The sequence below is a fragment of the Arthrobacter subterraneus genome (genome assembly GCF_900099735.1).
GTDB lineage: Bacteria > Actinomycetota > Actinomycetes > Actinomycetales > Micrococcaceae > Arthrobacter_D > Arthrobacter_D subterraneus.
This window is the reverse complement of record NZ_FNDT01000010.1, coordinates 1-55,309: the sequence shown is the minus strand read 5'-3', so window position 1 is coordinate 55,309 and position 55,309 is coordinate 1. Positions and strand designations below refer to the sequence as shown.

Genomic DNA, 55,309 nt, shown 5'->3' with positions numbered 1-55,309 from the left:
CTGGACGCCGCCGTTGATCCGTCCCGTTCCGGTTCCGGTGTAGAGCCAGAGCCGTCCGGACGTGTCGCGGGCCATGATGTCGGAGCGTCCGTCGCCGCTGAAGTCACCCGGTTGCAGGATGGCGTTCATGGAACCCCAGCCGCTGCCGATCTGGATCCGGCTGCCGAAGCCGCCTGCGGCGGTCGAGGGGTAGAGCCAGAGCCGTCCGCCGGAGTCCCTTGCCACGATGTCGGGGTTGCCGTCACCGTTCATGTCCTTCTGCTCGGCGGTGCCCGCCGGAGGTGGCGGTGGTGGTGTGGTTGTGCCGATGCGCCAGGCATAGGTGGCGTTGGCGCCGGTATTGCCCGCGACATCCGTTGCCCGGACGTTGAAGGTGTAGTCACCGTTCAGCTGTGCGTCGTAGGTGTGCGGCGAGGTGCATGGCGCGAAGATCGGGTTGCTGGGAAGCAACTGGCATTCGAAGTTTGCGTTCGCCTCCGACGTGAAGCTGAGGGTCGGGGTAGCGTCTGCGCTGGGGTTGGACGGCAGCGGTGGTGCCACCGACGCCGCCGGGGCTACGGTATCGACCGTGATGGCAAGCGGCGCGGAATCGAGGTTGGGGTCCCCGTTTATCCTCGCTATGATGCGGTGCGCTCCGTCCGCGAGCGGTGCCACCGCCGTGAGCGAGTACGCACCACCGGTTGCTACAGTCGTTACTCCGGTCGCGGCCCCGTCTACAACAAGCTCCACCGTTGAGCCAGCAGTGGCCGTGCCGGTGAAGGTAGGCGTCGTCGCGTTGGTGATGTTGTCAGCGCTGGAACGGCCCGTATCGCTCGCAGCGGCGAGGTCCGGCGTGGACGGCGCTCCATCCACGTCGGTTGAGATAACACCCTGGACGGCGAACCGGTCCACCGTCAGAGTATTCACACCAGGTCCACCTGCGTTCGGCCCGTCGACCTGGACGAAGTTATTGCCGGACGGAGCACCCGTGACGGGGAGTGAGGCGTTGATGCTTCCGATCGTGCCCGGTGCCGCGCCTTCCTGCCGAAGGAAGGTGGCAGTCTGTCCGGGTCCCCCGAAATCACCGAGGAACGCATCACGTGCGAGGTCGAAATTGCAGGGCGATGTTGCGCAGTCCCCTTCATCGATAGTGACATTGATACCACCTGCAGCGGCGGTGAAGGTGTGTACGCCGTAGGGGTGGGTGATGGTGTACTCAGCGCCGTTGACCAGTCCGGTCAGGCGGAATCGAAGCCGAGCGAAGGCAATCTGCTCACCCGCCACGGCTTCCTCGGTGGTATGCGCCGCTTCCAGTGCGGCCTCGTAAAGGCGAAGGTTTCCGCCCGAAGCCTCCGCTGCGAACCAGAAGGATTCACCCGGAAAATTGTCCGGATGGGAGATGGGTGCGTTCGGATCCGGCAATTCAGCGAGACATCCCTCGGCCGGGTCAACGCACAGCTTCAGGCGAACTGTTCCGTCCGAGTACCACGCCGGATAGCCGGTCGCAGCATCGATGGGACCGACTGCGGCAAGCTCGGCCTGTGCAGGGCCGGCCGCAAGAGGCGCAAGTGCAGTAATAAGCAGTGCGCTGGTAAGAACAGATGATGTGAGACGAATTGTACGGCGCCCATAAGGGGGGCTGACCGCAGGTTGGTGGTTGGACATTTCAGAGCTCCCTCGTTTTGTAACCGAAACCATGCTTACTAACGGGTCCGGTTTCCACAGGGTGCTCCCCATTCCTTGGACAATTCTTGGGAAAACATAGAGGGCGTTCTTCAAACCGCTTATATGACGCTAGTATTCGGTTTCCTACTGGGGAGTAGCATTAGATATGGCCGGTTCCGGCTGGCGGAGCCTGCCACTGAAAGGGCCTGCCATGAGCGCCGAAACATTTCAGGAGAACGTCAACGAACGCACTTCCCGGGAGGTGGCCGAGTCCGCCCGCGAGACCGAGTGGAACCGCCCGAGCTTCGCCAAGGGCCTGTATCTGGGCCGCTGCGATATCTCGCTGATCCACCCCCAGCCAGCCTCCTTCTATACGGAGAACGACGACGGCGAAGAATTCCTTCGCCGGCTCACCTCGCTGCTGGAACGGCTGGACGGACAAGTGATCGAGCGGGATTCACGCATCCCGGACGAATATCTGCGGGATCTCACCGCTCTCGGCGTCTTCGGCATCAAGATCCCCCGCGAATATGGCGGGTTGGGTCTCTCATTGACCTATTACGGGCGCGCCCTGATGCTGCTCACGTCGGTCCACCCCAGTCTGGGTGCCCTGGTCTCCGCGCACCAGTCCATCGGCGTACCCGAACCCGTGCGCATGTTCGGCACACCCGAGCAGAAGCAGGAGTATCTTCCGCGTTGCGCGTCGGGCGCGATCTCGGCCTTCCTGCTTACCGAACCCGATGTCGGATCCGACCCAGCCCGCATGAGTGCCACCGCCACCCGTAATGACGACGACGGCACGTACGTACTCAACGGCAGCAAACTATGGACCACCAACGGTGTGATCGCCGAGCTGGTGGTGGTGATGGCGAAGGTTCCGCCGCACAGCGGCGGACCAGGCGGCATTTCCGCTTTTGTGGTCGAGGCTGACGCACCCGGCATCACCGTGACCCACCGCAACGCGTTCATGGGTCTGCGCGGGATCGAAAACGGAGTCACCCGGTTCAACAATGTCCGGATACCGGTCGCCAACCGCCTGGGCAGGGAGGGACAGGGCCTCAAGATTGCCCTGACCACCCTCAACACGGGCCGGCTCTCCATCCCGGCCAACTGCGCAGGCTCAGGCAAATGGTCACTGAAAATTGCCCGCGAATGGTCCAACGCCAGAGTGCAGTGGGGCCGGCCGATCGGCCATCATGAGGCAGTCGCACAGAAAATCTCCTTCATTGCCGCCACCGCCTTTGCCCTTGAGTCTGTCTTTGAACTGTCTGCGGCGCTGGCCGATTCGGGACAGAAGGACGTCCGCATCGAAGCTGCCCTTGCGAAGCTGTGGTCCAGCGAGATGGCTTACCGGATCGCCGATGAACTGGTTCAGGTCCGCGGAGGCCGCGGGTATGAGACTGCGGCGTCGCTCAAGGCTCGGGGAGAACGGGCGGTTCCTGCCGAACAGCAGCTGCGGGACCTGCGGATCAACCGGATCTTCGAGGGCTCCTCGGAAATTATGCACCTGCTGATCGCCCGGGAGGCAGTCGATGCCCACCTTGCGGCGGCAGGTGACCTCGCGTCGTCGGACGCTGACTTCCGGGCAAAGGCAAAAGCGGCAGCCGGCGCCAGCGGGTTCTACGCGGGCTGGCTCCCGCATCTGGTGGCCGGGCCGGGCCTGTCGCCGCGCTCCTACTCCGATTTCGGACGGCTGGCCCGGCACGTCCGCTACGTGGAACGGGCCTCACGCCGCCTTGCACGTCATACCTTCCTGGGAATGGCGCGCTGGCAGGCGAAACTTGAGCACCGGCAGGTGTTCCTGGGGCGGATCGTGGACATCGGAGCGGAACTGTTCGCCATGGCCGCCACCTGCTCACACGCAAAGCACCTCCAGGGCCAGGGGCGGCGGGAGGCCGGTGACCTGGCAGAGGTTTTCTGCGGGCAGGGGCGCCTGCGGGTCGAGCAGCTGTTCACCGATCTCTGGAGGAACACGGACTCCGCCGACTATAAGCTCGCACGGAGTATCCTCGACGGACGCCATTCATGGCTTGAGGAGGGAATTCTCGACCAGTCGGAGGGAAGCGGACCCTGGATTGCGGAGGCAGATGGAACGCCGCTGGACGCGCCGGATCTGCATCGCCGGTATCGCTGATTCCTCTATTGAACCCACTCATGCCGGGCGGGCTTGCGCGTGCTGGGCAGCGCCGTGTTCAACCGCCATTCGTGAATCCAGTCGGGTAGCACCAGGCCCTCCGGCGGATTGCCCAGCGCCTCGAAGATCTCCTCGTTCGGCACCGGCCCCTGGGAGCTGAGCAGACGCGTGGCGATGTAGGCACGGGCGTAGATTTCGCCGTCGTGCACCATGCGCTGCTCGAAGAAGATAGCGCGCTCGTCGAATCCCAGGATCCGGGTCTCGATCGTGTAGCGCTGCCCTAGCTGAAGCGACTTCCGGAAGGTGATGGTTTCGGCGTTCACCACCGGGGTCCAGCCTCTCCGCCGCATGATGCGCCAGACCCCGCTGCGGATCATCAGATCGAACCGGCCGAGGTCCATCAGCGCGAGGTACATGCCGTTGTTGACGTGCATGGCGATATCGATGTCGGTGAGCTGAACCCGCAGGGGCAGGGAGGCTGAATCCCAGACGGAAAGTTTCGGGCGACGGCGGGACGCGAAGAGCGTCCAGAGGGTGCGCAAGATCAGGTGCATCATGCCATACTACCGGCCGGTAACAACAGCATTTTGATCGTGGAATAGATCACTTTATTAGCCATGCGTCCAGATTCTTGGAATAGTGGGCGGCTGCACTCAGCCAATCCCAAGGAAACTGTGAAAGGAACACATGACTGACCAGACCTGGCAATACCTGGCTATGGCGCTTTACATGATCGCCATGCTGGGAATCGGCTGGTACGCCTTCCGGAAAACTTCCGATCTCGACGACTACATGCTCGCAGGCCGCGGGCTCAAGCCGGGCGTTGCTGCGCTCAGCGCGGGAGCCTCCGACATGTCGGGGTGGTTGCTGCTTGGACTGCCCGGCGCGATCTACCTGTCCGGCCTGATTGAGGTCTGGATCGCCATCGGCCTGACCATCGGTGCCTGGCTCAACTGGAAGTTTGTCGCGCCGCGGCTGCGGAGCTACACCGAGGTGTCCAACAACTCGATCACTGTGCCGAGCTTCCTGGAGAACCGGCTCAAGGACCGTTCACGGCTCCTCCGCATCGTCTCGGGTGTCATCATCCTGGTGTTCTTCACGTTCTACGTGTCCTCCGGCATGGTTGCCGGCGGCGTCTTCTTCGAGTCCTCCTTCAACTCGGACTACACCCTCGGGATGGTCATCGTCGCGGCGGTCACCATCTCCTACACCCTGTTCGGCGGCTTCATGGGCGCCACCTTCACCGACGTGGCGCAGGGCGTCCTGATGCTGCTCGCGCTGATTGTTGTGCCGATCATCGGGTTCGTGCAGGTGGGCGGTTTCGCAGGCATGACCGAGTCCATCAGCGCCGTTGACCCCTCGATGCTGAACTTCGTGGCCGGCGGTTCCGTGCTGGCGATCCTATCCGCGGCCGCCTGGGGTCTTGGCTACTTCGGACAGCCGCACATCATTGTCCGCTTCATGGCGCTGCGGACCCCGCAGGACGCGAAGGCCGGACGCCGCATCGGCATCGGCTGGATGGTCCTGACGGTTCTCGGCGCAGTCTCCACCGCGCTGGTGGGAATCGCCTACTTCCAGCAGAACCCCCAGCTCACCCTCACCGATCCCGAGGCCGTGTTCCTCTCGCTGTCGCAGGCGTTCTTCCACCCGTTCGTTGCCGGAATTGTGCTCGCCGCTGTCCTCGCGGCCATCATGAGCACCATCTCCTCCCAGCTCGTGGTGTGCTCCTCGGCCCTCGTCGAGGACCTCTACAACATGGTGTCCAAGAAGACCCTCTCTGCGAAGCAGGGCGTGATCCTCGGCCGCCTCGGCGTGCTCGTCGTCGCGATTGTCGCGATCATCCTCGCCTCCGGCCGTAACGAGTCGATCCTCGCACTGGTTGCCTTCGCGTGGGCAGGGTTCGGCGCGTCCTTCGGACCCGCGGTGCTCCTGTCGCTGTTCTGGCGCAAGCTGACCATGCCGGGCGCATTGGCCGGCATGATCGTCGGCGCGGCCACCGTCTTCGCCTGGGGCAATTCGCCGCTGTCGTCCACCATGTACGAGATCGTTCCAGGCTTCTTCGCCAACCTGGCGGTCGCCGCCGTCGTGAGCCGGCTGACCTGGAAGCCCAATCCGGAGATCGAGGCAGAGTTCGATGCCGCCGTCGCCGGCGTCTCCGAGCGCAAGGAACCGGTCACGGTTTCCTAGCCTCACTGCACCTCGGCTCCCCACCCTGCTCCGCAGCGCCTGCTTCGCGGCGGGTGGGGAGCCGATCTGCGTTAAAGGCCGACGACGGCTCACATCAGGCCCTCGGCGGCTCACCATCCGCTGCGCGTCGGGGTGTGCCCCTTCCGTGCCTCTTCGGGCATCACCATCTCCGCACGGAACCCGAGGAGCCGGATGGGCCTTCCCGGTTCGACCTTCCCGAGGAGGGCCAGGGCACCGGCAAGCACCGCTTCGCGGTCGAACGTCTCGGAAATCCGCCGGGCATAGGTCTTGGTGAAGAACGGCGCGTACCGTACCTTGAGCGTCAACCCGATGACCGGGCGGTCCTCGGCGACAACATCCTCCAGGACCCGCGCCACCAGTTCGCGGACCGCATCCTCGACCTGTGACGGCGCGGTGAGGTCCTGCTGGTACGTCGTCTCGCGGCTGTGCCCCCGCGCAACCCAAGGGGTGTCATCGACCGTACGTTCGCCGTCACCGCGTCCCAGCTGCGCGTACCAGGGGCCCATCTTCGGACCGAACTCCTGCACGAGGTCCTCCGGGTGGCAGGCAGCGAGTTCGGCAACAGTGCTGATGCCGGAAGCGGCGAGCCGCCGGGAGATCTTCGGCCCCACGCCCCACAGGTCAATTGTCGGCCTGGCTCCCATTACCTTAAGCCAGTCGTCGGCGGTGAGCCGGAAGACACCTGCCGGCTTGGCGAATCCGGTCGCCACTTTCGCGCGAACCAGGGTGTCGCCGATCCCGACGCTGCAGTGCAGCCGGGTCGCTTCGAGTACAGCTTTCTGGAGACGTCGAGCACAGGTCTCCGGGTCACCGGTGACCACCCCTACAAAGGCCTCATCCCAGCCGAGTACCTGGACGGTGGCTCCGGGTTGGGCCCGCAGGGCGGCCATGACCCGCTCCGACGCGGCGAGATAGGCTTCATGGTCCACCGGCAGAATCACGGCATGGGGTACCTTCCGGGCGGCGATCCGCAGGGGCATTCCGGAGCCCACGCCGAATGCGCGAGCCTCGTAGGACGCGGTCGAGACCACCGCGCGTTCGGTGGGGTCGCCGCGGCCGCCCACAATGACCGGCTTGCCCGCCAGTTCAGGGCGCCGCAGCACCTCGACCGCCGCAATGAACTGGTCAAGATCGACGTGCAGCACCCAGGAGATTTCGCCGTGGCTCACGTCTCCCAGTGTGCACCAACCCGCCTGCAGAGGCACCGTCCGGATTGACGCATCACCGTCCCAGCTAGAAAGCTGGGGAGGAAGACACCACTAACCGATACGAGGAGACCATGACTGACGCACCGGCACCTACCATCAAGCTTCTCAGCGGCGTGTCCATTCCGGTGCTGGGTCTCGGCACCTGGCCGCTCGATGATGATGAGGCTGCCACCGCCGTCGAACAGGCTGTGTCCGCCGGTTACCGGCTGTTTGATACCGCAGAGAATTACGGCAACGAGGCCGGCGTCGGGGAAGGAATCCGGCGCTCAGGCATTGAGCGGGACCAGGTCTTCATCACCACGAAGTTCAACAAGCAGTGGCACAGCGTCGACGGCGTGCGGAAGGCGTTCGAGCAGAGCGCGGCGCGGCTGGGCGTCGAGTACATCGACCTGCTGCTGGTGCACTGGCCGAATCCGGACCAGGACCGCTACGTCGATGCGGTGAAGGGGCTCGCTGCGCTGCGCGAGGAGGGTCTGATCCGGGCCATCGGGGTCTCGAATTTCAAGCCCGCCCACCTGCAGCGGGTCCTCGACGAGGGTCTGGTGCCGGACGTCAACCAGATCCAGCTCGATCCCCGGCATACCCGCGCTGAGTCGCGGAGCTTCCATGCGGGGCACGGCATTGTCACCGAATCGTGGAGCCCGCTCGGGAAGGGCGGCGACCTCCTGCAGGATCCGGCGGTGGACAGGCTCGCCGACAAGTACGGCATGACTCCGGCGCAGATTGTCCTCCGGTGGCACATCCAGCTCGGGCTGGTTGCGATCCCCAAGTCGGCCAACCCGCTGCGCATCAAGCAGAACATCAACCTGTTCGGTTTTGAGCTGACCCCCGATGAGGTGGAGTCGCTCTCCGCTCTGGACACCGGCGACGCCGACATCACCGATTCAGATTCCTTTGGCCACTGACCCGTCCCTTCCGAGTTTTTGTCGCCGTTCTGCTGTTATGGCGGCCCCATAACAGCAACTGGGCGACAAAAACTCCCCCGGAGGCTACGGCCAGAGGATTTCGCGCCGCCAGCCGTTGCCGGCTCGCTCATACCGCAACCGGGTGTGGCGGCGCTCCGCATCCGCCTGCCAGAACTCCACCCGTTCCGGCGCCACGGTGTAGACGGTCCACGTCGGTGAACCCTTGCGGTCAATTCCCGCCAGCTCACGTTCGACGGCGGCGCTCACCGACTCTCCTTCCTGCAGGACCGCGCTTTGCTCCCCGGCGAGCACCAGCGCACGTGCGGCGGGATGACGACGGCGGAAGTCGGCGTCGTTCTCTTCCACCGAGCCCTGCGTGACGGGTCCGCGGACGCGGATCTGCCGACCCACCGGCTGCCAGAAGAACGTCAGCGCGGCCCAGGGCATCGCCTGCAGCTGCCTGCCCTTCGGGCTGTCGCTGCTGGTGGCGAAGGAGAAACCGCGTTCGTCGAGGTCCCGGAGGATGACAATGCGGGCGTCGGGCCGGCCGTCGTCGTCGGCTGTGGAAAGGGTGAGCGCGTGCGGGGCGGGGACGCCGTCGTCGACCGCTGCGGCGAGCCACTCGGTGAACAGGTCCAGGGGCGAATCGGGGGCGGCGGCCGGGTCAAACGGCGGCAGGCCGTCGGGAAAGGCGGGCACTCCGCGCAGCAGGTTCCGGACGGATTCGCTCATGCCGACAGCCTACCGGCCACCCCACCTTGGAGTATTTGTCGCCGTTCTGCTGGAAAGACGCCGTCAAAACAGCAGATAGGCGATAAAAAGTTCAAGGGGTTAACCTCGAAGGATGTCGTTTCAGGATCCGGAGAACGAAGACCACCACGTCGGCACCCGCGACCTGACACTGTGGCGGACGCCCGTCGGCCGGCTCCTGGTCAGGGGCGTGCGGGGCGTGGCCCAGTGGATCGGGCCGCGCTGGACGCTCCTGCTGCTGCTGGCCGTCGGCATTGGTGCGGCGGTGTCCCTGACGGTGGCCTCCGCCGAGGTGTATGAAGCGGTGTCGGACGAAGACGGTATCGCGGCCCTGGACCGGCCCGCGCTCGACGCCGCACTCGGCCTGCGCTCACCCTGGCTCAACGGCGCGGCAACGGCGTTCACCCACCTCGGCGGGCCCGTAGGCATGCCCATCCTCGCCGTGTGTGCCGTACTCGCGCTGACCGCGGTGCGCAGGTCCCTCACCCCGCTCATCCTGACGGCCGTCGGGGCCGGCGGATCGCTGCTGATGACCGTCCTCGGCAAGGACGCGATCGGACGGCTGCGGCCGGACCTGCAATACGCAGTACCCCCGTTCGAGCTCTCGCCTTCGTTCCCCAGCGGACACACCCTCAACGCCGTCGTCATCTCCGGCATCATCGCCTACCTGCTGGTACTGCGGCAGCATTCCAAGCGTGCGCGGGCGCTGACCATCCTTGCCGCCGTCGTCTTCGCGTTCATCATGGGGGCAACGCGGGTGTATCTCGGGCACCACTGGGTCACGGACGTCGCGGTCGCTTGGACACTGGGCCTGGCCTGGCTGGCGCTCGTGATTACGGCGCACCGGCTGCTGCTGACGTTCCGGAACTACCGGCGTGAGCGGCGGGCCTAGCGTCGCACTACAGGCGGCACCTACGGCTGCGCCTCCCGCTCCAGCCGAACGTATTCCCGCAGCAGCATGAGCGCATGCGCGTTGCCCTCCGCGGCGAACCCTTCCTCCATCGACCCCGCCAGCGACGCCCCCGCGGGAAACGGCGGCAGCAGCGGCACCGCCGGATCCGTACGGATATCGAGCACAAACGGCCGGTCGGCTGCGAGCGCCCGGTCCCACGCGGGACCGACGTCGTCATCGTTCTCCACCCGCACCCCATCCAGGCCCAGCAGCTTCGCGTAGCCGGAGTAGTCAACGTCCGGGAGGTCCTGGCTGTCGTCGAAACGCGGCTCGGACTCAGTTTCCCGCTGTTCCCAGCTGACTTCCGCGAGGTCCAGGTTGTTCAGGATGCAGATGGCGAACACCGGGTTCTCCCAGCTCCTCCATAGCCTGCCGACGGTGATCAGCTCGGCCATGCCGGTCATCTGCATTCCGCCGTCGCCGCTCAGCACCACCACCGGCCGGCCGGGCTCGGACAGCTTCGCCGCAAGGCCGTACGGCAGACCGCACCCCATGCTCGCGAGCGTGCTGGACAGGTGCGCAGGCACCCCCGGCGGAAGGTGCAACTGCCGGGCGTACCAGTAGACGCAGCTTCCGACGTCCACCGCCACCTGCGCGTTCCCGGGAAGCCGCCCGTTCAGTTCCCGCACCGCCCGCTCCGGATTTATGGGATCGGCCGGGGTCAGGGCCCGCGCCTCGCTGAGCCTTCGCCAGGCGTCCACGTGGCGTTCGACGTCGGCCCGCCACCCGATGCGCTCCGTCACCAGCGGAAGGAGCGCGCGCAGCGATTCCGCGGCGTCCCCGTTCACGGCCACTTCCACCGGGTACCGGTTGCCGATGGCCTTCGCGTCCCGGTCAATCTGGACCGCGCGGGCGGCGCCCGGAGGCGGATAGAACTCGGTCCACGGGTCATTGGACCCCACGATCAGCAGCGTGTCGCAGTTGGCCATCACCCAGCCGCTGGCACTGGTGCCGAGGTGGCCCATGGTGCCCGCCGCATAGGGCAGCGCCTCGTTGACGTACGGCTTGCCGAGCAGGCTGGTGACGACGGCGGCTCCGAGCTTCTCGGCCAGCGCCTCCACTTCCGGCTGTGCATTCCGGGCGCCCTGCCCGACCAGCAGCGCCAGTTTCGATCCGGCGTTCAGGAGGGTGCCGGCGTCGTGCAGGTCCTGCTCCTGCGGCATCAGCGTGCCGGAACTCCACACCGGCGCGGAAGGAACCACGCCGTGCTCGTGTTCCAGTTCCGGCGCGGGCTCCTGCTGCACATCGTGGGGAAGTATGACGACGGCGGGAGACCGGGTGGCCAGGGCGGCCTTGAATGCCCTGTCGATGACCATCGGTGCCTGGTCCGCGCTGGCCACCTGCTGCCGGAATCCGGAAGCGACGTCCTTGAACAGGCTCAGCAGGTCGATTTCCTGCTGGTACGCCGATCCGAGAACAGTCTGGCTCTGCTGGCCCACGAAAGCGACCACGGGGACGCTGTCCATCCGCGCGTCGTACAGGCCGTTGAGGAGGTGAACGGCGCCGGGGCCCTGCGTCGCCAGCACCACGCCGACGCCGCCCGTGTACTTGGCATGCCCCACCGCCATGAACGCGGCGTTTTCCTCATGGCGCGCCTGCACAAACCCGGGTGCACCGGCACGTCGGAGCGCACCGAGCACTGGGTTGATGCCGTCGCCGCTGTAACCGAAGACGCGGTTGACGCCCCAGGCCGTCAACCGCTCCACGACGACGTCGGCAACCAGCCGCCCGGCCATCAGCCAGCCGTGGGAACGGGAGGCCCGACCGGCCAGCGCAGCAGAGCCGCGACGGGGCCGCCGTCGAGCGCTCCGGAGGGAAACAGTGCCACCTCAGCGTCGGTGAGTACCGCAGCACGCAGCAACGACGACGGCGCCTGCACTTCTCCGAGCACGCCCGCTCCCGCTGTTTCCCCGTCAATTTCCGCGGTCCAGGGCTCCGCATCGAGGGCGAGGAGCCGGTGACCGTTCAGGCCCGCCGTCTCCAGGAACAGCGTGTCCACCTGCGCCTGCTGGAGCGCGTGCACCACTGAGCCGATGCCCTCGGCCGACTCCGGGTTGGGACGGCCCTTCTGGTTGTTGAGCCGTTCCAGCAACTGGGTCTGCCGGCGCGCGATGCACTCGGCCACCCGCTTCTCGATCTCCTGGGCGTAGGCCTCCTTGTCAGCCCCTTCTGTGCGGCTGTGGCTTTCGACGACGGAGAGGATCTCCTTGGACTGTTCGCTCAGCTGCTCCGCCACGAGATTGCGGGCACGGATATCACCGGCAACGATCAGGAGCCGTGCTCGCGAGCTGCGGACCACACGGTCGATCTCGCCTGCGATATCCGCCGCGTTGGCCTTCCAGATGTTCTCGGTCCGGTGCTGGTACCGGCCCTGGGACCACCCGCCGCCGGGGACCTTCTTGAGGTTCTCGGTATCCCCCTCGATGTGCAGCATGTTGGCGTCCTGCAGATCGTTGGCGCGCCGCAGGTGGACCTCACCGCCGTCGCGTCCTACTTCGGCGACCACATAGGCAAAGTCGTCGGGCCGGTGCCACAGCAGCGGGCACAGGTTCGGCACGCCGTTCACGGACGTGAACTCCGGCAGGGCAAGCGGACCGGGGAGGAACTGGTCGAGTTCCACGGTTCCGTTCGCTGCGACAATCAGCCGGGCGACGGGGTCCGGCATGCCTTTCGCGGACTGGCGGAGCGCCTCCGCTACCGCCTTGCGGTCATCCTTCGACGCGCCCGCGGTCTCAAGTGCGGTGGCAATATTCTCGGGGCGGACGTCGTCTGCGTGGAGCGAATCGACGGTCCCGGTACTCGCATCCGTGTAGACGGTCACCCACGGGCCGGGCTTCCGGTAGAGCTCTGCAAGCGTGTGCAGGGTGCTGGTCACTGCGTCTCCTCGTCATTCCGTCGGTCCGTGCCTTCAGTTGCCTCGGCGGGCCGGCCTTCATCGGCGTCGGCCCCCTCGCCCGGCGCCCGCTCGTAGACGGGCCGTTCCGCATGGGTGTCCGCCGCGGGGGCGGAGTCCTCACCGTCATCGACGGTTTCTGCTTCCCGCCATTCTTCTGCGCGGGTGGGATGGTTGCCCTGGATCAACCCCTGCGTCTCGTGTTTCAGTTGGTCGTCCAGGTTGGGACCGTGGGTTGTGTTACCCCGCTCTGCCATGACGTACCCCTTTTCGTGTTGTTCCGGTTTCGTCTGACTTGGAAAACTCAAAACGCTAAGGCTACTGCCGGTTTACCATCCTCTAAGCTCGAATAAAAGACCCTCCTGCCGAGCGAGGCAAAGATGCCGACTCCACAGCCCGAACCTGAGCGTTACACCGACCGTGAAGATGCCGGCCGTCAACTTGCCGCCGCGCTCCAGCCACGGTTGGCCGGTGTCCGGCCGCTGATTCTTGCGCTGCCGCGGGGCGGTGTTCCGGTTGCGGGAGTGATCGCGGACGCCTTTGGCGCCCCGCTCGACGTCGTTCTGGTCCGGAAGGTCGGCGTGCCCCAATATCCCGAGCTGGCGATGGGCGCCATCGCCTCGATCGGTGGCACCATCGAGACAGTGCGCAACGCGGAGGTCCTCGCCGGCGTTCGGGACGCCGAGACCGTCTTCAGCGCAGTCGCCGAACGCGAACGGGCGGAACTGCTCCGCCGCGAACAGTTGTACCGCCAGGACATGGGCCCCCTGCTCGTCGAGGGTGAGACGGTGGTGCTGGTGGATGACGGCGTGGCAACCGGAGCCACGATGCTCGCCGGTGTCGCCGCCCTCCGGAAGGCCGGTGTTGCGCGGATCATCGCGGCCGCTCCTGTTTTTCTGGGCTCCGGTGCGCAGGTTGTGAGCGAGCGAGTTGACGAGGTGGTCAGCCCCTGGCTGGCCCCGAACCTGCCGGCCGTGGGCAGCGCCTACGAAACCTTCGGGCAGGTCCCTGATGAAGAGGTCCGGCGGTTGTTGCACGAGGCGCGCGGGCGTAGTTTGGGACCATGATGGATCGCCCGGAGCGCGGATGAACCCCGACGACGGCGGCCTCACCCCGAGCAGCCCGCTCACCCGCTTCCGGCTGGCTCCCAACCCGGGGCCGATGAGCCTCGACGGCACCAACTCCTACGTTCTTTCCTCACCCGGTTCGCCGGCGGTGGTGGTGGTTGACCCGGGCCCGCTCGACGAGGAACACCTGGCCGCCCTGCACGCCGCGGGCACCGTGGAGCTGGTGCTGATCACCCACCACCACGCGGACCACACTGAGGCCAGTGCACGCTTCCATGAGCTGACCGGCGCTCCCGTGCGCGCCCTCGATCCGGCCTTCTGCCACGGCGGCGAGGCGCTCACCGACGGTGAGGTGATCGCGGCAGCCGGGGTGCGGATCAACGTCCTCGCGACACCGGGGCACACCGCCGATTCCGTGTGCTTTCACCTGCCCGACGACGGCCCGCACGGTTCCGTGCTCACCGGCGACACCATCCTTGGCCGCGGCACCACGGTGCTCAGCTACCCGGACGGGACGCTGGGTGATTACCTCCGTTCGATGGACCTCCTTCAGTCGCTGGACAGCGCAACGGTCCTGCCCGCGCACGGACCGGTGCTGCCGGACCTCGCGGAGATCGCCGGCGCGTACCGCGCACACCGCCTGGACCGGCTCGACCAGGTGCGTGCAGCGCTCCTGACGCTGGGCCTCTCAGCCTCGACCGCCGACGTCGTCTCCGTCACCGACCGCGTATATGCCGACGTCGACCCTTCTGTGCGCCGGGCTGCTGAGCAGTCGGTGGCGGCGCAACTGCATTATCTGCGGGAAGAGGCGACCGGTGAGCGGTCACGAACGCAGCAGGCGTGAGGTCAGCCCGCAATCAGCCTGAATGCCGCGCCGGTGGGATCGGTAGCCGTGCAGACCCGGCCGTAGGGCGAGTCCTGCGGCTCCACGGTTACGGTGCCGCCGAGCTCAGCAACCCGGGCCGCGGCGTCGTCCGCGTCTGCCACTCCAAAGTAGACTCCCCAGGCTGACGGCGTGCCCTCCGGCAGGAAGGTGGCGCCGTCCATGATGCCGGCGTGCTGCTCGCCGTCCAGAAGCGCCGTGGTGTACCGAAAGTCCTCGGTGTCGGCTTCCGACTGGGGTTCCCACTGGAAGACGCGGGTGTAGAAGTCGATGCACTGGCGGTACTGACGGGTCACCAGTTCATGCCACACGGCAGCGCCCGGCTCACCGTGGACCCCGAAGCCGCGGAGTTTGTTGCCCTGCCACAGCCCGAAGGTTGCACCGGAGGGGTCGGCCAAATGGGCAACACTGCCCTGGTCCGAGACGGCGAACGGAGCCACCAGGACCTCGGCTCCTGACAGCGTGGCCAGTTCCGTGAGCACCGACACGTCAGCCGCCGCAAAATAGGTGACCCAGCCGTCCGGGAAGCCTGAGCCCTCCGAGTTGCCGATCAGCCCGCCGACGGCCCGGCCCTCCCGGAGGAACAGCGTGTAGTGCCCGTAGTCCGCGCCAAGGTCCTCGGCTTCCCACCCCAGCAGGGCGCTGTAGAAGCGCGCGGCACCGGCCGTGTCTGAACTGGTGAGGTCAATCCAGCAGGGCAGTCCGTCCCGAAAGCTCTCTCGGCTGGGCATCCTGTCTCCTTCCGGCGTTCCGGGTCGAAGCGAGCGTATCCCCCGGCGGTTGGACGCACAATGGCACACAATAAAACCATGGCTTTCCTGCTGCCCCGTGACACCGCCGTCGTCGCTCCCGGCGCCGTCCACGTCCCCGACTGGCTGAGCGTTGACCGCCAGCGCGAACTCGTCGCCGCCTGCCGGCAGTGGGCCGCGGGCCCGGTTCCTATGCGGCACACGAGGATGCCGAACGGATCCACCATGTCGGTGCAGACCGTCTGCCTCGGCTGGCACTGGGTGCCCTACCGCTACAGCAGAACAGCGGACGACGTCGGCGGCGGGCAGGTCGCTGAGTTCCCTTCGTGGCTGGCGGAGTTGGGACGGGACGCCGTCGAGGCCGCGTACGGCGCGCGCGATGAGAGCTACGAACCCGACGCCGCACTGATCAACTTCTACGACTCCTCGGCGAAGATGGGCATGCACCAGGACCGGGAGGAGAAGTCCCTTCAACCCGTGGTGTCGCTGAGCGTCGGGGACAGCTGTCTCTTCCGGTTCGGGAACACCGAGAGCCGGAACAGGCCCTGGACGGACGTGCGGCTGGAGTCGGGAGACCTGTTCGTGTTCGGCGATGAATCGCGGCTGGCGTACCACGGGGTGATGAAGACGTACCCCGGGACGGCCGACCCCGCCCTGGGCCTTGAAGGGCGGCTCAACATCACGTTGCGGGTCACGGGGCTGTGAACCTCGCCGCCGTCACGCCGCACGTTCGCAAAGCCGCCGGATCCACCCCCGGATCCTCGCAAAGCCGCCGGATCCACCCCCGGATCCTCGCAAAGCCGCCGGATAGGTGCAGGGTCGCCGCTTCTACCCGGCGATCCTGCACCTACCCGGCGCTTTTGCGTCTCGGCGCTTTTACGCAATCAGACCAGCAGGCCCCGCAGGTAGGCGGCCTGACCGGCATGCTGCAGGCAGTCCTCCACCACGCTGACCAGCCGGACCCGCAGGGTGACAGGCGGGTCCCAGGAGGTGTCCACGATCCGGTCCAGGTCGGTCTCGCTGAGCCCGTCAAGAAACTGCAGGGACCGTCCGTGGACCGCCCGGTGGTATTCAGCGAGCAGCCCGGCGGAGCCGACGCGGACCCTGCCGACGTCGTCGGACCCGTGACCGTAGCCGGTGTCCTCCCGCGGCAGATCGAGGCCGAACTTCTCAGCCCAGCCGTCGGTGAGCCAAAGCTCGCCGCGGCCGGCGGCGTCGGCCACGTGGTTGTCCTGCACCCGCGTGAGATGCCAGATCAGCCACGCGATGCTGTTGCCTGGGCTACCCGAGCCGTCGGCGAGGACCGGACGGTAGGCCAACTGGCCGGCGTCGAGCCCCTCCACCGCCTGTGACACAGCGTCGGGGATCCGCCCGAAGGCCTCGATAAACACGTCGCGTTCACTCATGCGCACAGCCTAGGCGCACGGCCCTCGCCGGCGCGAGGGAGGGGTACCGGAGCGATCGGTGCGCCTGGTCAGAGCAACCCGGACACGACGGCGAGGAAGCCGGAACTCGGTGAGCGGTATGTCGCTCACCGATGTCCAGGTTGCTCGCCCGAAACGCGCAGCCAGGCTTACAGGCGCACGGCCAAGGCTAGAGGTGCGGCTCCACGAGCGCCTCGTACCGCGCCTTGACGGTGGCCAGCACGTCCGCTGCCGGTGATTCCCAGATCTCCCGGTTGAAGATCTCCACCTCGACGGGCCCTGCATACCCGGTCGCGGCAACCCACCGGGTGATCGTCTCGAAGTCGATGTAGCCGTCCCCCATGTAGCCGCGGGAGAGCAGCGCGTCGGCGGCGATCGGCAGGTTCCAGTCGCACACCTGGTAGGACGCCAGACGGCCCTCGGTGCCGGCCCGCCGGATGGACGCCTCCAGCGCGGGATCCCACCACACATGGAACGTATCGACGACGACGCCGACAGTCTCCGCCGGAAACGGCGCGGCAAGATCGAGCGCCTGGCCCAGGGTGGAGAGCACGGCGCGGTCCGCCGCGTACATCGGGTGGAGAGGCTCCAGCACCAGGCGGACGTCGTGCTCCTGCGCCACCGGAATCAGTTCCGAAATCCGATCCGCAACCCGGTGACGCGCCGCGGCGACATCCTTTGCACCGGGAGCGGACGGGTCGACGGCGGTGCCCCCGATGAGCCCGGCAGCGGCCGGTAACCCGCCCACCACCATGATCAGCTCGCGGGTGCCCAGCGTGGCCGCTTCGACGATCGCCTGGGTGTTGTCGGCGAGCGCTGCCGCCTGGCCCGCTTCATCGGGGGCGGTGAGGAAGCCGCCGCGGCACAGGCTGGAAACGGAAAGTCCGGCGTCGGACACGAGCCGCACGGCCTTGTCCAGGCCGGCTTCGGCAACGCGGTCCCGCCAGAGCCCGATGTGCGTGAGCCCTGCCTCGGCGGACAGCGTGACCGCGTCCGCCAGGGTGATGTTCTTGGTGGTCGCTGTGTTCAGCGAGAGGCGGCTCATGCGCCCACCCCGTAGCTCGCGAGCAGCCATTCGAACCGGTGCGCGGCGACGTCCGGATCGGCCAGCAGCCCGGCCTTGTCGGCGAGGCGGAAGGTCTCGGCCAGATGCAGTGCAGAGCGGCCGGAGTGCAGGCCGCCGACCATCTGGAACCCGGGCTGGTGCGCGTTGACCCAGGACAGGAAGGCGACGCCGGTCTTGTAATAGAAGGTCGGCGAGCTGAAGATGTGCTTGCCGAGTTCCCGCGTGGAGTCGAGAATTTCCCGCCCGCGGTGAGCTTCGCCGTCGTCGTAGGCCTGCAGGGCAGCCGAGGCGGCAGGGTAGATCGCCGCGAAGATTCCCAGCAGGGCGTCCGAGTAGTGCGTGCCGTCGCCGTGGATGAGTTCCGGGTAGTTGAAGTCGTCGCCGGTGTAGAGGCGGACGCTCCCGGGGAGGGCTGCGCGCAGGGCCGTCTCGTGGGAAGCGTCCAGCAGGGACACTTTCACGCCGTCCACCTTCTCCGGCTGCGCCCGAATGAGCTCCAGGAAGATCTCCGTCGCGGCGGAAACGTCGTTGTTGCCCCAGTATCCGTTGAGGGCGGGATCGAACATGGTGCCGAGCCAGTGCAGAATGACGGGCTCGTCGGCCTCGGCCAGCAGGATCCCGTACATGTACTGGTAGTCGGCCGGGCTCTGCGCGACTGCAGCGAGCGCACGGGAAGCCATGAGGATGACCTTTGCGCCGGCGTCGGACACCACTTTGATCTGCTCACGGTATGCCTCGACGACGGCGTTCAGCCCCGCCCTGCCGGAGGGCAGGTTCGCCAGGTCCAGCTGGTCGGTGCCGGCACCGCAGGCAAGCAGGTCGCGGACGGTCTTGCCGCGGGTCGCGTCCGCATTGGAACCGACGACGGCGGCCGCCTCCGCCCCGGAGCGCCGGATCAGTTCCTGCGTGGCCGGCCAGTCCAGGCCCATGCCGCGCTGGGCGGTGTCCATGGCGTCGGCGACGCCGAGCCCGTAGGACCACAGCTCCCGGCGGTAGGCGAGCGTGGTGTCCCAGTCGAGGACGGCAGGCGCACCGGGCGTATTGTCAGCGGTGACCTCGGGGATCACATGCGCAGCGGCGTACGCGTGCCGGGCGGTGAGCGGCGCCGTCGGCCTGGCCCATTCAACGGCGGGAGCCAGCTCGTAGCGCTCCAGCGAACCGGTGGCGGTGGGGAGGTAGAGCGAGGTCATAGCGTGATCTCCGGGATGTCGAGGGTGCGGCGCTCGGCGGAGGACTGCAGGCCGAGCTCGGCGAGCTGGACCCCGCGGGCCGCCGACAGCAGACCGAAGCGGTGCTCGCGGCCGGCCGAGACGTCGCGGAGGAACTCCTCCCACTGCAGCTTGAAGCCGTTGTCCAGTTCGGCGTTGGCGGGGACTTCCTGCCACTGGTCGCGGAAGGACTCGGTGACGGGCAGGTCCGGGTTCCACACCGGCTTGGGGGTGTGCGCGCGCTGTTGGGCAACGCACTTGTTCAGGCCGGCGACCGCCGAGCCGTGCGTTCCGTCGATCTGGAACTCGACGAGCTCGTCGCGGTAGACCCGGACGGCCCAGGAGGAGTTGATCTGCGCCAGCACGGGATCGCCGGCGGGTGTCTCCAATTCGAAGATGCCGTACGCGGCGTCGTCGGCCGTTGCCTTGTATTCCTTGCCCTGCTCATCCCAGCGGGCAGGGATGTGCGTGACGGTGTTGGCGTTGACAGTCTTGACGGTGCCGATGATGCCCTCGAGCACGTAGTTCCAGTGGCAGAACATGTCCGTGGTCATGCCGCCGCCGTCTTCCTTGCGGTAGTTCCAGGAGGGGCGCTGGGCGGGCTGGTGGTCGCCCTCGAAGACCCAGTAGCCGAATTCACCGCGCAGCGAGAGGATCCGGCCGAAGAAGCCCTCATCCACGAGGCGGCGCAGCTTCACGAGGCCGGGCAGGTACAGCTTGTCGTGGACAACGCCGGCGGTGATGCCGGCCTCCTGTGCGATGCGGGCCAGCTCGACGGCCTCGGCGAGGGTCTCCGCCGTCGGCTTCTCGGTGTAGATGTGCTTGCCGGCGGCCATGGCCTTCTTCAGGGTGGCGGCGCGCAGCGAGGTCATGGAGGCATCGAAGACGACGTCGACGGTGGGGTCGTTGATGATTCCGTCGAGATCCGTGGTCCAGTGCTCAACCTTGTGCTGCTGGGCAAGGTCACGGATTTTCGCTTCATTGCGACCCACGAGGATCGGCTCAACCTGCACCTTGGATCCGTCAGCGAGGGTGATGCCGCCCTGGTCCCGGATGGGCAGGATGGACCGCAGCAGGTGCTGGCGGTAGCCCATGCGGCCGGTGATGCCATTCATCGCGATGCGGATGGTCTTGGTCTCTGTCACGTGTACTCCTGTTGGCCGTTCGAGTTTTTGTCGCCTATCTGCTGCTTAGCGGCTCTGTTAACAGCAGATAGGGGACAAAAACTTCAAATGTGTATGGAAAGCGCTTTCCAATATAGAGTGGTGACCGGGACCACGTCAACCCCCTCCGGCGTGCGACTGACAACCCGGAACAACCGACCGAAGGAGCCAGGTGGCCGCTGTAACCCTGTCCGGCGTAGCCCGCCATGCGGGCGTTTCCCTCGCCACGGCATCCCGGGTCCTGAACGGCTCGTCGCGGCGCCCGGCCGAGGACATCGCAGAGCGCGTACGCGCCGCCGCGCTGGAACTGGGCTACGTTCCCAACGCCCAGGCCCAGGCACTTGCCCGCTCCTCCACAGGCCTCGTCGGACTGGTTGTCCACGACATCTCGGACCCCTACTTCTCCTCGATCGCGCGGGGTGTCCAGCACGCTGCCCGGAACTACCGCCGCCAGGTGCTGCTGGCCAGCACCGACCCGTCCGAAAGCGCCGAGCACGACGCCGTCAGCGCCTTTGCCTCCCACCGCACCGACGCGATCATCCTTGCCGGTTCCCGCCGGGCAAAGCCCGATCCGGACCTGGAACAGGAGCTCGCCCGATACCAGCAAAACGGCGGGCGCGTGGTGACCATCGGCGGCTCCCCCGGATCCGGATTGACGGTACCGGTGGGCAATGCGGACGGCGCCGCCGCCCTCGTCACCCGGCTCGTCTCCCTCGGAATCAGGCGTTTCGCCATTCTCGCCGGGCCGCCCGAGCTGAACACCGCGCGGGACCGCGTCAAAGGATTCACCTCCGCACTGGAAGCTGCGGGACTGGAGCCGGCCGCCGTCGTCGTCAGCGCTTTCAACCGCGAGGGCGGTTTCGACGCTGCCCAGCGCTGCTGGGAGGAGCTCCAGGGCGAGCACGGGGTCTGCCTGCTCGCGGTGAATGACGTCATGGCGATCGGCGCCATCGCCGGCCTGCGGGCACTCGGGGTATCGGTGCCGGCGGACGCCCTCGTCACCGGCTTCGACGACATCCCCACGCTGCGCGACTACTTCCCTTCGCTCACCACTGTCCATCTGCCGCTCGAACAGTTGGGCGAGGAGGCCGCAAACCTGGCCCTGAACCCCGATCAGGCGCAGCCGGACCCCATCCCCGGTGAAGTCATCATCCGCGAATCGGCAGGAGCCTAGAACAGCATGAGAATTCTCATTGCACCGGACAAATTCAAGGGAACCCTCACGGGCGCGGAGGCCGCCAAGGCGATGGCCGCCGGCATCCGCCGGGTCCTGCCCGATGCCGAAATCTCCGTGCAGCCCATCGCCGACGGGGGCGAGGGAACACTGGAGGCCGTGCTCGCGGCAGGCGGAGAACGGCGGGAAACGCGGGTCCGGGGTCCACTCAAGGACGCGGTGACGGCTCCGTGGGCGCTGACAGGCACCACTGCCGTGATTGAGACCGCCCGTGCCAGCGGCCTGGAATTCATCACCCCGACTTCTGAGGCGGCGGGAAACGCACACTGCTACGGCAGCGGCGAACTACTCGCGGCCGCGCTTGACGCTGGCGCCTCGGAGATCGTGCTCGGCGTGGGCGGGTCAGCGATGAGCGACGGCGGCTCCGGGGCGCTCCGCGCCCTCGGCGCACGGGTACTGGACGACGACGGCGCGGAACTCCCATTGGGCGGGCTCGCACTGGCGCGGGCGTCGTCGCTCGACCTCTCGGGGCTGGACTCTCGTCTCGAGGGCGTCCAGCTGCGCATCGCGGTTGACGTACAGAACCCGCTCTGCGGCCCGGACGGCGCCGCGCACATCTTCGGTGCCCAGAAGGGCGCCGACGCCCCACTCCGCAACGCCCTCGATGCCGCGCTCTCCCGGTGGGCGCAGGTTCTGCTGGACGCGACCGGCGTTGATGTCCAGCAGCCCGGCGCGGGAGCCGCCGGCGGATTCCCCGCGGCGTTCCTCGCCTGCACCAGGGCGTCCCTGGAGCCGGGCTTCGATCTGGTTGCCGGCCTGACAGGGCTGGACCGGAAGCTCGCAGAGACCGATTTGGTATTTACCGGCGAGGGTTCGCTGGACGCGCAATCGGCCTTCGGGAAGGCTCCGCTGGGACTGGCGGAGCGAGCCCGCAACCTGGGCCTCCCCGTCCTCGCCGTGGCAGGCCGCATTACCCTGTCGGACAGCGAGCTGAGCGCCCACGGCGTGGTCGGCGCCCGCAGCCTGGCCGACACTGCGCCCTCCGTTTCAGCCGCTATGACGGACGCCTGGCGCTATGCCGCCGACGCCGCGGAGACCGTCCTGAAGGCCCATCTCTCGACCCACTAGGGGGTTGACAGCTACCAATCCGGGATTGCACGGTTGATTCCACGTGAATAATAAGTAAGCTGATCATTAGATGGATATACAGCTAACAGGGAAGGCTACATCGCATGCCCGATCTTTCAGCTTGGTCCACAGGGCGACTCCTCACCACGGCGGCCCGCCTGGTGGAGCAATCATGGAATCAGCGTCTTGCCGAGCTCGACATCACCCATGCCGGGTTTACGGCGCTCGGAGTGCTGGCATCAGTCGGCCCGCTCCGGCAGGCTCAGCTCGCCGAGCTGGTGCATGTGCAGGCGCAGACCATCGGAAAAACCCTCAGCCGGCTTGAGTCCAGGGGATACATCGAGCGGACGCGGGGCGACGACGACCGGCGGAGCCAGACAGTACGAATCACGGACAAGGGCCGTGCAATCCTCGAGCTGGGGCGCGACATAGAACGGACCCTTGTCTCGGACGAGGCACTGCTCTCCCCCGAACTGCGCGATCACCTCCGCGCAGCTATCGAGGAGCTGGCAGAACCTCACCGCCACGTCCGCGGCCGGCCGGACCTGCATGCCGTGCAGGACCGAGGCAGCGAGGGGTAACAGCCCACCTCACCTCCCCATCACGCGCTGAAGACAATTCGGTGCTGATTTCCTTTCCGGCAACCGCCGCGCGACAAAACCTTTCCCGGGGTTTATCATCATGGGAGGAACTCGCGGGGCGCGGGATCCGCGAGACCCGGGGGTCAAAATAAAATGAAGCGGCGGCGGGTCCATTATCCGTTGAAATACCGGCGTGCCCGGACAGTGACGTACGCCGTCGTACTGTTCTGGTTGTGGACGTGGCTGGGCAGCGCTTCATTTCTTGCCGGCCTGTTCCACTCTCCGCTGCATGCCATCGTCGCCATGTACGCGCTCTTCACGTTCGTTCTGCTCTCCTTCCCTGTTTTCCTGCTGGCCCTTGCGCAGATGGCGCTGAACCGGCCCACGCCCATGCCGACTTCCGCCGTCGTTGTACGGCTTGATGCACACACCCAAACGGGCGTCCGCCCACTCCGTGCCACACGAAACGCGTCCTGATTTATTTCGCTTTATTCAGCGCGCTAGTTTCTCCAGGCAATTGGATTTGCAGCGGATTTCGAAATCATAACTTTCCTGTGCTGATCTTGCGGAAAAACTGAGCTTCCTTGGGTAATCCTTTGTGAATTGCCGGCGATTTACCGGTGATTGATAAACCTATACTTGATGCGGGGCTTTTGAGGGTCGTAGGTTTTGGCGGCCCGGCGCCGCGGTCGGGGACACGGCGGCGCCAGCCCCACCCCACTCGCACCATCAAGGACCAACATGCTCTTATTCCAGCGTTCTACCGCTGCGCTTACCGGCGTTTTTCTTCTGGCTGCCAGCCTCTCCACCGGGGTGAATCCCGCCTCCGCGCAGGAGGTCCAGCCGACGACGGTTGCAACCCAGGAATCGACCGCTACTGCGGAACCGAGTGAGGCTGCTACTCCCGCACCGGCGGAAGAGGCTCCTGTCACGGCGACCGCCGTCGAGCCGGCCCCGTCCGAGGACGTGCACGCAGAGGAAACGCATGCAGCGGAGGCGCCGGCGGGGCTCGAAGAGCTTTTCCCGGGCGGCATTCCGAACCACCCGGACCATACCTATGAAGGCCGGACGTCGACTGACGGCCGCAGCCTGGATTCGACGACGGAGGGTGCAGCGATGTCGCCGCTCGGCGCCGGCGGCACGCTTTCCCGCGCGGGCGATATCAAGGTCAGGCTGGTCACCCTGGATCTTGCGGACAGCACCGCAACCGTGCCCATGACCGTTGCCGAGAATGCGATCGGGGTCTCCTCCACCTACTGGAAGAGCATGTCCAACGGACGGCTTTCAATGTCGGTTGCTTCCAGGGTCACCAACTTCAAGACGGCTGCGAAGTCAACCGACACCTACGACCAGATCATGAACAAGGTCACTGCGGAGCTGAAGTGGTCCTACAGCCCGTATACCGCACTGGTCGTTTTCACTCCCAAGGCCCTCAAAGAGGGATACCTGGGTTACGGCTGGAGCAGCAGCGGCACGAGCGGCCGCATCCTGATGCCGTACACCTCGGAACTGGCCAACTTCACCACCAACGTTGTAACCCACGAGTTCGGCCACGTACTGGGCCTGATGCACTCAGACTCACTGGAGTGCGCAAGCGGTCAGCCGGATACCGCGAGTTTCTCCGGTACAGGTTGCTCAATACGCCACTACGGTGACACGTCCGACCTCATGGGCATCTCCCGCTGGTTCGACACTCCGGCAATCAGCTCGAGCTTCTGGGACTACGGCGGGTTTGGCCGGGGCGACGAAATCCTCAATGTCGGCGTTGCGTCCGGCAGCAAGACCTACACCCTCAGGCCCTGGGCCGGCACCGCCTCCAACCGGGCGGTGAAGTTCACGGATCCGCGCAGCAATGAGGTCTACTATCTGGAACTGCGCGTCCCCGTCGGTTTTGACCGGAATACCGCAACCAACGGCAACCGCGGTGTGAAGGTAGTGCAGAGCGGCGGGCTTACAACGGCCTCGTCCTTGCTCCTGATGCCCTCGAGCAAGCCCTACTCGGGCTACTACGCAACCAACACGGCCTGGCAGGCCGGCAGTACGTTCATGACCCACGCCGGAACCGCTGTCCGGATCAACTCGGTCTCCGACTCAGCTGCCTCCGTCACGATCGACACCAATCCGTTCCCGGCGTCTTCGCTTTCGGATATGAACAGCGATGGAGTTCCGGATGTGGTGGCACGTGATGCGAGCGGCCAGTTGTGGCTGTATCCGACGACGTCCACCGGCGCCCTGGGTACCCGGACGCTCATCGGTTCCGGTTGGGGTGGGATGACTTCCATCGTCCTGCCCGGTGACTTCAACGGTGACGGCTTCGCTGACATCCTCGCCCGTGACAGCGGCGGGCGCCTGTGGCTCTACGCCGGAACAGGCACCGGTACCGTCCGGTCCGGCGTGCAGATCGGATCCGGCTGGAAGGGCATGACCGAACTGATCACCCCCGGCGACTTCGACGGCGACCGCAATGTGGACGTCCTCGCCCGCGACGGCGCAGGAGCACTCTTCCTCTACTCGGGGAACGGCGCCGGCGGCTGGAAGTCCAGCTCACAGCCGGGATCCGGGTGGCAGGTCATGACCGCGATCCTCAGTCCCGGCGATTTCGACGGCGACCGCAAGTCGGACATCATTGCGCGGGACAGTGCCGGCAATCTCTACCTCTACGCAGGCAACGGCACCGGCGGATTCGCTCCGCGGCGCCAGATCGGTACCGGATGGAACGTGATGAGCGCGATCGTCGGATCCGGTGACTACAACGGAGACGGCAAGGTGGACCTGCTGGCCCGTGACAGCGGCGGGGCACTGTGGCTCTACAAGGGCAATGGCACCGGCGGATTCGCGGGCAAGGTCGCAGCGGGCTCCGGGTGGAACAACCTGCTGATCGCCTCCGTGACGGTCCAGGCCGCAGCCGAGGCTCCGGTGGAAACGGCGCCGGTTGAGCCTGAGCCTGTTGCTCCGCAGCCGACGGAACGCAATGGACGCACGGACATGAACGGTGACGGGTACCCGGATATTGTTGCGCGGGACTCCACGGGTGGCCTCTGGCTATACCCGAGCACTGCCACCGGAACCTTCGGACGTAAGGTGCAGCTGGGATCCGGATGGGGCGGAATGAACATGATCCTGCTGCCGGGCGACTTCAACGGCGACGGCATTTCCGACATCCTGGCCAGGGACAGCGGCGGCCGCCTCTGGCTCTACACGGGTACGGGCACCGGCACCGTCAAAGCTGGCGTACAGATCGGAAACGGCTGGGGCATCATGACCGCGCTGGTCACACCCGGTGATTTCGACGGCGACGGCCACCCTGACCTTTTGGCCCGCACGGGTGATGGAGCCCTCTACATCTATCCCGGCAATGGCAAGGGCGGTTGGGGTAGCAAAGCACAAATCGGAAACGGCTGGGGCGGGATGACTGCCTTGCTGAGCACCGGTGATTTCAACAGTGATGGAACCTCCGATCTCCTGGCCCGGAACTCGGAGGGTGCGCTCTACCTGTACGCAGGGAACGGCAAGGGCGGATTCCTCGGTAGGTCGCAGCCGGGCGCGGGGTGGAATTCCATGACTGGATTCGTCGGGCCCGGCCCTTGGGGAGCAGATTCCAACGCCGACCTGATCGCACGGAACAGCAAGGGTGACCTGGTCCTGTACAGCGGCGACGGCGCCGGACGCTTCAGCGGCGCCCAGCAGATTGGCCAGGGCTGGCAGGGAATGTACCTGGCTGAGTAGCGAAAGTCATTCCGTTCAGAAAGGCCGCCGGTATCGCTCCAGAACGGAGCCGGCGGCCTTTCTGTTTGCCCAGTCGTTACCGCTGATCTGCCGGCAACTCCGGCTCCGTACGGAAGTTGATCAGCTTGTGCGTGCCGTCGCAGTAGGGCTTGATCGTGGAGGCGCCGCATCGGCACAACGCCACAGTCTTTCGCCGTCGGGGCACGGATTCACCGGCCGGGGTGACAATCGGCACCTCGCCCCTCACCAGCAGGGGTCCGTCGGGGCACGCCACGATACTGACGTCGTGGTTCCTGGATGATTCGGTGGGTGAAGTCATGGTGCCTCCTCGGTTGTACCCTCGCGCCCTAGCCGTGTCTCGCTCCAAATACTAAGCTGGCTGTTCACGCAGGGCCCGGCGGATCGGTCGGACAGGCTGGGAGTTTTCGTTGCGGTCTTGTGATCATATGCTAAGCATGCTTATTGTGTAGAAGCGATGACTTACTTCCCAGAAGTCCTCCACATCAATAAAGGAGTCATTATGAGCACACAGAACTGGTCAGAAGACCCGCTGGTAACTTCGACGCCCGGCACGCAGACCCCCTCGTCCTCGGGACAGTCCACTACGTCTGCTGCAAAGGGTGAAGCCAAGGATGTAGGGCGGCAGGGCGTAGACGCGGCCAAGGGCGTTGCACACACCGCAGGTTCCGAAGCGAAGAATGTAGCGAATGAAGCCGGAACGCAGGCCAGGAACCTGCTGGACGAAGCCGGAGCCACCCTGAAAAGCCAGGCCGGCACCCAGCAGCAGCGGGTGACCGACGGCCTGCGCTCCATCAGCGACGAGCTGAATTCCATGGCGCAGAACGCTGAGGGCGGCACCGCCCAGCAGCTCGTACAGCAGGTGGCGCAGCGTACCGGCAGCGCCGCATCCTGGCTCGACGGCCGGGATCCGGGATCGCTGCTGGACGAGGTGACAAGTTTCGCCCGCCGCCGTCCCGGAACATTCCTGCTGATCGCCGCGGGTGCGGGCCTGCTCGCCGGACGGATGACGCGCGGCCTGGCCGGTGGCCAGGACTCGAACGGCTCACCATCGACCGGCACCCCCTCCGGGTCAGCCGCCCATGGACAGCACGTCGCAACCTACCCGCCGGTCCCGGATGAGTTCGGAACCGACGTGCCCGCCTATGGCGCTGGCATCGACTCACCTCCGACGGCACCGCCGACAACGACGCCGGCCGTCACCCCCACCACCCCCCTCAGCCAGCCTGGGGTTACCGGAACTGAGACAGGGAGGGACTTCCGCTAATGACTGACCAACATCTCCACGGATCACATGCGGCCCAGCCGCCGCCGAACCCGGACAACGATCGCAGCTCCAACGCATCTCTCGGAGACCTCCTCGGCGAAGTGACGCGTGACCTATCGACGCTGATGCGCCAGGAACTTGAGCTGGCCAAGGCCGAGCTGCGCGAGTCAGGAACCCGAGCCGGCAAGGGCGCGGGAATGTTCGGCGGCGCCGCCGTCGCCGGGCACTTTGTACTTCTCTTCCTCTCGCTGGCCCTGATGTGGGGTCTGGCCGAGCTTGTGGGCCTCGGTTGGGCGTCCGTGATCGTTGCCGTGATCTGGGGCATCATCGCCGCCGTTCTCGCACTGACCGGCAAGAAGGAAATGAAGTCGATCAAGGGCATGCCGCAGACCGCTGAGACAGTCAAGGAAATTCCGCCTACGTTGAAACCAGGAGAGCACACGCCATGAACCAGACACCTGATCAGATCCGCGCGGATATCGAACGCACCCGCCGGGAGCTGGGTACTGATGTAGACGCCGTCGCCGACAAGGTGAGCCCGTCAAACATCGCCCACCGGCAGACCGACAAGGTCAAGAACGCTCTTGGCAACGTCAAGGACAGCGTGATGGGTTCTGCACACGACGTCGGCCATTCAGCCAGCGGCGGCACCCATGATGCTACCCAGTCGGTGAAGGGCGCAGCACATAACGCCGGCGATGCACTTCACGACGCACCGCAGCGGGTCACCGCGAAAACCCAGGGAAACCCGCTCGCCGCAGGCCTGATCGCGTTCGGCGCGGGCCTCCTTGTCTCGTCACTCATTCCGGCGAGCCAGAAGGAGAGAGAGGCCGCTCAGGCCGTCAAGGAGAAGGCTCAACCGCTGGTTTCCGAGGCGACCGACGCTGCCAAACAGGTTGCCGAGGACCTGAAGGAACCCGCGCAGCAGGCCATGGACTCCGTCAAGGCGACCGCCACTGATTCCGCGAACACCGTCAAGGAAGAGGGCACCAGCGCCGCAACGGACGTCAAGGACCGGGCGCAGGACGCCAAGTCCAACGTGCAGGGCAGCTCAAACACCCCGTAACCCTCACGTACCCGACAAAGCGCTGCCGCCGCACACTTATGTGCGGCGGCAGCGCTTTGTTGTCTAACGTCAGGCGTTCCGGTCCGGCTGGCCGGCGGTGTTGTTCTCGGCTTGCCGACGGGTGGGCAGAAGATCCTCGATCAGTTCCATCAGGAGCGGCCGCAGTTCCGGGGATGCGCGGTGCAGGTCCAGCATGAATTCGCGCTCGTGGCGCTCCGCTTCGGCAAGCCGCGTCCGGCCGAGCTGAGTGAGGCTCACACGGAAGGTGCGTCGGTCATATTCGCTGCTCTGGCGCAGCAGGAGTCCCTGCTGTTCGAGACGAACCAGTGTCCGCCCAACGGTTTGGGCAGTGACATGCAGATGCTCTGCCAGATCAACCTGCGACAGCGGGCCGTGCGCCTCGATCGAGCGCAATGTGATGAAGGAGGCGTGAGTGATGCCGATGGCGAGCAAGCGCTCATTCCAGGCGTTCTCTGTGAGGCGGGCCGCAGTGGTCAGCAGTCTTTCCGTGGTCCAGAGATCTGTGTCCGACATTTCCGCCTCTTTTATCGTGGTCCGGACTTCTTAATTCGCAGTCAACTCCCCCACGGATGGTTTTTCCTTCCTATCACTGTGTCACCCGCAGCGCTTACTGGACGACCGCAGCCCCGGGAACGCGCTGAATTGTGACTGAACTGCAAGGTCTTGTGGAGGTGCGTGGATCCTTCAGTGCCCGGGCGGCGCCTTCACCTGCGATCAGCTGCCCATAAGCCAACTCCAAGTCGAAGAGGCTCAATTTCCGTCGACTGGCTCGTCTTCCTCCGCGGAATCCCAGACCGTGGACGTACGGTGGCCAGGGTGCAGGTACGTGTGGTTTTCCGCAATGACCGTCTCGGTCCTGGGTGATGAAACTGTCCACGTGCCAGGACAGGTCTTGCACTTGATCGTTCCCATATCCGCCCCCAGATGAAGTGCCCGCTCCGATGCAGGTACTTCCACATTCGCCTTTGGGACAGGGGCCGTCAACCGTTTACTCAACTCGTGAGAGTTACTTGAGGATGCCTTGAAGTTACCTTTCAGTAACATGCGCACCGATGACAGGAAAGTGGACCTCCGTAGAGAGTTCGAGAACCCCTGCCCGGCCTTGAAAACGGTGGCTTCTCGCAGGTCGCGCGGGGTCTACCGACGGGATCGGAGGCCGTTGGAGCCGTCTGTGGTGGACTCGCGGGGCCGGATGGTGCGAGCGGTTGGGATGACTCAAACCTTTCTGAGCCCAGCGCAGGTGGACAAGCTGGTGGCCCTGTACGAGGCGGGCGCAACACTCGTGGAGTTGGGCGAGCGGTTCAGCATTCATCGCCGCACCGCGGCGGCGCACCTGCTCCGCCGGTCGGTCCCGATCCGCCGGCGCGGCCTTGATGAGTGTCACCTCGCCGAAGCGGTCGAGCTATACGACGGAGGCCTGACGCTGTTGGAGGTGGGGTTGCGGTTCGGGGTCAGCCAGCAGGCGGTGCGTCGTGCGCTTGAGGCCCAGGGAGTCGCGATCCGTCCGAGCGGCCGTCGTGTTCGAGCGACGGTGTGATGCGCCTCTTCAGTCGTTCTCCTGCGTGAGCACGTACGCCTGCTTAAAGGCGTCTTCGAGTTTCGGTCTCAGGTCGGAGAGGAATCGTCGACCGACCGCGTTGAGGGGTAAATGTTCACCGAGAAGCGCAAGGCGGGTGGCGATGATCTTGTGGCTGACGCCGCCCGGCATGGAGAGGTGAGTCTTCGCGTAGTCATCCACGGCCTTTGCGATTGTCGTGTTGTTCGCCAGTGCACCCGAGGGGATGCTCTTGTCCTGCTCGGCCAGGAACTCGTTGACTGTGTGCAGATACGTCGCACGATCCACGAGGTCTTCGATCGCTTTTCCTTTCGGCAGTTGGAAGACGTGACCCTTGGGCACTCCGGCTGCGACGAGCTGCTTCTTCTTGTCGTTGCCCGACTTATCTCCGTCCACGAGGAACGTGGTGATGAGCGCTACGGAGCTGATTGCCCGTGGGGCTGAGAGATTCGAGAGCCCGAACGCTACCTGGAAGTCCAGTTGCGATCCGTCTGTGGCGTTCCTGAGCAGTGTAGGGAGCAGGATCATCTCGCTTACTCCCTCCGCCAGCACGGCTCGCCGGAACGCCGAGAACGCAGCGGCTTCGGCGCCCATCGCGAACAGCAGGTGGGAGAAGCCGGGCTCCTCTTTCGTCCAGAAGTTGTTCTCAAGAGTGCTGATGGCTAGGTCGTCGGGCCGGCGCGCCACCACCCTGATGCCGGTTCCGAGGTCGAGTGGCAGGCAGCCGGGAGAATGCGTCGTGTAGATGACCTTGTGGACTTGCAGTTCTCGCGTCAGCACGCGCACGAGGTCGGCCTGGGCATCGTAGTGGAGGTTGCGTTCGGCCTCATCGATCATGAGGACGGGAGGGATCTCCAGGTCGGCGGCGATCAGGAAGCACACAAGGCCAAGGAACGTGCGCAACCCGTCACTTCGTTCGGCGATCGGAGTCACGGTGAAGTCCGGGCTGTCCAGCTCGTGGATGTTGACTTCGAGAATCCCACCTTGGTTCAGTGCGAGTTCAATCGTCAGCTTCGACTGAGTCCACATCGGTTCGAGACGTGAACTCAGTATCTCGTTCATGCGGCGTCCCAGCGTCCGCATCGTCGCAGGATCGCCGCTGGCTATGGCGCTCCATACTTCCTCGGCGGTAGTGCCTGCGACGGTCAGAAGGTTCCGAAGCGGGGCTGGTGGTTGTGAACGCACCGCTTCGTCACTCAGGTTGTATGACTCAGCCAGGTCACGGTCGTCGTCACTGAACAGAACGAACTTCGGGACCCTCGTGGCGAGTAGACCTCGCATGCTGTCGACCGGATCGGCAAGTTCACCTGCCTCAGCGGCCGCTTGGAGGAGCGGGATGGCCTTCTCCGCGTTCCGGCGAATCTTTGTGAGCTTTGCCGAACGCACATCGATCTGGCTGATCTGGTCGATCACCGCCTGAAGGCGGGTGAGCGCCTCTTGGCCGCGAGCAACCCGTTCCATATTCCAGTCCGAGTCATCCGGATCGACAGCCGCTTGGGCTTCACGGACGACAGCTTCGAGGTCGTCTACATCGTGTTCGTCAAGCAGGGCAACGGAGTCAGCGCGCGCGAGCTCGACCTTTGACAAGGCGTCGAAGGCGTTCGCGAACGGGAGGCGGTTCCGGCCAACTGTCGTGGAGAGTCCAGTGACGTGCCCGCCATCCTTGCGTCGGGAGAACCGGAACTGGGTTACCGTCTTGGCATCTATCGGTCCACTGGGGTCGATGTTGAGGCTGCGTAGAGCTTCGAGGTCGTCAGGGTCGAGCCTGTAGAGTGCGCGCACGACGAGGGCGCCCGAGTCTGGCCGCGTCCGGCGATTCTGCTCACGCAGAGACAGCGCAGGATCATCGCGATCGTCGTCCGTCAGCCACGCCAATCCTTGGAGGACGCTGCTCTTGCCGGACTCATTGGGGCCGATGAACGCGATCGTGTGACCGTCGACGTTGCACGAGGCCTGATCGAGGCGCTTGTAGCCGTTGAACTCGATGGTCGACAACCGCATCGGTGTCGCTCCTCTCGTTCACCTCGACACAAACTCATCGTGTCACGCGGCGAGCAGGGAGAGACGTCTGCCACGCCGCGGGCAAGCGTCGGCCCGAGGGAGGTGACCGCCCGAGGGTTACTCGTCGTGCCCCGTGAGGCGACTGTCACCGTCGGAGGACGGAGGTTCCCTGAAACGGCTTGACCGCCGGACGAGCAGGAATGCGGTGTCGGGCGATGGCTTCCTGGGTCCGGGCACGGATCAGGAGGATGAGGCTGACCGGTCCCATGATGATGAACTTCATCGCGTTCCACACCGCCCACAACACGACCAGATGCAGCCAGCCTGGGGCGCCGGCGGCGAGGGCGTTGGTGCAGATGCTCGCGATCAGCAGGTAGGGAACGGCGAGGAGCATCGTGGGGATGCCCCACTTCAAGTTGCGTCGGCGGCGGATCGCGTCGAGCAGCCGATTGGTCGGCATGTAGCGGCGCAGGTAGTAGCGGGTGTGGGCGCTGAGCGTCCAGATCATGCGGATCATGGCGGGCCTCTCGTCACACGTGTCTCTCCGTCGAGGAGGCAGTACGTGTATGAGCGCCCAAGCTGGGCCGTCCCGAAGGACCTGCAATCGAGGAGGACCTGCCTCGGCCTCCACTGTACGCCCGCGCGCCGACAGACGTAACCCCGCGCTATCTCATCCGCGGGGGTCCGACGCCGCGGGAAGGAAGCGATGCCGTGGGCCTGCTGGTGCGTGTGGCAGGGCGATGAGGTGGGTTCCTGAAACAGGTGCCTCTGCCTGTTGGAGGTGCAGGCCGATCATGTTGACGAGTGTCGCGGCGACGGCAGCGAGGTCCGCGGCCGAGCCGTGGAACGTGGGTACTGAGCATCCTCTGGTGGGGATCAGTTCGTCGCCTTCGGCTGCGTCCTCCCAGAGCGGGTGGTACAGCTCCAACTCACCATCGGCCACTACCGAGCGGCCTGCCTGGTCGTCAAGCTCAGACGGCGTACAGGCGGCACCGGGCGCGCAGATGTTGGCGATACCGAGCGATCCCGTCCTGGCGTCGGTGGCGATCTGGGCGATGAGGGCCTTGCGGGCTTCGCCGGCGAGGGTGTCAAGGTAGGTAGCGATGCTGTGACTGACGGTGGCGTCGATGATGAGGTCCGCGGCGAGAGAAACGGCTGGATCGGGGACGCTTCCTTCTGCGACGGTGACGGTCAGGTCGTCGCGGATCGCGCGGAGGCGTATGGCGAGGGCATCGGCCTTCGTCTGGCCGATGTCGGCTTCGGTGTAATTCTGTCGCACAAGCAGTCCGCCGGTGACGGTGCCGGGGTCGCAGACGGTGATGGCGCTGGCTCCGGCGCGTGCGATGAACTCGGCGAGCCATGAGCCCAGGCCACCGCAGCCCCAGATGTGAACAGTCTTTCCTTGAAAGCCGTTGACGGGACGGTTGTCGTCGCGCCGGGTCGTGACCTCTTGCCGTTCGTCGGACATGTTGCACCATTCGATCGGGATGTCGGCGTTGATGATCGCGGGATCGAGGTTGACCGCGGTGCCGTGCTTCTTGGCGAGGCGTCGCAAGGCGTCGGCGGTAGTTGCGGGAAGGCGTCCGCCGAGAAGATGGTGCGCTCCCCCTGCGGGGTGCGGCACAGCAAGCACGAAGTACTGCTCCGTACCGTCAGGGTTTCGTAGAGCACTGGCGAGCAGCGAGGTAAGGAACGCAGGCGACTGCGGCGAGACCTCTGGTGGTCGCCCTTCGGCGCGGTCAAGGTGCGGGTCGTCCAGGAGCGTCAGGAACAGCGCGAAGGTGGATGCCGCGCCGAATGGAAGGTCGCTCGCGAGGACAAAGACGGGTGTGCGGTGTCCGTCGCGGTCGGTCGAGTAGGTGAGGTCGTAGCGGTGCGGTGAGCGGGCGACGAGCCGAGCGATCTGCTGCCGCTTCGGCGGACCAGGTTCGCGGACGACGATGGTGGGTGTGTCGTCAGCGTGGTGGAGCACTCCTCCGACAGCGTGGTACATCGCGGTCGAGGGATCGAATGCTCCGCCGGCGGCATCGGTGAGCCAGTCCCACAGTCGGCTGAGAAATCCGGCCATCCCGGCGGACGGCCGCCACTCGCGGGAAGGGTCGAGATAGATGCAGAGCCGCTGCCCTTGGAGGACGTGCGGGAAACCGAGGAAGCGTGTGTGGTCAACCTCGGCGCTCGGGGGCGCAAACAGCGAGGGGCGAATCTTGACGATGAACTCCTCGTCTTCTCCAAGTTCCAGCCCGCCGGGGCGGTGAGGGATATCTGCGGTGTGGAGCCGGAGTCGGAGGATGGCGTCGCCGTCAGAGTCGAGCCGAGGCTGCTGGACTATCCGCACGTCGTGGGGGCGCTCCCTGGCGAGTGACCTCAACTCGTCAACGAGATGCTTCTGCCAGGCCGAAAGCGTGGCCCGGTTGCGTCGGCTCATCCCGCGCGGCCCGACCGCCCCACCGTGGAAGCGGCCGCGGGAGCTGCTGCCGGGAACTTCGCGCTGTTGGACGAGGTGGCCGGGGCCTTGAATCCGTCACCGAAAATGCCCTGCCAAAGCTCGATGCTGCGCTCCTTGTTCTCCTCTTCGTACGCTTCCTCGATTTCGGCGGCGTGGACATGGATGCGGTCTCGGAAGTAGCTGTAGGTCGACTGCTCCCACCGATGGTCGAAGGTGACCCCGGACCCGGACGGGTCTGGAATGGAGGGCTTGATCGGGCGCGCCTGGAGCCAGGCGTCGAGGTCCTTCACGAGGTGCAGGAGGGTGGTCGGGACGTCGCTGTAGTAGCCGGGGTCGAGCAGCGTGCGCAGCTCGGTGACCTGCTCGCCGAGCAGTGTCGTCAGGAGGATCGACCGTGTGCCGGTGAAGGAGTTCTTGTGGTCGCGCAGGTACTTCATCAGCCGGATGACCTTGCGGAGGTTGCCCTTCGCGAGCGTGTCCTTGTCCTTCATCCAGTCCGTGAAGCCCTGGGGGTCGGTCTGCTCCCAGTCGTTGTCGTCGCGGTTGACGATGACTTCGCGACCATCGGCGAGGTTGAGGTGCGGCACGATGTCGAGGTGCATGGAGTTCGCGTAGACGAGTCGGACGCAACGGCACTTGCGTGAGTGCGGCATGTTGCCGTAGGTGCTGTGACGGTGCAGGGCCGCGTAGACCTCCTCGATGTACTTCTTGGGATCGTCGGACCAGTCCGCGTTCTCGCTCATGTCGAGCATGAAGTCCGCGTCGAACTCGTTGCTGCCCACCGGGTTGATGATGGTCTTGTGCGCCCACGAGCCCTGGGGCGTCTTGCCGAGGATCAGGCGCCCGATCTGTTCGTCGGCCTTCAACGCCTGGTAGACCGCCTCGACGCGAGAGTCGAGCGAGTCGAGCTTCACCTGGCTGAGGTTGACGGTGTCCTTGAGCAGGACGTTGAAGTAGTCAGTGAGTTTCATCGGGAGACCTCCGTGGTCGACGTGCTGGTCGGGTCGCCGCGGTGTCGGTCTCCGATCAACGGTGTGTAGTCGGCCGCGCGATGATCTGCGAACCGCGCGGTGTAGACGGGGCTGAGCTCGCGGCTCACGGACGCGGCGAGGCCGACGACATCGCTCGGGTCTGCCGAGTCGAGTGCGTACAGTCCGCCCGGCACGAGAGCATCGAACCTCGTGAAAGCGGACTCGCCGATCAGATGCTCAGCGATGCCCTGTCCGCCACGGCTGCCGGCGGTGAGGATCAGTGGCGCGATCGGCTTCGCCCAGTTGAACAGCCCGCCGCGGTCGAGGCGCTTGGGGTGGTTTGTGAGCTGGTCGATGGTGCCGACGTTGAGCACCCTGATCGAGGCGAGCGGTACGTCGAGCATGCTCACGGCCTCGGCGATCGCGACGACAGAGGGGTTGTTCGCCCACACGCCGCCGTCGATGAGGCGGTGCCCATCGACACGCGCGGCAGGGAAGTAGAGCGGTGCCGCCGAGGTTGCCATCGCGATGTCCACCATCGGGATGCGCCAGTCTCGGACGAGCCGTGTGTGGTGCGGCGTCTTGAAGATGTGCACGGAGCCTCGTTGCACGTCCCAGGCCGGGATGATTAACCGCTTCGCGCTGTCTCCCAGCAGCCCTTCGCCAAGCACCTTCGTCAAGGCGGTACGCAGCGCATCGCCGTCGTAGATGGGTGCAGTGAGTTGCCGAGGTCGCCGCCACAGTCGCCGGCGCACGGCCGGGAAGACCGCCTCGACCAGTTCTTCGTAGTGCGCCACGATCTCGCTCGGGGTGAGACCGGCACCCAACCCGAGCGCGACGATCCCACCCGCCGACGTGCCGGCGATCAAGTCGAACGAGTCCCTGATGCTGACGCCGAGGTCCTGTTCCAGCCGCGCGAGCACGTGAGCGGTGAACAGTGCCTTGGCTCCCCCGCCATCAAGGGCGAGAATCTGGAAACGATCGGACGGCGGCCTGGTCGGCTCGTCTGTCGCCGACAAGTGGTCCTGGTGGCCGAGCACCTCGAGCGGCCCGGACGGCGTTTCGCCGCCGGTGCCCGTCGAATTTGCGCGAACTACACCCATGTAAGTATCCTACGCTGGGGCACCGACACTCCTTCGGGCTCGAAGATCGGGCTGCTTCGACGGAAACGGCATCGAACCGCAGAGGACGTTGTCATCCGCCCTTGGCGCGCTGAACCGTGTGCCCAGTCGGACACTAGAGATTCTTCTTCAGCCACTCGTTCACGTCCGAGGGAATACTGTGGGTGGCCCAGGATTGGCCGGTGACCGTCACGACGACGATGTCGTCGTTCGCGTCGACGTGCTTCTTGGCTCCGTCTCGAAGCTGCGCCGCTGTCAGGGATGTCTTCACGAAGAAGCTGCTCTTGAGGGGTTTCGCCCAGCTCTGGTGCGACTTCAAGTAGTCGATGAGCTTGGTGTAGTCCTGTCCCGCCTTGTTGAGGTCGTAGTTGACCCAGTGAACTGCCATGCCGTCCTCCTGCTGTACTCGAATCGGTTCTGTACGGCACGCCCGCTGCCGCAGTGTTGGGCCAGCGACACCACGGCGCCGCCGGCCACGAAGTCACTTCTCGTTGCGGACGCCCTTGTGCTGCTTGGGGCTGCCGTTGAGGATGCGACCGGTACCGGCGTCGCGCTTGAACCACGTCGTGCCACGCTTGAACTCGCTGCGACTCTTCACGGCACCGACGCGGTGTCCTCGTCCGGTGTTCTTAGCCATCTCCTTCACCTCCATTCCGACAGCCCAGGTCCGAGTCAGCGGGGGCTCTCACTGGGTAGTCGAGATAGGGCCGTGCGGAGTTAGCGTCAGGAGCGACAGTCCACGCAGAGGCCGTCGACGACGAGATGTGGTTGGAACTGGAGAAAGCACTCAGTGCAGACCACTTCACGCTTGGCGTCTCGCTCGCAGCGGCAATCGCCGCAACGAGGGCAGAACGGCTGGCCACAGTTCGAGCACGGGTACCCTCGCCGCTCGAACGTCGTCCCACAACATGAGCCAGTGAGCAGCGGACGGCTGTCGAAGTCGCGCTGGATGGGCGCATGGAACTGCTCAACATTCCAGAGGTCTAGGTCGCAGAACACGACGATGGCGCGCTTGTCGTCGCTGACGGCGTCGACGTAGAAGTCTGCTTGGGTACCCCAAGGGGTCCGCCAGGCTAGGCGTCGAGCAGTCGATGCTCCTGGTGTCAGGTTGAGCAGCGGGTGGCCTTCGGTGAGCTTCTGGTCTCGCCAAGGGAAGACGGTGGGCCAGCCTTGCTCGGGGTCGGGCTTGACGCTGGCGTGCGTGACGGTGCCGGTGTAGCGGTCGATGATGGCGATCGCCCCCAGGCCGGGCAGGTGCTTGGCGAGAGCGATCGCGCACACTGGTCGGCTTGCCTGAGTAGCGTTATAGAGGTCGATCAGGTGCTGTGCTCTGATCGGGCCGCTAGCAATGACCGCTGTTGCCGCGGACTCGGGTAGAAGCAAGCGTTGAGCGATCTGGTCGCAGACCGTTTCGAGAAGGCGACCAGGCTCGTCCTGGTCGGCGATCCAGTCATAGATGTCTGGAGCCCTCTCGGCGAGCCAGTGCCCGAGTTCGTGGGCGAGTGTGAAGTTCTCGCGCCGACTCCACGGCGTGGGTGCGTAAAGGATCACCCCGTCTTGGAGGAACGACACGCCATCACATGCGCCACCGTCGTCACGGGAACTGGCAAGGTGTTCGACAGCGCTGACGGTCAGGTCGAGGTCGGTGCGGAGGACGCTAGTCGGGTTCCCTGCGAAGCGGGCTCGCACATCATCCGTCAGCAGGGACAGTGCCTGATCAACACAACCTTCCAGGTTCATACGCCTCTTACCCTCGGTCGGCTTGTTCGACAGAGGCAACAAGGGCGTCGAGCGAACGCAACAGTTGCTCTGTGTCGGGGTGCTCCCCGCGGTGCACGGTCGCAAGCATCCGGCTTTCGAGCGTCGCCGTAGCCACGGCGCGTGACACTCGGCGGGCCTGCGACCAGCGGTCAACGAGTTGTGCGAACAGAGGATGCGCGCGTACCGCGCCTACATGATCGGGCAGAGAAGACACCGATGGGGCCGAGATCAGGTCGTCTACCGGTGCTCCGAAGATTTCAGCGATTGCCTGAACCACGGCGGGAGATACATCCGTCGCTGTACGAGTCTCCCACCTGAACACGTCGCTCTTGTCGAACTCCCACCCCCGCTCACGCAGGCGTGCGGCAACGTCGCTCACGCTCAGTCGCGCACGCTTTCTTACGCGAGACAATGCAGCGGAGTCGAGACGACATTCGCTGTCAGGGAGCAGGCCGAGCATTGCTGCCACGGGGTCGTCTTCGAGCGCGGGCGCACCTTGGGCCGCAAGCCAGAGTGCGTCCGCAGTCTCAACGATGCCAGCGAGTTCTGTGCGCTCTCGATCGGTCAACTCAGCGTCACGCAGGATCAGTTCGCGCTCTTGCGGTCGTTCGAGCAGCTCGGCGACAAGCCTGTCGCGTTCATCGTTATTCATTGATCCCTTCCTCCCTTCTGCGCATTTCCTCTCGAAGGAGTGCTAGTGATCGTGTCGTCATCTGGCTCACACGTGCCGGAGTCACGCTCAGTTCCATAGCCACTTCGGATCGCGGCCGTCCCAACGCCGTGGTCTCCCACACCGCCTTTCGATGGCGTTCGTCCAGTACCGAGAGACAGTCCCACGCGTGGCCAGCCCTTTCCTGTTGGTCAATGGCGTCAGCTACGTCTTCCCCGAGGTCGGAATCGTCGGCGCGATCATGGCTGGCCTCGACGAACTCGGGTCCGGCGTGCCGTACCTCGGCTGATCGGATTCGATCCAGTGCCTTTCGCTTCGCCGCGGTGACTAGGAATGCTTCCCAGTTCCGCACATTCTCCGGTGGCGAAGCCATGATTGAGACGATCGCGTCGTGCACCGCGTCGTCCGCCTCAGACGCACGACCGGCCTCGCGCAGCACTGAGGCCGCAACCTTGTGCATAGCGTCTCGATGACGGAGGTAGAGAGCACCGAGATCTGGCGGCATGTAGCTCATCGCTGCCGCCTCGGCCACTCGTCCCAGCGCCGGCACCATCGAGGCTGTCTCATCATCGGCCCCGTCCTCCTCACCTCGTAGTCGAGATAGCACCTGGCGCAGTTAGGCCACTCTGATGGGGACCGGGCTGCCCACTGACGATTGTCTCGCTTGGAGTCGAGTATGTGGCGTATCCACACGTGTCGGAGCGTGCCTGCGGCTCGGGTAGGGGTCGCATTACAGGCTCCGGGTGGGGGCAGCTTGCTCGACCGGTCGTCGCTCTGCGTCTCTCGGGCGCTGCCGAGCGATGTCACGTGCCCGTATGAGCGCACTTCTGGCGCGGGCGGCGTCGATCTTCTGCGCCGCGTTCTCCGGTGCCGAGCCGAGGGGTGTGTCGTCGGTTATGCCGTACCGGTCGCGGTAGGCGGCGACGGTGCGGGCGTGGCGTCGCCACGCCGCCGTCTTGCGCGGGTCGCGCGGCGGGTCACCGAGTGGCCGCGTCCAGGCTTCTCCGGCGTCGCGTGCGGTGTCGAGCACAGCGTCGGCGCGGGTCTCGATCAGCTCCCGCCGTTCATCGAGGGCCTGCCGCATATCGTCGGTCATCGGGCCGTCCGCGGACGGGATCAGTCCGGCGATCAGCCGTGGCGCCTTGCGGGTGCGACCCGAGCCCGCTGGGCGTGCGGTGGCACGAGCCACCCGGTAGTGCAGGACGAAGGCGATGTCGTCGGCATCGGTGAACCCGCGTGCGGCCACCAATCGCGGGAACAAGGTGTCGAGGTCGTGGTGGTTGGCCTCGGCGCGGCGCAGCTCGGCGGTGAGTGCTCCGAACGCCTCGGACTCGATCGCGGTGTCGGCTTGCTCGGCGGTGAGGCCGGAAGCACGGATGAGAGTGGCCCAGCGGTCGTGTTGGGCTGCGGCAGCGATGGTCTCGTACTCGGCGGCAAGCTGAGCGATCGACCCCCACTGCTCGTGTTCGGCGGTGATGGTCTCGTGCGCGGACAGCTCGGCACCGACGTGCTGGAGCACACCGAACAGCACCGACAGGCCGGTGGCGTCGGGGGTGTCGCCGGGATGCGGGTGGGCGTGCTCGTCGGGCCGGTCGAGGATCACGTAGGCGCGGTTGGAGTGCTTGCCGCGGGTCATCGCGACGTAGAAGTTCTCCCGCGTGGTCGTCGGCTCCACCAGCACATGCGCGGTGTCAACGGTGACGCCTTGCGCCCTGTGCGCCGTGACCGCGTAACCCAGATCTGCGTGATCGGCCACATAGGAGGCGGGGAGGACGATGGAGCCGCCGAACCGGCGGCCGGTCTTGCGGATCGTAACCGAGCCGTCGTCGCGAACGTCCTTGATGGTCCAGGTGTCGCCGTTACGGACCCAGTCCTTGCCGTTGCGCAGGCGCCGGTCGTTGCGGCGGGTGATGATCGTGTCCCCGACCCCAGCAGTGACGCCGTCTGTGAGTTCTACCTCCCGGCCTGGTGTCAGGGTGCCGTCGAGGATCAGATCAGCACGGGCGCGCTGGTTCAGAGTGGTCACGTCGTTGCGGGTCTCAGCGACCAGCACCGACACCAAGCCTTGGTTCCGGTCGGTGCGCCAGGCGGCGTAGGCGGCGTCGGTCATCGCCTCGGCGTCGCCGTCGCGGATGCGGTCGTGGTCGAGGTAGGTGTCGACCACCTCGGTGCGACCGTGCCGCAACGCGAGCGAGGCGGTCTTCTCCCAGGCGTTGGTGAAGCGGTGGACGTCGACCAGCTCGGGCGCATCGTCCCGGTCACTCACGAGCAGGTTGAACGCGCCGCCGGCGTCCACGGATTGGAGTTGGGCGAAGTCACCTACCAGCAGCACCTTCGCCCCCGCCCGATCGGCCAGGTGGGTGATGCGGTCCAGGGACAGGGTTCCGGCCAGGGAGGCTTCGTCGATGATGACGAGCTGACCGGCCTCGAAGGTCGTACCGTGGACGAGGTAGTTCTGCCACCACTTGGCGGTGTTCTCGGTTTGGATGCCCAGGTCGTCGGCGAGGACCTGCGCGGCCACTGCGGACGGTGCTAGGCCGACCACCGAGCCCTTGCCGTGATCGGTCTCCCACGCCCGGCGCAGGGCATTCATCGCGGTGGTCTTACCCGCACCTGCCGGGCCGACCAGCACATCAAGAACGCGGCCGGAGACCGCGATCTTCATGAGCGCGTCGGCCTGATCCTCGCCGAGCATCCGCCCCTCACGATCAGGCTTCGTGGTGACCTTCTCGACCGTCGCCAGCGGGACGGTCGGTCCGGTCGTGGTGCGGGAGCGGTCGAGCAGACGGTCCTCAGCCTCCAGCAGCAGCTCGGAGGAGAACACGGTCGAGTGCTTCGGGCGGAACACGCTCGTGCCATCCACCCTCCGGAACGCGGCCGGGCTCGTGGCGAGGTCGGGCGGCGTCAGCCGCAGCGAGGCTTGCTCGGCGGCGTCGGCGATCATCGCGACGACCGCTTCGCGGTCTCGCATGGTGGCGAAGCGCCAGCCCATCGTCTGCCGGGACGCCTCTGCCATCAGGTTCCACCGCCGCCACGTGGACCGCTTCTCACCCACCACCCCGACCACCGACTCGCCGAGTTCGCCGATCGCATCCAGGGGCACGTCATCGGCTCGCAGCAGCAGCGGCTTGTCGTTGTCGGTCGCGTCACGTGCCCATTTGGTGGCGTCGTGGCCGAGCACTCCGGTGGCGCGGGTGCGCCAGTCGGCAGTGAGGTCGGCCAGCGACCGCACTTCCTTCTCCGGGCGTGTGGCGAGGGTGGCTTGGGCGCGGAGCTTGATGATCGTGGCTGTGGAGGGTTGGCGGCCGTTCTTGGCGACGTACTCGGCGATGAGTCTGTTCTTCTCGGCGTCGATGTGCCGAGCACGGGTGGAGAACTCGGCTACCAGCTCCTCCGGGACGGTGCTGATCGCCCATGCCGGGTTGCGGTCACGGCCCATGTCGCGGGCTTCCCACTCGACGCCGAAGGTGCGGGTCATGTGGTCGGCGAACACTGCCTCGTGCAGCTCCGACAGGGCGACCACGGCGGCGTGCATCGGCCGGCCATCCAGACTGCGCCATTTGCCGTCGAAGGCGGTCTGGACCTTGTTGCTGATGACGACGTGGGTGTGCAGATGGGGGTCGCCGGCGCGGGAGTCGAAGTGATCGAACGCCGTGGCGACCAGGCCGGTGACATCGACCTGTGCAACGGCTCCGTCACCGGCGGTTGCGCCAGAGCGGGTGGCTGCAACCTCGCGCTCCATGAACGCGACCACCTCCGCAACCGCCGCATGATGCGCCTGACCGATGAGCGCCTGCGTCCCTGCGTCGGCGACCGCCCACAACGCCGACGCGGACTTCGGGACCGAGAAAGTGAAGTCGAACCCCGCCACCGCCCGCCGCCTGCCGCGCTCGGCCTCCTCAGCCTCGATCCGAGCGACCGCCTCACCCTTCGCGCCCGGACTCAGGTCCGGGTCAAGGTCAGCGATCCGAGCCTCGATCCGCTCCGGCACCGACTTGTAGGCCGGGAACGCGCGACCGAGCGGGTCGCCGGTGATCGGATCACGGCCCATGCCCATCAAGAGCTGGAGCTGAGCCTCCGACACCCGATCACCCACCGCGAGCTCCCCCCTGCCGAGCGAGACGACGCCGGACCCCAGCCATCGGCCCGGTGGTGTTCCCGCCTCCGCGTAGTACCTCGTCAGCGGCGTCGAGAGGGCGCGGTCGCCGTCTGCGGCCGCGATCGTGCGCAGCAGGTACTTATAGCCATCACCCGCCGACATCACGCGCATCGAGACCGTCACCACGCCACCGCCTTTCGACGGTCAGGTGAGCGGGCGTTGACCGCGCGAACGCGCTGTCAACTTTGGTTGACGAACCTTGATCTGCAAGACGCGTGTGACCTCGAACAGGGCGCGAGCAGAGACCGGAGGCAGTGGCGCGACTCGCGGAGTCGATCAGGGCTCGGTGAGCGGCGGGTGTGTCGGAGCCGTGCACCTGACAGGTGACCAGCTCGGCATCAGCTCCGTGACGAGGCGATGCCGGAGACGACCGTCACCGGAGCAGACTTCATGCACGACCTTGACGCCAGCGGCGAACCACGACTCAGGATCGGGTCGCTGTTCAGCGGGTACGGTGGCCTCGACCTTGCCGTCGAGCACGTCTTCAACGCCAGGACCGTGTGGTTCTCAGAACTCAACGAGCCCGTCGCCCGCGTCTTCGCGCGACACTGGCCCGAGGCTCCGAACCTCGGCGACATCACGACCATCGACTGGAGTCACGTCGAACCCGTGGACATCCTCATTGGCGGGTTCCCGTGCCAAGACGTATCCGGCTCTTCGGACATTCGGTGGGGGTCATGGGGTGAGGGCATGTACCTGATGCCCGAGCCGACAGCCAACCGGACAGCTGTGTTGGTCTAACGCGGTGCCGTGCGATCGGTTCAATGCGAGTGCCCGCGCCTCCACAACAGTGGGCGGCGGCTTCAACTCAGAAGCGCGACCCCGAGCCCAGTCGCAGGCCCGCGCCATTGCGATGGGTGCGGCTCGTCAGTTGGCGCCGGGGAGTCCTCGGGCTAGCGGGGACTGCAGCGGTGTGAGATGCGGGATCGGGATCGGCTTCGAACGCGTCGAGGCGACCTTCCCGCTCCGCTGCGCCATGGCAGTCAGTCGAACGTCTTCGCGCGTCGCGTGATGGCTGGCTCGCAGACCCGGCCGCATCCAGATCGCCTCGTACCCGCCGCTCGCCGCGCGCTCCACGTAGGCGATCAAGCGCTCGGCGCTTGCTTCGTCGATGCCGGCGTCGCACAGCCGCCAGGCGCCCTGGCCGAGCGGCTCGAACACCAGCCTTTGTTGATCTGCGGTGATCATCAGTACCTCCAGATCAACAATGCGCTGACAGCCGTCGTCTGCATCCCCCCTTGACAACGACCCTGGCTAACGCACGTCCGGGCGCGCGACGAGGGAAGCCTGCACGTCGAATACGACGACGACGGTGCTCCGGAGCACGAGTACGCCGTACATGAGGTGACGCTAGTCCCGGTCCTTCTGCAGTGCTCCGTATATGAGTTGGTTCTCGACGGCGCATCCGATGAGCTCGCCGGACTCCCGAACGTTGAAGAGCGGGTCGGCGATTCGATCTACACCGACGCAGAGGACTACTACGTGACGGGACTGTGGGGCGACGATTGACTCGTGCGAGCGCGCGGTAGAAGCTTGGTCGGTCGTACGCGGCGCCAGCTTCGGCCAGCCATGGGAAGTCAACGAGTAGGGGCACGCTTGACGACGCCCGGAAGATCGCCCGCGACCTCCCGCTTGCGTTCGTCGCCCGCAAGGGGATCGGTGCAAGACGTCGCTGCTTTGGGTGGCTTGGTCAGTTCAGCCGTAGGGACGGTGCCTCACTTGAGTCCTGATCGCACGAAGGCGTCGACGACGTATCGCTGGAGGAACACGTAGATGAGCAGCACGGGCACGCAGGCGAGCCCGGCGGCGGCCATCGTCGCGCCCCAGTTGTTTCCCTCGGCGCTCAAGAAGCTGCGCACGCCGACCTGGATGAGTGCATCGCCCTGGCGCATGATGAGCGTCGGCCAGAGGTATTCGTTCCACGCCGAGATGAACGCCATGATCCCGAGCGCGGCGAGCGCCGGCTTCATGTTGGGCACGACGACGGTCCAGAGCGTGGCCCAGCTCGAGCGCCCGTCGAGGTGTGCGGCTTCGATCAGCTCGCGGGGGAAGGCGCGCATGTGCTGCACCATGAGCAGCACGGCGAAGGCTCCGGCGAGCTGGGGGATCACGACGCCCCCGACGGTGCCGAGCAGGCCCATCTGCGACACGAGCACATAGTTGGGGATCATCGTGACCTGGAACGGCACGAGCCACGACCCGATGAAGAGGAACATGAGCAGCTTGCGCCCGCGGAAGTCCCACATGGCGAACCCGTAGGCGGCGAGCACGGCGATGAGCAGCTGCGCCACGGCGAGCATGATCGACATCGCGAAGGTGTTCCACAGCATGTTGCCGATGGGGATGGTGTTCCACACGTAGGCGAAGTTCTCGAGGCTGAGCGGCCAGGGCAGCAGCGTCTGGTCGAGCGCGTTCTCGGGGGCGCGGAAGGCGGTGGCGAACATCCAGTACACGGGGAAGACACTGAACAGCGCGAGCATGATCAGCACGACGTGGCCGGCGATGGTGCCGAGGCGGGTGCGGGATGCCACGGCGACATCTTCCGCCGAAGCGGAAGCCGCCCGCACGCGAGCGCCCTTGTGCAGCACGGTGTCGGCGGCGAGCGCCGGCCCGGTGACGGTGACGAATGACATGGGTGGTCCTAGTTGTCGTAGAAGCTGAGCCGCTCCTGCAGCTCGAGGAAGATGAGTGCGATCACGCCGAACCCGACGAAGAAGATCACCCCGGCCGCCGACGAGATGCCCACGTCGAAGTTCTGGAACCCGAACTGGTACAGCAGGTAGTAGATGTTCGTGGTTGAGTTGGTGGGCCCGCCCTGGGTGAGCAGGTCGATGATCGGGTAGGTCCACTGCGCGGCGAGGAGGATCGTCATGAGCGACAGGAAGACCAGGGTCGGTGAGAGCAGCGGCAAGGTGATGCGTCCGAAGATGCGGCCGGCGCCGGCACCGTCGAGTGCGGCGGCTTGACCGTATTCGGGGCTGATGCCGGCGAAGCCGGCGGCGATCACGAGCACGCCGAAGCCCAGCATCTGCCACCCGACGATGACGATGACGGCCCAGATGGCGAGGTCGGGGTCGCGGAAGACGTTCGGCATGTCGACGCCGAAGTGCGCGAGCACGGTGGCGAATGCCCCCTGCTCGGCGAACAGCCACCGCCACACGGCGCTGGTGGCGACGGGGGTGATGAGGAACGGCACGAAGATCAGCGCCTGATAGAAGGTGCGCATTCGCCCCCGCACCTGCCGTGACATGACGGCGATCGCGATCGGCAGCACGAGCGAGAAGACGAAGAACGCGGCGATGTAGACGACGGTGTTCAGCAGCGCGGTGTGCAGCTCGGGCAGCGCCAGCACCTCGGCGTAGTTCGACCCGCCGACGAACGTCTTGGGGCTTGTGGGCAGCAGGTTCCAGTCGTAGAACGACAGGCCGAACGTCTGGGCGAGGGGACTGTAGGTCCAGAGGATGAGGAACGCGGTGCCCGGCAGCACATACAGGTAGGGCAGCAGGCTCTGGGGCCGAAAGCGCGAGCGGCGCACGACGGGCGCGGATGCCTCGGCCGGAGCCGCGCCCGCTCCCTCGGCCGGCGCAGCGGCGGCCGAGGGAGCGGAGACGGTGACGAACATGGGCTGACTACTCTCCCGCCGACGCGTTGACGGCGGCGAGCTGCTCGTCGGGGGTCATGTTCATGAACGCCTCGAGCATCTCGGGAGTCATCTCGTAGACGGTCGGGAACTGCCCGATCGGCACGACGGAGTGCAGCACCCGGTCGCCGTAGACGTGCACGAGGTTGTAGGACTGGCCGCCGTCCTGGCCGCGGGCACCGGGGTAGGCGACGGCGAGGTCCTGCGTGTAGCAGGTCGCCGACGCGACCGACACGGGCACGCCCGCGAACGTGCTGGTGGTCGAGTAGTGCAGGTGACCGCCCAGGATGCCGCGCACGTCGGTGCCCCGGATGACCTCGGCGAGGCGCTCCTGGTCGCGCAGCTCGAACAGGGCGCCGAGCCCGAGCGGGCTCGGCACGGGCGGGTGGTGCAGCGCGATGAGGGTGCCGTCGGGCGCGGGGACTTCGAGCTCGCGGCGCAGCCACGCCAACTGCTCGTCGCTGATCTCGCCGTGGTGCTGCCCGGGCACCGTCGAGTCGAGCGCGATGATGCGCAGACCGTTGACGTCGTAGACGCGGTCGACGGGCTCGGACTGGTCGGCCTCCTCGTCGAGCAGGCCGCGGCGGAACGCGACGCGCTCGTCGTGATTGCCCATCACCCAGATCACCTGGGCACCGAGCTTCTCGGCGGCGGGCTCGACGATGGCCCGCAGGCGCTCGTAGGCGTCGGGGCGGCCGGTGTCGGCGAGGTCGCCGGTGAACACGATCGCTTCGGGGCGGGCGTTGGCCTTGGTGAAGCCGTCGAACAGCTCTGCGAGGTTCTTGTCACTGTCGATGCGCTCGTACAGCAGGTCGCCGTCGCCCACGAAGTGGGTGTCAGAGACATGCAGGATGAAGTGCTCGGGAGCGGGATGCTGGCTCGCGATGTGCGACATGGTGTGTGTTCCTTCCGATCAGACCGCGGTGGCGGCGGGGTCGATGATCACGGCGGTGAGACGCTCGAGCTCGGTGGGGGTGAGTCCGTGGGCGAGGAGGTAGGCGCTGATCGACCCGTGCTCGCGGTCGATGCGCTCGAGCAGCGCCTCGAGCACCTCGGCGGGGCTCTCGGTGATGAGTTCGACCATTCCCGCGGTCAGTTCGATGCCGCGCTGTTCGAAGACGGCGGTCATCGCGTCTGACCACTCGCCGCGCAGGTTCTCGGCGGTGGCGGCGTAGTCGGCCACGACGTCGTCGCGGTCGACCCCGGCGGCGGCGAGCGCGAAGGCCACGACGAGACCGGTGCGGTCTTTGCCGGCGGTGCAGTGCACGAGCACCGCGTCGTCGTCGTCAGCCGCGATGATCACCCGGATCGCGTCGACCAGCTGCGCCCCGCGCTCGTCGACGATGTGGTCGTAGACGGGCACGAGTCCGACGTGCGTGGTGGCCTGCGCGGCCGGGTCGGCGTCGTCGAACACGGGCAGGTGGTGCACGGTGACCTCGAGCCCGTCGACCGCGCTCGGCGCTGTGGCGCGCTCGTCGCCGCCGCGCAGGTCGATGATGTGGGCGACGCCGATCTCGGCCAGCCGGTCGCGACCGGTCGCGTCGATGCGGTGCAGAGCATCTGACCGCAGCAGCTTGCCCCACCGGCTGGTGCCGCCGGCTGCACGGTAGCCGCCGGTGTCGCGCAGGTTGTAGAGGCCGGCCACGGCGTGGCGACGCTCACGAGGCGCCGCGGTCGCGGCATCCGGCGACGAAGCGGCCGCGGCATCCGTCGCCGAAGGCGTCAGGTCGAGGTCGATGGTCATTCGATCAGCCCCTGCGCGCGCTCGGCGGCCTCGGTCATAGTGGCGGCCGGGTCGGCGCCGTTGAAGACCGCGTCTTCGATGGCGGTGGCGAGCACCTGGTCGACCTGGGCGTAGCTGTCGCCGGGGTACGACACCCACGGCTCGAGCGCGTCGAGCTGCTCGAGGTTGGGCTTCACGAGCGGGTTGGCTTCGACCCAGTCATAGAGCGGTCCGCCCTCGTCGGCCATGCTGCTGCGCAGCGGTAGGTACCCGATCTGGGTCGAGATGATCTCGTAGGCGCGGGGGCTGGTCATGAACTGCATGAGCTCCCACGCGGCGGCCTGCTTGGCGGGGTCGGTGGCGAACATCGCGAGGAACGAGCCCGAGTTGGTGGGCACGACCGCCTGGTCTCCGAACGCGGGCAGGGTGTGAGCGTCGAGGGTCCAGCCACCGGCCTCGGCGCCCATCATGAACGCGCCCTGCACGCCCGAGCTGTTGACGTGGATCGCGGTCTTCCCCTGCGCGAACGCCTCGTACTGGCTGGTGAAGTCCTCGTTGGTGAGCACGCCGTCCTCGTACATCTCGGTGAAGGTCGCGACCGTATCGATCGCGGCGTCCGAGCCGAACTCGATCGTCGTGCGGTCATCGCTCAGCACCTGGGCGCCGTTCGAGAGGAAGAGGCCCTGCATGCACCAGCTGCCGCCGGTGATCACGCACGACACGCTCATCGAGGGGGCACCGGTGGACTCGGTGATCTGCGCGGCGGCGTCGGCGACAGCATCCCACGTCGACAGATCGACGGTCTCGGGGTCGAGGCCTGCGGCGGTGAACTGGTCTTCGTTGATCCACAGGATGGGAGTCGAGAAGACGTAGGGCAGGCCGTAGGTGGCGTCGTCCCAGTCGGCGAGCACGGCGGCGCGCTCGTGGTAGGGGTAGTCGCCCCCGAACTGATCGGCGAGGCCCTCGTCGCCCACGAGGGTGCTGAGGTTCTGCGCGCCGAGGGTGGTGGCGGCGAAGTCGAGCTCGTTGAAGGTCAGCTGCGCGATGTCGGGCGCTTGCCCGGCGAGCAGCTGCTGCTGCACGCTCGCGGCGGTGCTGGTCAACGGGCTGGGCTGGCCGACGACGGTAATGTTCGGGTTCTCGTCCATGAACTCGTCCAGCAGCTGGTTGATGGCATCCGAAAAGGTGCCGACGTTCGCGAGGTTGTACGACTCGAAGACGATCTCGACCTGCTGGTCGTCGGTCAGCTCGGTGAGCGAGCCGGATGCCGCGGGCGCGCTGCCTGCGACAGAGCCGGCGCATCCGGCGAGGGCGGCGGCGCCGACGATCGCCGCGGTGGCGAAGACGGCGCGACGGGCACGGGTGTTCATGATTTCTCCTGGGTAGGGGTGAGGGGCAGAACGAAGGGAGGGAAGGCGGCTCAGGCGGTGACGAGCTCGTGCGCGGCCGGGTCGGCCACGGGTGCATCGGCGACCCACTCGAGCCGGCGGCCCGAGGCCCGGTCGAACAGGTGCACGTTCTCGGGCGCGGCGGTGAGCACGATGTCGTCGCCGGGGGTGGCGATGACCTCGCGCGAGGTGCGCACGTAGACCTCGCGCCCGGCGACGAGGCACGTGACGATCTGCTCACCGCCGAGGTTCTCGACCAGGTCGATGCGGCCGGCGATGCGCACGCCCCGGGTGTCGGATGCCGCGTGCGCAGACGCGATCGTGAGCTTCTCGGGCCGCACGCCGAGCACGACATCGAGGTCGGGCACGTCTCCCGGCCACAGGCCGCCGGCGATGCCGTCGGCGGTGACGGCGATGCTGCCGTCGATCGTGACGATGCGGGCGTCGACGAGGTTCATGGCCGGGCTGCCGAGGAAGCCGGCGACGAACACCGACTCGGGCCGGTCGTACACCTGCTCGGGGGTGCCGTACTGCTCGATGCGGCCGGCGTTGAGCACCACGATTTTCGTCGCCATGGTCATGGCTTCGACCTGGTCGTGGGTGACGTAGACGAACGTGGCGCCGAGGCGCCGGTGCAGGGCGGTGAGCTCGTGGCGGGTCTGGGTGCGCAGCTTCGCGTCGAGGTTCGACAGCGGCTCGTCCATCAGGAACGCCTTGGGGTTGCGCACGAGGGCGCGGCCGACGGCGACGCGCTGGCGCTGCCCGCCCGAGAGCTCTTTGGGCTTGCGGTCGAGCAGGTGGCCGATCTCGAGGCTGTCGGCGACCTCCTGCACGCGGGTCGCGATCTCGGCGGCGCCGAGGCGCTGCGTCTTGAGCGGGAACGCGAGGTTCTTGCGCACGCTCAGGTGCGGGTAGAGCGCGTAGCTCTGGAAGACCATCGCGAGGTCGCGCTTCTTCGACGGGAGGTCGGTGATGTCGTCGCCGTCGAGGTGGATGCGGCCGGCCGTGGGCTCGAGCAGGCCGGCGATCATGCGCAGCAGGGTGGTCTTGCCGCAGCCCGAGGGGCCGAGCAAGACGACGAACCCGCCGTCTTCGATGATCAGGTCGATATCACTGACGGCGGCGGTGCTCTTGAAGGAGCGACCGACACCAGAGAGCTGGATCGTTCCCATGAGTCGCCTTCTGCAAGCGACCTGACGAACCGGGGCCTTCCCGCGAAATCCGCTTGCAGAGCTATTGCAATCGAGGAAAGTGAATTTCCTGCAAACGGAGTGTTAACGCCCATCGCCGTGGTCGATAACGTCTGGCACGTCGGATGCCTCGGCGTCGGAGCCGTCGTCGGCGACGATGTCGAGCACCTCTTCGCGCACCGCGAGGCGCGCGCGGTCGGCGGCGTCGCTCATGCGGTCGGCGACGGCGATCTGCAGGGCGTTGAGCACGAGCAGCTGTACGAGCCCGCTGCCGAGAATGCCTTGATCCCACGCCTGGAAGCGCGCACCGGCGACGAGCAGGTGGTCGGCGCGGGTGGTGAGCGGGGTACGGGCGAAGCTCGTGACCCCGATCACGGTGGCGCCGGCGTCGACGGCGGCGTCCGCAACCGCGAGGGTCACCGAGTTGGCGCCACTCGAGCTGACGATGAGGCACACATCACCGGGGGCGAGCACGCGGGCGGTGAGGTGGGCGACCACGCCGTCAGCGGGCGCTTCGCAGGGCCGGCCGTTGACGGCGAACGCGACGGCCGACGCCTGGGCGGCGGCGTGCGAGGCGCCGGTGCCCGAGATCAGCAGGCGCGGCGCGCGGGCGATGGCGTCGGCAGCGGCGTCGAACGCGACCGGGTCGATCGAGGCGAGCGCGGTCTGCAGCATCCCACCCGCCCCTCGGCCAGCCACCGCAGAAAGCCCTCGGTGCCGGCGGGTGCGTCGGGCGCGGCGGTGGCGTCGGCGGCGAGGTCACGCACGAGCAGCATGCGCAGGTGCTGAAAGCTGCGCAGCCCCAGCGCCTGGGCGGTGCGGCTGACGGTGGCCGGCGACGTGTTGGCGGCTTCGGCGAGGTCGGCGCCCGACATGTCGACCACGTCGTGGGGTCGCTCGGCGCAGATGCGGGCGACGCGCTGCGCGCTCGGTACGAGCGACGGCAGGATCGAGAGGATGTGGTCGATGGTTCCGCCGAGCGGCGGCTCGTTGAGGGGCGAGTTCATGTAGCCGGTGATCACCTTTCGGGTTCGCCGCACATCGTATGGGCGCAATGCGACCACGACCCCAACCATAGGTGAACGCAGCGTTCATCGCCTCCGCTATCCGCGAAAGGCAATTTCATGACCTCCCTGCGTCCGCTCGAGCTCCCGAACAGTGCCATGCCCGCAAGGAAGTCGGCCAAGGGTGACTCGACCGAAGACGCCCACCTCGAGCGCCGCGATGGCGCCTACGATGACCGTCCGTGCGAGCCAGAGCCACGTGATCTGTCGATCCCGGCGGTCAAGCGCTCGAACGTTCCGCACGTCGATGTTCCGCTGGCGGGGGCGCCGGGGCAGCAGACACCGGTAACCAACGACGCGAAGAAGCCTGCCACGACGATGACGCCCGCAGCGCGGAACCAGAGGGCGGGGGCGACGCGCGAAACTGATCCTGCTCATGGCCCGATCAGACCGATGGCCACTCAGACGTGAAAGGGGAGACATCGCGCCCGGGCCGAACCGTCGCACGCTGACGTCCCCTCACCGCGCAGTGCCCGCAAGGGGATGGTAGATGGGCGAGCAGTTCTGGGACTCTGGTCGACGATTCTTCAGCTCGCCTGTGGAAGTCCCTGGGACAACGCCTGTCGGATTCTCCAAACAGGAAAACCGCTGAGCTGCGCAATCAAGTCCACATCGAACTCGTGCTCGAAGTAGGCCACCCGCACCGCCCGGATGCGCGACGGATTGTCACCGAAAGCCAGTGTGAACTCGGTGGCGTAGCGCTCCCAGACGCTGAACTCATACCCCGGTGCCGTCACGATGCATTCACCTCATCCCGGGTGCAACTCTCAGGAGTGGTCGCGGTGCTAATGCGATGCTACGACACCCGTGTTAACGCCAGGACACAAGGAGATTCCGGGAAAGCTCGCTACGCACGGTGTGCACCGATACGGGGATGGCCCGCCCGGGGTGCATGGTTCACACCGGGGTGACCAAGGGAATTGGGGGCTCTTCGGACATGCGGTGGGGGTGAGGCTCGCCGGGTGATGGTCGGCGGGTAGGGGTCGAGGTCCCCGAGGATCAGTAGCGCCAACTGCTGATCCATCACGAGGACCTCGACGTGCTTCACCCTACTTCGGGGTGCGCTGACGCGCGCTCTGCCGCTGATCCGTGTTACCGCTGCGATCTGCTGGTCGGTCTCGACGGCGTCCATGTCGAGCACGTTGACCGCCGCGACGGGCTGCTGATCGTCACCGTTTCGACACCGGCGGCGCCGACCGGGTGCCCGTTGTGCGGGGTCGTGGCGATCGGTCGAGGGCGCCGCCGTCGAGTGTTGCATGACGTGCCGGGCGTGACGCGGGTGCGGATCGTCTGGCGGCAACGGGTCTGGCGATGCGGCGACGTGGGCTGTGCCAAGAAGACGTTCGTGGAGCAGCTTCCCTCGCTGGTCGCTCGGCGCGGGTCGCTCACAAGGCGAGCCGTCGACTGGGCGATCGGGCAGCTGCGCCGCGAGCACGCCACGATCGAAGGACTACGTCGTCAGCTCGGGACATCGTGGAAGACGGTGTGGCGGGCTGTTGAGCCTGAACTGGTGCGGTTGGCAGCCGACGAGTCCCGGTTCGAGAACGTGACCACGCTCGGCGTCGACGAGCACATCTGGCATCACGTCGACCACCGCAAGCGGGGCCCGAAGGAACTGACCGGCATGGTCGACCTCAGCCGCGACAGCACCGGGAAGACGCGGGCCAGGCTGCTCGACCTCGTGCCGGGCAGATCGGGGAAGGCATACGCGTCCTGGCTCAGCGAGCGGGGCGAAGCGTTCCGAAAGAACGTGAAGGTGGCGGCGCTGGACCCGTTCGCGGGCTACAAGACTGCGATCGATGACACGCTCGAAGACGCGGTCGCTGTGCTGGACGCGTTCCATGTCGTCAAGCTCGGCACCGCCGCCGTCGACGAGGTCCGCCGCCGCGTCCAGCAAGACACCCTCGGGCATCGCGGTCGGAAGGGCGACCCGCTCTACGGGATTCAGACCATCCTCCGTGCCGGGGCCGAGAACCTCACCGACAAGCAGCGGATCCGGCTGACCGCGGCAATCGAGGCCGATCCTGCGCACGACGAGGTGTTCGTCGCGTGGCAGTGCGCACAGCAGCTGCGCTCTGCCTACCACGCGAAGGACCTGACCGAGGGGCGGCGGATCGCCGAGAGGGTGGTCGACACGTTCCACACCTGCCCGATCCCCGAGATCGCCCGCCTCGGCCGCACCCTCCGCCGCTGGCGTTCAGCGTTCCTGGCGTACTTCACCACGAGCCGCGCGAACAACGGCGGCACCGAGGCGATCAACGGGATCATCGAGCTCCACCGCCGCCTCGCCCGCGGCTATCGCAACCGCGAGAACTACCGCCTCCGCATGCTCCTCACCGCCGGCGGACTCACCCCATGACCCCCCCACCGGATGTCCGAAGAGCC

55 protein-coding genes (1 of these 55 cut by a window edge) are annotated in these 55,309 nt (G+C 66.3%); 20 read left to right on the top strand and 35 right to left on the bottom strand.

The genetic code is table 11. The features are described 5' to 3' along the window. Nucleotides 1-1,644 carry the 5' portion of a VCBS repeat-containing protein gene (locus BLS52_RS11665; protein ID WP_175460156.1) on the bottom strand. The gene continues 492 nt to the left of window position 1, outside the view, so 1,644 of the gene's 2,136 nt are visible here — the first part of the coding sequence; its start codon is at nt 1,642-1,644; its stop codon lies off the left edge, out of view. Nucleotides 1,645-1,855: 211 nt separating this feature from the next. On the opposite strand from BLS52_RS11665, the gene BLS52_RS11660 reads away from it, so the two are divergent. Further along, complete coding sequence (locus BLS52_RS11660; RefSeq protein ID WP_175460155.1) at nt 1,856-3,778, top strand: acyl-CoA dehydrogenase family protein; 1,923 nt, start codon at nt 1,856-1,858, stop codon at nt 3,776-3,778. 5 nt (nt 3,779-3,783) lie between these two features. Here the strand turns inward: BLS52_RS11660 and BLS52_RS11655 are convergent, their stop codons facing one another. Then, complete coding sequence (locus tag BLS52_RS11655) at nt 3,784-4,332, bottom strand: acyl-CoA thioesterase (protein ID WP_090587007.1); 549 nt, start codon at nt 4,330-4,332, stop codon at nt 3,784-3,786. A gap of 133 nt (nt 4,333-4,465) precedes the next feature. On the opposite strand from BLS52_RS11655, the gene putP reads away from it, so the two are divergent. Further along, nucleotides 4,466-5,965, top strand: coding sequence for a sodium/proline symporter PutP (gene putP, locus BLS52_RS11650; RefSeq protein ID WP_090586898.1), 1,500 nt, complete (start codon nt 4,466-4,468; stop codon nt 5,963-5,965). Between the two features lie 110 nt (nt 5,966-6,075). On the opposite strand, the gene BLS52_RS11645 is transcribed toward putP, so the two are convergent. Then, nucleotides 6,076-7,155: a DNA polymerase IV gene (locus BLS52_RS11645; protein ID WP_483860439.1), complete on the bottom strand. Its 1,080-nt coding sequence runs from the start codon at nt 7,153-7,155 to the stop codon at nt 6,076-6,078. Nucleotides 7,156-7,265: 110 nt separating this feature from the next. Here BLS52_RS11645 and BLS52_RS11640 point away from each other — a divergent pair, with 110 nt between their 5' ends. Next, nucleotides 7,266-8,099 (top strand): aldo/keto reductase, encoded by an 834-nt coding sequence (locus tag BLS52_RS11640; protein ID WP_090586896.1) that lies wholly within the window; start codon nt 7,266-7,268, stop codon nt 8,097-8,099. Between the two features lie 84 nt (nt 8,100-8,183). On the opposite strand, the gene BLS52_RS11635 is transcribed toward BLS52_RS11640, so the two are convergent. Beyond that, nucleotides 8,184-8,831 (bottom strand): pyridoxine/pyridoxamine 5'-phosphate oxidase, encoded by a 648-nt coding sequence (locus BLS52_RS11635; RefSeq protein WP_090586895.1) that lies wholly within the window; start codon nt 8,829-8,831, stop codon nt 8,184-8,186. Nucleotides 8,832-8,943: 112 nt separating this feature from the next. Between BLS52_RS11635 and BLS52_RS11630 the strand changes: the two genes are divergently transcribed. Next, nucleotides 8,944-9,741, top strand: a complete 798-nt coding sequence (locus BLS52_RS11630; protein WP_026545117.1) for a phosphatase PAP2 family protein — start codon at nt 8,944-8,946, stop codon at nt 9,739-9,741. Nucleotides 9,742-9,761: 20 nt separating this feature from the next. Here the strand turns inward: BLS52_RS11630 and BLS52_RS11625 are convergent, their stop codons facing one another. Genes BLS52_RS11625 through BLS52_RS11615 form a run of 3 tightly spaced genes read right to left on the bottom strand, consistent with a single transcriptional unit; the run spans nt 9,762 to nt 12,951 of the window. Beyond that, the gene (locus BLS52_RS11625) at nt 9,762-11,537 is read right to left on the bottom strand and encodes a thiamine pyrophosphate-requiring protein (RefSeq protein WP_090586893.1); all 1,776 of its coding nucleotides are present in this window, start codon (nt 11,535-11,537) and stop codon (nt 9,762-9,764) included. Further along, entirely contained in the window at nt 11,537-12,676 is a 1,140-nt protein-coding gene (locus tag BLS52_RS11620; protein ID WP_090586891.1) for a baeRF2 domain-containing protein, read from the bottom strand. The genes BLS52_RS11625 and BLS52_RS11620 overlap by 1 nt, the downstream gene beginning before the upstream one ends. Next, nucleotides 12,673-12,951 (bottom strand): hypothetical protein, encoded by a 279-nt coding sequence (locus BLS52_RS11615; protein WP_090586890.1) that lies wholly within the window; start codon nt 12,949-12,951, stop codon nt 12,673-12,675. Before BLS52_RS11615 ends, BLS52_RS11620 begins: the two co-directional genes overlap by 4 nt. Before the next feature lie 123 nt (nt 12,952-13,074). Here BLS52_RS11615 and BLS52_RS11610 point away from each other — a divergent pair, with 123 nt between their 5' ends. Further along, nucleotides 13,075-13,761: a phosphoribosyltransferase gene (locus BLS52_RS11610; RefSeq protein ID WP_090586888.1), complete on the top strand. Its 687-nt coding sequence runs from the start codon at nt 13,075-13,077 to the stop codon at nt 13,759-13,761. A 19-nt stretch (nt 13,762-13,780) separates the two neighbouring features. After that, entirely contained in the window at nt 13,781-14,605 is an 825-nt protein-coding gene (locus BLS52_RS11605) for an MBL fold metallo-hydrolase (RefSeq protein WP_090586887.1), read from the top strand. A 2-nt stretch (nt 14,606-14,607) separates the two neighbouring features. On the opposite strand, the gene BLS52_RS11600 is transcribed toward BLS52_RS11605, so the two are convergent. Beyond that, entirely contained in the window at nt 14,608-15,375 is a 768-nt protein-coding gene (locus tag BLS52_RS11600) for a VOC family protein (RefSeq protein WP_090586885.1), read from the bottom strand. 60 nt (nt 15,376-15,435) lie between these two features. Between BLS52_RS11600 and BLS52_RS11595 the strand changes: the two genes are divergently transcribed. Then, nucleotides 15,436-16,098, top strand: coding sequence for an alpha-ketoglutarate-dependent dioxygenase AlkB family protein (locus BLS52_RS11595; protein ID WP_245702831.1), 663 nt, complete (start codon nt 15,436-15,438; stop codon nt 16,096-16,098). Nucleotides 16,099-16,277: 179 nt separating this feature from the next. Here the strand turns inward: BLS52_RS11595 and BLS52_RS11590 are convergent, their stop codons facing one another. From BLS52_RS11590 to BLS52_RS11575, 4 genes are all read right to left on the bottom strand, one after another. Next, complete coding sequence (locus BLS52_RS11590; RefSeq protein WP_090586882.1) at nt 16,278-16,799, bottom strand: mycothiol transferase; 522 nt, start codon at nt 16,797-16,799, stop codon at nt 16,278-16,280. Nucleotides 16,800-16,986: 187 nt separating this feature from the next. After that, nucleotides 16,987-17,862, bottom strand: coding sequence for a sugar phosphate isomerase/epimerase family protein (locus BLS52_RS11585; RefSeq protein WP_090586881.1), 876 nt, complete (start codon nt 17,860-17,862; stop codon nt 16,987-16,989). Then, nucleotides 17,859-19,073 carry a dihydrodipicolinate synthase family protein gene (locus BLS52_RS11580; protein WP_090586879.1) on the bottom strand — a complete coding sequence of 405 codons (1,215 nt, stop codon included), beginning with the start codon at nt 19,071-19,073 and terminating at the stop codon, nt 17,859-17,861. Before BLS52_RS11580 ends, BLS52_RS11585 begins: the two co-directional genes overlap by 4 nt. Continuing rightward, nucleotides 19,070-20,206, bottom strand: coding sequence for a Gfo/Idh/MocA family protein (locus tag BLS52_RS11575; protein ID WP_090587004.1), 1,137 nt, complete (start codon nt 20,204-20,206; stop codon nt 19,070-19,072). The genes BLS52_RS11580 and BLS52_RS11575 overlap by 4 nt, the downstream gene beginning before the upstream one ends. A gap of 220 nt (nt 20,207-20,426) precedes the next feature. Between BLS52_RS11575 and BLS52_RS11570 the strand changes: the two genes are divergently transcribed. The 5 genes from BLS52_RS11570 to BLS52_RS11550 all read left to right on the top strand — a co-directional run bounded on the left by BLS52_RS11570 (nt 20,427) and on the right by BLS52_RS11550 (nt 26,863). Further along, nucleotides 20,427-21,428, top strand: coding sequence for a LacI family DNA-binding transcriptional regulator (locus tag BLS52_RS11570; protein WP_090586878.1), 1,002 nt, complete (start codon nt 20,427-20,429; stop codon nt 21,426-21,428). A 6-nt stretch (nt 21,429-21,434) separates the two neighbouring features. Next, on the top strand, nt 21,435-22,556 hold the full coding sequence (locus tag BLS52_RS11565) for a glycerate kinase (protein ID WP_090586876.1): 1,122 nt from the start codon (nt 21,435-21,437) through the stop codon (nt 22,554-22,556). A gap of 104 nt (nt 22,557-22,660) precedes the next feature. Next, the gene (locus BLS52_RS11560; RefSeq protein ID WP_051470664.1) at nt 22,661-23,137 is read left to right on the top strand and encodes a MarR family winged helix-turn-helix transcriptional regulator; all 477 of its coding nucleotides are present in this window, start codon (nt 22,661-22,663) and stop codon (nt 23,135-23,137) included. Between the two features lie 153 nt (nt 23,138-23,290). Beyond that, a complete protein-coding gene (locus BLS52_RS11555; RefSeq protein ID WP_139186261.1) occupies nt 23,291-23,614 on the top strand; it encodes a hypothetical protein in 324 nt (107 codons plus the stop codon). Between the two features lie 264 nt (nt 23,615-23,878). Continuing rightward, nucleotides 23,879-26,863, top strand: a complete 2,985-nt coding sequence (locus BLS52_RS11550; RefSeq protein WP_090586873.1) for an FG-GAP-like repeat-containing protein — start codon at nt 23,879-23,881, stop codon at nt 26,861-26,863. Nucleotides 26,864-26,939: 76 nt separating this feature from the next. On the opposite strand, the gene BLS52_RS11545 is transcribed toward BLS52_RS11550, so the two are convergent. Further along, nucleotides 26,940-27,182 carry a CDGSH iron-sulfur domain-containing protein gene (locus BLS52_RS11545; protein ID WP_090586872.1) on the bottom strand — a complete coding sequence of 81 codons (243 nt, stop codon included), beginning with the start codon at nt 27,180-27,182 and terminating at the stop codon, nt 26,940-26,942. A gap of 201 nt (nt 27,183-27,383) precedes the next feature. Between BLS52_RS11545 and BLS52_RS11540 the strand changes: the two genes are divergently transcribed. The 3 genes from BLS52_RS11540 to BLS52_RS11530 are packed head-to-tail and all read left to right on the top strand — an operon-like array spanning nt 27,384 to nt 29,214. After that, a complete protein-coding gene (locus BLS52_RS11540; protein ID WP_090586870.1) occupies nt 27,384-28,148 on the top strand; it encodes a hypothetical protein in 765 nt (254 codons plus the stop codon). After that, nucleotides 28,148-28,597, top strand: a complete 450-nt coding sequence (locus BLS52_RS11535) for a phage holin family protein (RefSeq protein WP_026545103.1) — start codon at nt 28,148-28,150, stop codon at nt 28,595-28,597. Before BLS52_RS11540 ends, BLS52_RS11535 begins: the two co-directional genes overlap by 1 nt. Beyond that, a complete protein-coding gene (locus BLS52_RS11530) occupies nt 28,594-29,214 on the top strand; it encodes a DUF3618 domain-containing protein (RefSeq protein WP_090586868.1) in 621 nt (206 codons plus the stop codon). The genes BLS52_RS11535 and BLS52_RS11530 overlap by 4 nt, the downstream gene beginning before the upstream one ends. A gap of 69 nt (nt 29,215-29,283) precedes the next feature. On the opposite strand, the gene BLS52_RS11525 is transcribed toward BLS52_RS11530, so the two are convergent. Further along, nucleotides 29,284-29,748, bottom strand: coding sequence for a MarR family winged helix-turn-helix transcriptional regulator (locus BLS52_RS11525; protein WP_090586866.1), 465 nt, complete (start codon nt 29,746-29,748; stop codon nt 29,284-29,286). 697 nt (nt 29,749-30,445) lie between these two features. Between BLS52_RS11525 and BLS52_RS11520 the strand changes: the two genes are divergently transcribed. Continuing rightward, on the top strand, nt 30,446-30,772 hold the full coding sequence (locus BLS52_RS11520; protein ID WP_245702830.1) for a helix-turn-helix domain-containing protein: 327 nt from the start codon (nt 30,446-30,448) through the stop codon (nt 30,770-30,772). A 9-nt stretch (nt 30,773-30,781) separates the two neighbouring features. Here BLS52_RS11520 and BLS52_RS11515 read toward each other — a convergent pair whose 3' ends face one another. From BLS52_RS11515 to mobF, 11 genes are all read right to left on the bottom strand, one after another. Next, a complete protein-coding gene (locus BLS52_RS11515; protein ID WP_090586865.1) occupies nt 30,782-32,791 on the bottom strand; it encodes an AAA family ATPase in 2,010 nt (669 codons plus the stop codon). Between the two features lie 145 nt (nt 32,792-32,936). Beyond that, a complete protein-coding gene (locus tag BLS52_RS11510; RefSeq protein ID WP_090586863.1) occupies nt 32,937-33,308 on the bottom strand; it encodes a sulfate permease in 372 nt (123 codons plus the stop codon). A 153-nt stretch (nt 33,309-33,461) separates the two neighbouring features. Beyond that, entirely contained in the window at nt 33,462-35,216 is a 1,755-nt protein-coding gene (locus tag BLS52_RS11505) for a ThiF family adenylyltransferase (RefSeq protein ID WP_090586862.1), read from the bottom strand. Continuing rightward, nucleotides 35,213-36,208 carry an SMODS domain-containing nucleotidyltransferase gene (locus BLS52_RS11500; protein ID WP_090586860.1) on the bottom strand — a complete coding sequence of 332 codons (996 nt, stop codon included), beginning with the start codon at nt 36,206-36,208 and terminating at the stop codon, nt 35,213-35,215. Before BLS52_RS11500 ends, BLS52_RS11505 begins: the two co-directional genes overlap by 4 nt. Next, the gene (locus tag BLS52_RS11495) at nt 36,205-37,311 is read right to left on the bottom strand and encodes a CBASS cGAMP-activated phospholipase (protein WP_090586858.1); all 1,107 of its coding nucleotides are present in this window, start codon (nt 37,309-37,311) and stop codon (nt 36,205-36,207) included. The genes BLS52_RS11500 and BLS52_RS11495 overlap by 4 nt, the downstream gene beginning before the upstream one ends. Before the next feature lie 133 nt (nt 37,312-37,444). Then, the gene (locus BLS52_RS11490; protein WP_090586856.1) at nt 37,445-37,717 is read right to left on the bottom strand and encodes a hypothetical protein; all 273 of its coding nucleotides are present in this window, start codon (nt 37,715-37,717) and stop codon (nt 37,445-37,447) included. A gap of 93 nt (nt 37,718-37,810) precedes the next feature. Then, nucleotides 37,811-37,966 carry a hypothetical protein gene (locus BLS52_RS18530; RefSeq protein WP_162841963.1) on the bottom strand — a complete coding sequence of 52 codons (156 nt, stop codon included), beginning with the start codon at nt 37,964-37,966 and terminating at the stop codon, nt 37,811-37,813. Nucleotides 37,967-38,052: 86 nt separating this feature from the next. Then, nucleotides 38,053-39,069: an FYVE zinc finger domain-containing protein gene (locus BLS52_RS11485; RefSeq protein WP_076700531.1), complete on the bottom strand. Its 1,017-nt coding sequence runs from the start codon at nt 39,067-39,069 to the stop codon at nt 38,053-38,055. A gap of 7 nt (nt 39,070-39,076) precedes the next feature. Further along, a complete protein-coding gene (locus BLS52_RS11480) occupies nt 39,077-39,742 on the bottom strand; it encodes a helix-turn-helix domain-containing protein (protein ID WP_090586855.1) in 666 nt (221 codons plus the stop codon). Beyond that, complete coding sequence (locus BLS52_RS11475) at nt 39,735-40,220, bottom strand: sigma-70 family RNA polymerase sigma factor (protein ID WP_245702841.1); 486 nt, start codon at nt 40,218-40,220, stop codon at nt 39,735-39,737. The genes BLS52_RS11480 and BLS52_RS11475 overlap by 8 nt, the downstream gene beginning before the upstream one ends. 270 nt (nt 40,221-40,490) lie before the next feature. Then, complete coding sequence (gene mobF / locus BLS52_RS11470) at nt 40,491-44,030, bottom strand: MobF family relaxase (protein ID WP_090586999.1); 3,540 nt, start codon at nt 44,028-44,030, stop codon at nt 40,491-40,493. Nucleotides 44,031-44,276: 246 nt separating this feature from the next. Between mobF and BLS52_RS11465 the strand changes: the two genes are divergently transcribed. Further along, nucleotides 44,277-44,660 carry a DNA cytosine methyltransferase gene (locus BLS52_RS11465; protein ID WP_245702829.1) on the top strand — a complete coding sequence of 128 codons (384 nt, stop codon included), beginning with the start codon at nt 44,277-44,279 and terminating at the stop codon, nt 44,658-44,660. Nucleotides 44,661-44,786: 126 nt separating this feature from the next. Here BLS52_RS11465 and BLS52_RS11460 read toward each other — a convergent pair whose 3' ends face one another. Continuing rightward, a complete protein-coding gene (locus BLS52_RS11460) occupies nt 44,787-45,107 on the bottom strand; it encodes a hypothetical protein (protein WP_090586853.1) in 321 nt (106 codons plus the stop codon). 156 nt (nt 45,108-45,263) lie between these two features. Between BLS52_RS11460 and BLS52_RS18525 the strand changes: the two genes are divergently transcribed. Continuing rightward, nucleotides 45,264-45,428, top strand: a complete 165-nt coding sequence (locus BLS52_RS18525; protein ID WP_175460154.1) for a hypothetical protein — start codon at nt 45,264-45,266, stop codon at nt 45,426-45,428. A 206-nt stretch (nt 45,429-45,634) separates the two neighbouring features. Here BLS52_RS18525 and BLS52_RS11455 read toward each other — a convergent pair whose 3' ends face one another. The 8 genes from BLS52_RS11455 to BLS52_RS11420 form a co-directional block, all read right to left on the bottom strand. Beyond that, on the bottom strand, nt 45,635-46,552 hold the full coding sequence (locus tag BLS52_RS11455; protein WP_090586852.1) for a carbohydrate ABC transporter permease: 918 nt from the start codon (nt 46,550-46,552) through the stop codon (nt 45,635-45,637). Between the two features lie 8 nt (nt 46,553-46,560). Continuing rightward, a complete protein-coding gene (locus BLS52_RS11450; protein ID WP_062637302.1) occupies nt 46,561-47,541 on the bottom strand; it encodes a carbohydrate ABC transporter permease in 981 nt (326 codons plus the stop codon). A 7-nt stretch (nt 47,542-47,548) separates the two neighbouring features. Continuing rightward, nucleotides 47,549-48,454: a phosphodiesterase gene (locus BLS52_RS11445; protein ID WP_090586849.1), complete on the bottom strand. Its 906-nt coding sequence runs from the start codon at nt 48,452-48,454 to the stop codon at nt 47,549-47,551. Nucleotides 48,455-48,472: 18 nt separating this feature from the next. Continuing rightward, on the bottom strand, nt 48,473-49,303 hold the full coding sequence (locus tag BLS52_RS11440) for a tyrosine-protein phosphatase (RefSeq protein WP_005052798.1): 831 nt from the start codon (nt 49,301-49,303) through the stop codon (nt 48,473-48,475). After that, on the bottom strand, nt 49,300-50,652 hold the full coding sequence (locus tag BLS52_RS11435; protein ID WP_090586847.1) for an extracellular solute-binding protein: 1,353 nt from the start codon (nt 50,650-50,652) through the stop codon (nt 49,300-49,302). The genes BLS52_RS11440 and BLS52_RS11435 overlap by 4 nt, the downstream gene beginning before the upstream one ends. 50 nt (nt 50,653-50,702) lie before the next feature. Next, a complete protein-coding gene (locus BLS52_RS11430) occupies nt 50,703-51,842 on the bottom strand; it encodes an ABC transporter ATP-binding protein (RefSeq protein WP_062637296.1) in 1,140 nt (379 codons plus the stop codon). A gap of 102 nt (nt 51,843-51,944) precedes the next feature. Further along, nucleotides 51,945-52,535: an SIS domain-containing protein gene (locus tag BLS52_RS11425; RefSeq protein ID WP_005052796.1), complete on the bottom strand. Its 591-nt coding sequence runs from the start codon at nt 52,533-52,535 to the stop codon at nt 51,945-51,947. Beyond that, nucleotides 52,451-52,924, bottom strand: coding sequence for a MurR/RpiR family transcriptional regulator (locus BLS52_RS11420; RefSeq protein WP_164743636.1), 474 nt, complete (start codon nt 52,922-52,924; stop codon nt 52,451-52,453). The genes BLS52_RS11425 and BLS52_RS11420 overlap by 85 nt, the downstream gene beginning before the upstream one ends. 60 nt (nt 52,925-52,984) lie before the next feature. Between BLS52_RS11420 and BLS52_RS11415 the strand changes: the two genes are divergently transcribed. Beyond that, complete coding sequence (locus tag BLS52_RS11415) at nt 52,985-53,335, top strand: hypothetical protein (protein ID WP_005052795.1); 351 nt, start codon at nt 52,985-52,987, stop codon at nt 53,333-53,335. Between the two features lie 116 nt (nt 53,336-53,451). Here BLS52_RS11415 and BLS52_RS11410 read toward each other — a convergent pair whose 3' ends face one another. Beyond that, nucleotides 53,452-53,661 (bottom strand): hypothetical protein, encoded by a 210-nt coding sequence (locus BLS52_RS11410; RefSeq protein WP_045245741.1) that lies wholly within the window; start codon nt 53,659-53,661, stop codon nt 53,452-53,454. Between the two features lie 302 nt (nt 53,662-53,963). Between BLS52_RS11410 and BLS52_RS11405 the strand changes: the two genes are divergently transcribed. Continuing rightward, the gene (locus tag BLS52_RS11405; RefSeq protein WP_231729493.1) at nt 53,964-55,283 is read left to right on the top strand and encodes an ISL3 family transposase; all 1,320 of its coding nucleotides are present in this window, start codon (nt 53,964-53,966) and stop codon (nt 55,281-55,283) included. Nucleotides 55,284-55,309 lie beyond the last annotated feature (26 nt).

Coding starts and splice junctions, on each gene's coding strand:
- BLS52_RS11660 (WP_175460155.1), top strand. CDS start 1,856: ATGAGCGCCGAAACATTTCAGGAGAACGTCAACGAACGCACTTCCCGG.
- BLS52_RS11655 (WP_090587007.1), bottom strand. CDS start 4,332: ATGCACCTGATCTTGCGCACCCTCTGGACGCTCTTCGCGTCCCGCCGT.
- putP (WP_090586898.1), top strand. CDS start 4,466: ATGACTGACCAGACCTGGCAATACCTGGCTATGGCGCTTTACATGATC.
- BLS52_RS11640 (WP_090586896.1), top strand. CDS start 7,266: ATGACTGACGCACCGGCACCTACCATCAAGCTTCTCAGCGGCGTGTCC.
- BLS52_RS11635 (WP_090586895.1), bottom strand. CDS start 8,831: ATGAGCGAATCCGTCCGGAACCTGCTGCGCGGAGTGCCCGCCTTTCCC.
- BLS52_RS11630 (WP_026545117.1), top strand. CDS start 8,944: ATGTCGTTTCAGGATCCGGAGAACGAAGACCACCACGTCGGCACCCGC.
- BLS52_RS11625 (WP_090586893.1), bottom strand. CDS start 11,537: ATGGCCGGGCGGCTGGTTGCCGACGTCGTCGTGGAGCGGTTGACGGCC.
- BLS52_RS11615 (WP_090586890.1), bottom strand. CDS start 12,951: ATGGCAGAGCGGGGTAACACAACCCACGGTCCCAACCTGGACGACCAA.
- BLS52_RS11610 (WP_090586888.1), top strand. CDS start 13,075: ATGCCGACTCCACAGCCCGAACCTGAGCGTTACACCGACCGTGAAGAT.
- BLS52_RS11605 (WP_090586887.1), top strand. CDS start 13,781: ATGAACCCCGACGACGGCGGCCTCACCCCGAGCAGCCCGCTCACCCGC.
- BLS52_RS11600 (WP_090586885.1), bottom strand. CDS start 15,375: ATGCCCAGCCGAGAGAGCTTTCGGGACGGACTGCCCTGCTGGATTGAC.
- BLS52_RS11595 (WP_245702831.1), top strand. CDS start 15,436: ATGGCACACAATAAAACCATGGCTTTCCTGCTGCCCCGTGACACCGCC.
- BLS52_RS11590 (WP_090586882.1), bottom strand. CDS start 16,799: ATGAGTGAACGCGACGTGTTTATCGAGGCCTTCGGGCGGATCCCCGAC.
- BLS52_RS11585 (WP_090586881.1), bottom strand. CDS start 17,862: ATGAGCCGCCTCTCGCTGAACACAGCGACCACCAAGAACATCACCCTG.
- BLS52_RS11580 (WP_090586879.1), bottom strand. CDS start 19,073: ATGACCTCGCTCTACCTCCCCACCGCCACCGGTTCGCTGGAGCGCTAC.
- BLS52_RS11575 (WP_090587004.1), bottom strand. CDS start 20,206: ATGAATGGCATCACCGGCCGCATGGGCTACCGCCAGCACCTGCTGCGG.
- BLS52_RS11565 (WP_090586876.1), top strand. CDS start 21,435: ATGAGAATTCTCATTGCACCGGACAAATTCAAGGGAACCCTCACGGGC.
- BLS52_RS11560 (WP_051470664.1), top strand. CDS start 22,661: ATGCCCGATCTTTCAGCTTGGTCCACAGGGCGACTCCTCACCACGGCG.
- BLS52_RS11555 (WP_139186261.1), top strand. CDS start 23,291: ATGAAGCGGCGGCGGGTCCATTATCCGTTGAAATACCGGCGTGCCCGG.
- BLS52_RS11550 (WP_090586873.1), top strand. CDS start 23,879: ATGCTCTTATTCCAGCGTTCTACCGCTGCGCTTACCGGCGTTTTTCTT.
- BLS52_RS11545 (WP_090586872.1), bottom strand. CDS start 27,182: ATGACTTCACCCACCGAATCATCCAGGAACCACGACGTCAGTATCGTG.
- BLS52_RS11540 (WP_090586870.1), top strand. CDS start 27,384: ATGAGCACACAGAACTGGTCAGAAGACCCGCTGGTAACTTCGACGCCC.
- BLS52_RS11535 (WP_026545103.1), top strand. CDS start 28,148: ATGACTGACCAACATCTCCACGGATCACATGCGGCCCAGCCGCCGCCG.
- BLS52_RS11530 (WP_090586868.1), top strand. CDS start 28,594: ATGAACCAGACACCTGATCAGATCCGCGCGGATATCGAACGCACCCGC.
- BLS52_RS11525 (WP_090586866.1), bottom strand. CDS start 29,748: ATGTCGGACACAGATCTCTGGACCACGGAAAGACTGCTGACCACTGCG.
- BLS52_RS11520 (WP_245702830.1), top strand. CDS start 30,446: ATGACTCAAACCTTTCTGAGCCCAGCGCAGGTGGACAAGCTGGTGGCC.
- BLS52_RS11515 (WP_090586865.1), bottom strand. CDS start 32,791: ATGCGGTTGTCGACCATCGAGTTCAACGGCTACAAGCGCCTCGATCAG.
- BLS52_RS11510 (WP_090586863.1), bottom strand. CDS start 33,308: ATGATCCGCATGATCTGGACGCTCAGCGCCCACACCCGCTACTACCTG.
- BLS52_RS11505 (WP_090586862.1), bottom strand. CDS start 35,216: ATGAGCCGACGCAACCGGGCCACGCTTTCGGCCTGGCAGAAGCATCTC.
- BLS52_RS11500 (WP_090586860.1), bottom strand. CDS start 36,208: ATGAAACTCACTGACTACTTCAACGTCCTGCTCAAGGACACCGTCAAC.
- BLS52_RS11495 (WP_090586858.1), bottom strand. CDS start 37,311: ATGGGTGTAGTTCGCGCAAATTCGACGGGCACCGGCGGCGAAACGCCG.
- BLS52_RS11490 (WP_090586856.1), bottom strand. CDS start 37,717: ATGGCAGTTCACTGGGTCAACTACGACCTCAACAAGGCGGGACAGGAC.
- BLS52_RS18530 (WP_162841963.1), bottom strand. CDS start 37,966: ATGGCTAAGAACACCGGACGAGGACACCGCGTCGGTGCCGTGAAGAGT.
- BLS52_RS11485 (WP_076700531.1), bottom strand. CDS start 39,069: ATGAACCTGGAAGGTTGTGTTGATCAGGCACTGTCCCTGCTGACGGAT.
- BLS52_RS11480 (WP_090586855.1), bottom strand. CDS start 39,742: ATGAATAACGATGAACGCGACAGGCTTGTCGCCGAGCTGCTCGAACGA.
- BLS52_RS11475 (WP_245702841.1), bottom strand. CDS start 40,220: ATGCACAAGGTTGCGGCCTCAGTGCTGCGCGAGGCCGGTCGTGCGTCT.
- mobF (WP_090586999.1), bottom strand. CDS start 44,030: ATGCGCGTGATGTCGGCGGGTGATGGCTATAAGTACCTGCTGCGCACG.
- BLS52_RS11465 (WP_245702829.1), top strand. CDS start 44,277: ATGCCGGAGACGACCGTCACCGGAGCAGACTTCATGCACGACCTTGAC.
- BLS52_RS11460 (WP_090586853.1), bottom strand. CDS start 45,107: ATGATCACCGCAGATCAACAAAGGCTGGTGTTCGAGCCGCTCGGCCAG.
- BLS52_RS11455 (WP_090586852.1), bottom strand. CDS start 46,552: ATGTCATTCGTCACCGTCACCGGGCCGGCGCTCGCCGCCGACACCGTG.
- BLS52_RS11450 (WP_062637302.1), bottom strand. CDS start 47,541: ATGTTCGTCACCGTCTCCGCTCCCTCGGCCGCCGCTGCGCCGGCCGAG.
- BLS52_RS11445 (WP_090586849.1), bottom strand. CDS start 48,454: ATGTCGCACATCGCGAGCCAGCATCCCGCTCCCGAGCACTTCATCCTG.
- BLS52_RS11440 (WP_005052798.1), bottom strand. CDS start 49,303: ATGACCATCGACCTCGACCTGACGCCTTCGGCGACGGATGCCGCGGCC.
- BLS52_RS11435 (WP_090586847.1), bottom strand. CDS start 50,652: ATGAACACCCGTGCCCGTCGCGCCGTCTTCGCCACCGCGGCGATCGTC.
- BLS52_RS11430 (WP_062637296.1), bottom strand. CDS start 51,842: ATGGGAACGATCCAGCTCTCTGGTGTCGGTCGCTCCTTCAAGAGCACC.
- BLS52_RS11425 (WP_005052796.1), bottom strand. CDS start 52,535: ATGCTGCAGACCGCGCTCGCCTCGATCGACCCGGTCGCGTTCGACGCC.
- BLS52_RS11415 (WP_005052795.1), top strand. CDS start 52,985: ATGACCTCCCTGCGTCCGCTCGAGCTCCCGAACAGTGCCATGCCCGCA.